Source organism: Microcoleus sp. K4-B3 (assembly GCF_036704615.1).
Lineage (GTDB): Bacteria > Cyanobacteriota > Cyanobacteriia > Cyanobacteriales > Microcoleaceae > Microcoleus.
Map to the genome: position 1 here is coordinate 1 of NZ_JAUBSF010000020.1, position 57,671 is coordinate 57,671.

A 57,671-nucleotide genomic window follows, 5' to 3' on the forward strand; every position below is an offset into this window, starting at 1 on the left:
TCAGAACATGTGGGACAAGTATTAGCTCATCGTTGTGCTTACTTGAACGGGTTAATTGGAAATCAGAGACAAGCTGCCTGAGTATAATTACTCACTACAAAAGTGACATACTCCCAAAGTACCTTTGCCAAAAAAATCGAGGTTATGTAACATTAGGTAACAGTAAGGATACCAGTGAATTTGCTTGTGAATCTATCAAACACTGGTGGAATAATTATGGAAAAGCCGCCTATCCTCATGCCAATTCGATTTTAGCTAAGTGTGATGGTGGCGGTAGCAATAATGCTAATCATTATATCTTTAAGCAAGATTTACAAAAGTTAGTAGATGAAATTGGAATTGAGATCGGAAGAGCTCATTACCCTCCGTATACATCTAAATACAATCCCATTGAACATCGACTCTTCCCTCATATAACCAGAGCCTGTCAAGGAGTGATTTTTACAAGTCTAAATTTAGTCAAAAGTCTCATGGAAAAAACTCACACTAACCAGGGTCTATCTGTAGTTGTAAATGTGGTAGATAAAATCTATGAAATTGGTCGAAAGGTGACTGATGATTTTAAAAAAAATCTGAAAATTGTTTTTGATGAATATTTACCCAAATGGAATTATCGAGCGGTACCTCAACTCACGAATTAATCAAATTATTAATTTTTCATTCCTTAGTCGGCGGAGGCGGACTTTGTTTGTGGAGCATCGGGATTCTATAGGGTGGTTTTAAAGTGAATTTTTAACCAGGCGTTGACCTCACACAGTCCGTAACAAATAGCGATCCCACGCTGGGGGGCGATCGCCCCCCAGCTTTGAAACACCCCCAATTCCCTAACCCAACCCATTTTTTAAATTTTCCCGCAGGTTATGATTGACGGTTGGCAGCTTTTGAGAATCTAAATGCTAAACACAAATACAATTATTTCCAGCCTGCTGTTATTCATCCCAGTTTCCATCGCCGGACACTTTCTCGGCTGGGAATCCTCCACAATCTTCATCACCTCGGCTTTAGCCATCATCCCCCTAGCCGCGTGGATGGGGACGGCCACCGAAGAAATCGCCGTCGTCCTAGGTGCCAACTTGGGGGGTTTGCTGAACGCTACCTTCGGAAATGCCACGGAACTGATTATCGGCATCGTCGCCCTCAACGCCGGGCTAATAGATGTTGTCAAGGCCAGCATCACCGGTTCAATTATGAGCAACCTGCTGCTGGTGATGGGATTGGCGATGCTGCTGGGCGGATTGCGCTACAAAGAACAAGATTTTCAGCCGACAGTCGCCCGGTTAAATGCTTCAGCGATGAACTTAGCCGTGATTGCCATTTTGGTGCCAACTGCAGTTAATGCCACCTCTATTGGCATCCCTCCGGCAACTATGCAGAACCTCTCTAGCGCTGTTGCTGTAGTGCTGATTGTCGTCTACGTGCTGACGCTGCTGTTTTCCATGAAAACCCACAGTTATCTGTACGATGCAGGGGTGGCCGAAATAGAAATGCTTGAAGAATTAGCCGAAAGTAACTTAGCACCAGACAGCCCTGACCACAAAGTCAATCTGCCGCTGTGGATTTCGGTCCTGTTGGCCTGTACCCTGATGGTAGCTGTCGAGTCGGAACTGTTGGTGGGTACTCTGGAAGAAGCGACGGCGCGTTTGGGGCTGACATCGCTGTTTACCGGGGTGATTTTAGTGCCGATTATTGGCAATGCGGCCGAACATACAACAGCGGTGACGGTGGCGATGAAAAATAAAATGGATTTGTCGGTTTCTGTGGCCGTGGGTTCGAGTTTGCAAATTGCTTTGTTTGTTGCCCCGGTGTTGGTTTTGGCAGGTTTTGTCTTGGGCAAACCGATGGACTTGAATTTCAACCCGTTTGAACTTGTGGCGGTTGCGGTGTCGGTGCTGATCGCCAATTCTATCAGTTCTGACGGCAACTCTAACTGGCTAGAAGGTACTTTGCTGTTGGCAGCTTATACGGTTTTGGCGCTGGCGTTCTACTTCCATCCAGTAATTGAGGGACTTGTTTAACAGGCTTTCTTATGGGGAACGAAGAGGGAAGAGGAAAGAAGGCATTCGGCAGAAGGCGGGTTTTCCCACTCTCCCACTCCCCTACTCTCCCACTCTCCCACTCTCACTTCTTTTTTCGAGAGTGGTTGTTGCGATCGTACAATTGAAATGTAGCTGCTCTCTCGTGATTAGTTCTGGTCTGTTTGTACATTATGTGCTGTCATCAGGGATTTGTGACCTCGATCGGCTGTGACAAACAACAAAACCTTTGGCCTCAACCCGATCGCGAGATCGCAGTGCCACAGGTTAGAGAAAAAGACGGGATGCTGAAGTCAAGCGAGACTAAAGCCTCGCTTGACTTCAGGGACGCTGCAAGATTTCAATCAAGAATGCTCATGAGTCTTGTACTAGGTGTGCTACGATCGTCATAAGTTTAAAATTGAGTATAACTAGACAACGTAAAAACTTAAGTAGGTTGTTGAGTACGTAGTCACACAAACACGGTGTTGCCGTCTAGGAAAACTCGTATTTGAACAAAAACCGAACTAGATAAAGAGGACTACTCAAATACGGTATGCCCTACCGGAATTAACGCTCTTAGAAAAGACACCTCTACTTTGGCTGGAGTAATCCAGTCGCAAGCAAGTGACGCAAGCTGAACCAAAAATCTCAGTCACCAAGAGTGCACAGAGGTTAATCTAATCGCTTAATACTTTATTAAACTTGCTCATAGCGAATTATGGCCAGCATATTGACAGAGACGCAGTTATGTGTAACATTCTCATAATGCCGAAAATCTGCAGCAAAAATTTTCTGGGAGAGTAAACGAGGGTCGATTTAAAACTGACCAGCCTATAAAAAGGTCGAACGGGATGCCACGATTCGTTAAATTGGTTGAAAATAATGGTTAAACAATGGCTAAAAGCTTCCACAATAAATAGTTGTACTCATTTGAAAAATAGGGTGCTGCTCCACCCGAATTTACGCCTGCGGACAAGTAAGAGCCGACTCCCTTGGCAGAAGCAGGAATCAGACCCTCTAGAAAATACTTCTAGTTGAATGGTGAAGCAAAAATAAAGCTTAGCCAAGTTTTGTATAGCAGTGTCAAAGTAAAACTTGATAGAGCAACCTCAATCAGGGTTATGTGGCTTCTGTGAGTTATTGCCTCAATCCCAAATGCCCGAATCCCTCCGATCCAGCCAACTCTGGCAAATCCGCGTGTATCCACTGCGGGTCAGAACTTTTGTTGCAAGGTCGATATCGGCTAGTCGCACCTCTCGGAGGCGGCGGCTTTGGCAGAACATTTGAAGTGGACGACAACGGCGCTCGAAGAGTGCTCAAAGTCTTACTCAAAGAACATCCCAAAGCTGTAGAACTTTTTAAGCAAGAAGCCGACGTATTGGTCAGGCTAAGACATCCAGGTATTCCCAAAGTCGATCGCGACGGTTATTTTATATTTACGCCAGCTCACAGCACAGAGTCTTTTCACTGTCTGGTGATGGAGAAAATTGCTGGGGCCAATTTGCAAGACTGGCTGAAACATCGGGGCCGCCCGATCAGTCAAGAACAAGCTGTAAACTGGCTCAAACAACTGTCGGAAATTTTAGACCAAGTTCACCGCCTCAACTATTTCCATCGGGATATTAAGCCGCACAATATTATGTGCAAGCCGAACGGGCAGTTAGTGCTGATTGACTTCGGGACTGCTCGGGAAGTGTCGGCGACTTATTTCGCTAAGGTGGGCCAGGGGCAAAATGTGACTGGTATTGTTTCCCCGGGCTACACGCCGCCGGAACAAACTAATGGCAAGGCTGTTCCGCAGTCGGATTTTTTTGCTCTGGGTCGCACTTTTGTTTATTTGCTGACTGGGAAGCCGCCGACTGCGTTTCCAGAAAACCCGCGCACGGGCAGATTAATGTGGCGCAAAGGAGCTCCTCAGGTTTCCGACCCCGTGGCTAATGTGATCGATTACCTGATGGCGCCTTTTCCGGGAAATCGACCTCAAAGTCCGCAGATGGTATTGCAGTGCTTGGAGGAAATTAAACTCGACGGTGCGGAAAGTCAGTTGCCGACTCAGTTGCCGGCGACGGGGCAAACTAAACTTCGCGCAACTTCCGGGGCGTCTGGGGCGACGAAGCAGAATTCCATGAACCGCCTCAGACCTCTGAATTCGGTCTTGAAGAAGCCCGCCGAAAAGGTTTTTGATTGGAAAAATAAGTTGCTGGCCGGCACGGCTGTTTTGATGCTGGGTATTGGTGCGTCTCAAATTTACGGTTCGCTGCGTTACGGGGTGTTTCCTGCCAACCCGGTGTGGCTGCTTTCTAGTTTGCCTAGCAGTCAGTTTTTGCAAAGAAGTTTGGATAATGTCGGCAGTGTAAATGCGATCGCCCTGTCGCCTGACGGTCAAACTTTGGTCAGCGCAAGCTTTGGGACGATTAGAATTTGGAATGTGAGGACGGGACGCCTGGTGCGGACTCTCAATTCGGTGCATTCTAAAAAATCGGTCAAGACGGTGGCGGTGAGCCCGGACAGCTCGATTTTGGCCAGCGGCGGCGGCGACAATAATGTGATTCTCTGGGATTTGAAGACGGGGCGGCGGATGCGGACGATTCCCGCTCACAAAGCCGTCGTTAACGCGATCGCTTTTAGCAGGGACGGTAAAACTCTCGCTAGCGGCAGCAATGACAAAACTATTCGCTTGTGGAATGTCAGCACCGGCAGCAGGTTGCGGACTTTGAGCGGCCACGCCGGAGGAGTAAACGCGATCGCTTTGAGCGGGGACGGTAAAACTCTCGCTAGCGGCAGCGATGACAAGACTCTGCGTTTGTGGAATCTCGGCACCGGAGAAGTTAGAAGAATTATCACAGGTCACGGGGGCCCGGTTAATGCTGTGGCTTTTAGCCCGAACGGGCAAAGTGTGGCTAGTGCTAGCACCGACAATACGATCCGTTTGTCGAACGTGCAAGACGGGAAGCGCACCCGCACTTTTAAAGGGCATTCGAGCTGGGTGAGGACGATCGCCTTTAGCCCGGACAGCCGCACTTTGATCGGCGGGGGCGGAGATATTATAGTTTGGGATTTGAAGACGGGAAAAGAAAGAAACACTCTTTCTGGTCACAGCCAGTTTGTGAGTTCTGTTGCTATTGCCAGAGATAGCAAGACTTTTGTGAGTGGCAGTCCCGATCGCACTATTAAGATTTGGCGAATGCCATAGTCATACTATTTTTGATTTTTGATTTGAGATTTTTGATTAAAGAAGTGGTAATGGCTTATTTTGTATGGGTTTGAAGCACGGGCTTACACTGGCTTTCTTTTTTTTGACTGGTATCAATAGTCCTTAGTCAGCAGTCATCACTCATCAGTCCTATCAAATACGCTGACTCGGAATTATACCCTGCAATCTAGCGTCCTGCTCGCGAGTTCTCATCAAGAGCCGGACGCCCGCAAGCTCGGTATCATTCGGATGTTACCCTATTTGATATGAGTTATTCAAAACCCATACCAATTACCCATTACCAATTCGCAATTTTCAATTTTCACATAATCAAGACGTTATGCAAATAAATTTGGTATTATCCCAAAATCCCCCGCCCGTTTTTGGCAAATTCCTCCATAGTTTGCTGAGACAACTCGTGAACAGCCATCGCTTGCAACACGTCAAAAGGCAATGTCAAATGATGGGCGCCAGCTAATAAAGTCTTGACCGCTTCTTCCGGCGATTTAATGCTAGCTGCCAAAATCTCAGTATTAGTTGTCTGCAACACATTCGCCATATCTCGCACTAAGGCAAAACCGTCTCCGAGGAGTCGGGTAGCGCGATTCACGTAGGCGATCGCATATTTAGCACCCGCTTCTGCTGAGACAACCGCTTGTGATGCGCTGTATATCGCCGTCACCGCGCAAGGAATTTCCGGTGACAAATGCGCGACTGCTTGGAAACCCGCCGCCGTTGCTGGAACTTTCAAAACTGTTTGCTGTCCAATTAATTGAAAAGCAGCTTTTCCTTCTGCTACCATGCCATCAAAATCAGATGCCATTAGCTGATAGTACACTTCCCCAGAAATCAGTTGTGCCAGTTGTTTGAGCGTCACCTCAGGAGATAACTCGCTTTTTGCCAAAAGTGTCGGATTAGTAGTAATGCCCGCTATCCATCCGAACTTGCTCGCCCGTGCCGCTTCCGCTACAATTGCAGTATCAACATAAATTGCCATCGGCTCTACACCTTCAGTTTCTTAATATTTTCCAGACGCTTGCTTTCAGATTGAGATAAATCCGAGCACAATTAATCGTTAAGCTTTAACAATATCAAAGTCTCGGAAATATTACTGTTAAGTAAAGATAACAATTCAGTTATGTCCATCACCGACATTAGTGCGTGAGTTTGGAGTTTTGAATTCAACAGGACTTACGTAAAGAAAGCGGGTTTCTGAGGGAAAGTTCGTAAGTGCTATTCAACATAGCTCACAACAGAACTCAAAACTTTGAAGTCCATTGGTAACTAGGATTGTCGGGTAAGGAAAAGTTGACTCGCTAAATCCCGGATACAAATAGTTTACATTTGTAATAGGGGTTATGTATGCAATAACTCAAGGAGGTGACTCAGAAAATGACCGAAGACAAAAATCAGCAGCCACAAGTCAGCCTTGAGACATCTTCTGAACAACCTCAGTGGAAAAAACCAGCAGAAACCGCTGAAGAATTGTCGATAAATGTTAAGTCTGAAACTCTGTCTCAAGCGGTTCAAAAGAACGATCGAGACCGTTTGAAGGCTCTAGCCCGGTTAATGATGGTGAGCTTAACTTGGTCGCTGGCTGGGCTTTCCAAACGCGAGTAAGTTATGGATCGCTACCGCAATGGGCGAGTTATGATTTGTGAGTTGTGTCGGGACTTTTGTTTAACTCAAAACTTACAACTCCCGGACTTACATGATGTCCGGTTAGTTGTAAGAAAACCCATTTTTAGTGAAGACTTTACTCCTTAAAGCAAGGACTAAAGTCTTCAACAGAGCACTCATAATTTTTCTTTAATTCCTTCAAACGACCCCAAAAAAGTCGGTTCTGGACGGGTAACGCGCACTTCCCAAAGCGCTTTGAGGACTGCCAGAAATTCGCGGAAACTGTACCGAATCATGCTATTTTGGGGGAATTTGCCCCAATCCGGCGTTCCTAAGCCGATCGCCTCTACGCCCAACTGGCGGCAGGTATAAACAGCGCGGGCTAAGTGAAAGTTTTGGGTAACTAAAACAGCCTTCGTTATGCCAAAAATCTCTTTCGCCCGGTAGCAACTTTCATAGGTGCTAAATCCGGCATAATCGAGAATGATATTATTAATCGGTACGCCCTGTGCTTCGGCGTACTCCTGCATTGCTTTGACTTCGTTGTAATCGGCGCTGCTATTGTCTCCTGTCATCAAAAGTTTGCCCGTTCGCCCTGCTTTGTACAAATCGACGGCTGCTTGCACTCGATCGGCTAACATTGGGCTTGGAGTGCCGTCTTCCCAAACTCCGGCACCAAAAACAATGGCAATTGGTTCGGCGGGAACCTTAGCTACATCGGTGCGCAGGTAGTTGCTTTTCACTAGCCTGACGTAGTAGTTGAGGGCTAGGGGTGTGAACACTGAGGTTAATATTAACAGCCCGATGGCAAGGCGCCATTGAAATATAAAGGATTTAGGCAACATAAATTCAAGTTAACTTCCTATATAATTACACAAACAGACCGCTTCGCGGATCTCAAAATTGTCAAGTTACCTAAGTTACATTATATTGAAAAATATGATTCAACAACAGCCAAAGTTTGAATTGCTGGAATCGCTTTTATGGGAACCCAAAAACGGCTATTTTTTGCTAGACAGACATCTTCAAAGATTAGAGCGATCGGCTGATTATTTTCATTTCCCCCTATCGCTAACAGAAGCAAGTAAAGCTTTACAAGCATTAAGTATGACTTGCGGTTCAGTCAAACAAAAAATACGGTTAACAATATCTTGTAAGGGAAACATAACATTACAAGCTCAGACACTAGATAGCGGTATCTTAAAAATCGGTGCATCTGTGGGAATTGCCCGCAAACCGATCGATTCTCAAAGCCCATTTCTTTACCACAAGACAACTTACCGATTGCCTTATACAATGGCTTTGGAGTCGCAGCCCGAATATCAGGATGTCTTTCTGTGGAATCAAGATGGAGTTATCACCGAATCTACGATCGCCAATATTGCGATCGATACACCCGCAGGTCTAATCACACCTCCCGTCAAGTGCGGTTTATTACCGGGGACGTTTCGTTCTCAACTTTTAGAGGAGGGAAAAATCAGAGAAGAGTTAATTACCTTAGATGATTTGCGCAGTACCAAAACTTTATTTCTCATTAACTCCGTTAGGGGTTGGATACGCCTCAAAAAAGAAGCAAGCAGAGATGTTTGGAAAGTTGTAAGTAATGGCTGATATAACGCTTTCACTCGATTTTAGTAGGGTGCGAACTGTGCACATTACTGCTACAGATAGTATCAAAATTTACTCGTTGCGTAAGTCCTGAGAGTGTTAACCATAGTGCAATCTATTATGAAACAAATACAACCTTGGCATTGGCGAAAGCTTCCCCTAAATCAGCGCAGCGGATCTGAGATTTTTCAAATTTTATTTCTCGGTAAAACTGCCGACAGTGCAAGCTCAATATCGGATTGTTTCCCCCGCGATATGGCTGTTCTGCTAGAAAGTCCAGCTACATCTTCTACTAACTTGACACGATATTCTATTTGTGCAGGTTCTCCCCGGATAATTGATGGTCAATCTCAGCTATGGACACCGGCAGTAGGTGAAATTTTACCTTTTTTGCGCGCTCTTTTGGACTCTCAAAAGCAAAATTTAGCAGTGAATGTACCGCCGGAAATTCCTTTTACTGGGGGTTGGTTGGGATGGCTAGGTTATGATTTAGCGTGGGAAATCGAACACCTGCCCCAACTCAATACCGATCCGCTTCCTTTCCCGGTTAGCTGTTGGTACGAACCAGAATCTTTTGCGGTTTTAGACCGTCAAACGCAAATTCTCTGGTTGGCTGCGAGTCAACCTTCTCAACTCGATGTTATGCAGCATCAATTAGAGCAAACCCAGCCAGAAATAATCCAGAATAATTTACCGGAGAATTATCAACAAAATTCCGCTACTCCTATTTTCCAATTATCTCAGAGTGAGTATAAAGAAATAGTGCGAAAAGCTCAGAAGTATATTCATGCGGGCGATATTTTTCAGGCTAATTTATCTTTGCGGTTTGAAGCCCGTACAGATTGCAGTAGTTGGTCAATTTACCGGGCTTTGCAACGGATCAATCCTTCGCCTTTTGCAAGTTATTGGCAAACTCCGTGGGGGGCGATAGTTAGTTGTTCGCCGGAAAGACTGGTTCAATTATTAGGAAAAGAAGTGGATACTAGACCGATCGCGGGAACGAGACCGCGAGGTTTAACCTGCATTCAAGATGAGCACTTAGCACAGGAATTAATAGAGAATATCAAAGAAAGAGCCGAACATATTATGTTAGTTGACTTAGAGCGCAACGATATCGGGAGGGTGTGTGAATGGGGCTCGGTAAAAGTTAACGAATTTCTGACCGTTGAACGCTACAGTCACGTGATGCACCTCGTCAGTAATGTTATCGGTACATTAAGACGAGATTGCGACGCGATCGACTTAATTCGAGGGGTATTTCCGGGGGGTACGATTACAGGTTGTCCGAAAGTGCGCTGTCTGGAAATCATCGAAGAATTGGAACCCGTAAAGCGCAATTTATTTTACGGTTCCTGCGGTTATTTGGACTGGCGCGGCAACCTGGACTTAAATATTTTGATTCGCACCCTTTTATATGCACCAAAAAGTGACGGTACGACCGGGGGAGTTGTTTGGGGACAAGTGGGTGCGGGGATTGTTGCTGATAGCGATCCTGAAATGGAATGGCAGGAGTCGCTGCATAAAGCTCAAGCTCTAGTTAATGCTTTGAAATTAGCGGAAATATTTGATTATAGCCTTTCTCAGTAACATGAGGTGTTCTTGGGCATTGGGCATTGGGCATTGGGCATTGGGCATTGGGCATTGGCCAAACAGGGCATTGGAAGAGTACCTTACTTTCCTGAGAACCGCTATAGTTTTTTTAGCGATCGCACTGTGAGTCAGCTTCTGGGTGAACTCATGGATATTAGACGAGACTGCCAAAGCTGGTTAGCTGTTGGAGAAGCTCACTATCACGATCGCAAAGGAAAAGCACAAGCAATTAACAAAGCCCCTCAATGGCTGATTCCTGCAAGAATTTATTAGACTTCTTCAAGAATTCTTGTGGGACAGGCATCCTGCCTGCCCAAGACTTGCTTTTCACTCGTATGTCTATTGATTGTCCGAACCTACTGCCTCAGAAATAGAACTAAATCCGCGTTCTTCTAACTTTTGCAACAAACCTTGGAGAATCCGACGCACCATCCAAGGCCCTTCGTAAACCCAACCGGTGTAGACTTGAATTAAACTCGCACCGGCGGCTATTTTTTCCCAAGCATCTTCGGCGGTGAAAATGCCGCCAACTCCAATTATGGGTAATTCGCCTTTTGTATATTGCCAGATAAATCGGATTACTTCTGTCGATCGCTCCCGCACAGGAAGCCCGCTAATTCCCCCGGCTTCTGCGGCGATTGGTTTGCCTGTTTCTCGCAATATTTGTGTTTTCAATCCGTCGCGGCGGATGGTGGTATTTGTGGCGATAATTCCTGCTAGTTGGTAGGTTTTTGCTAAGTCCAGGATTGATGCGATCGCCTCGGGTTCCAAATCCGGCGCAATCTTAACTAAAATTGGCTTGCTTCCCTGATTTTCTTGTTGCAAAATTTCCAAAATCGTGCTAAGTCCAGCAGCATCTTGGAGCGATCGCAACCCGGGCGTATTCGGAGATGAAACGTTGACTACAAAATAGTCGCCCCAATCTTTCAGCAGCTTAAAACTCTCCAAATAGTCCGCTGCTGCCTGCTCTAACGGTGTTACCTTAGATTTACCGAGATTGATGCCCAAGGGGAACGGAGACTTAGGCATGGGGCGCGAGGCATCGAATGGGGACTGTTTCTGTGCAGCCTCAAACCGGGCTGCCATTGCCGCGGCTCCTTGATTGTTAAATCCCATGCGGTTGAGGGCTGCACAGTCGTCCGTCAAGCGAAACAAGCGAGGCTGGGGGTTTCCCGGCTGCGGTTGACAAGTGACAGTGCCGAGTTCGGCAAAGCCAAAGCCAAAATTTGCCCAAATGTCAGCAGCTACGCCATTTTTATCAAATCCCGCAGCCAAGCCGACAGGATTGTTAAAGCTCAGTCCCCACAAAGATTGTTCGAGGCGAGAATCTTGGACTCCCAAAGATTTCTGCAATCGGGAGAGCATTTGGCTGGTTGCGGGGTTTGACTGGGTTCTGGCTGCGAGTTCGAGAACTTGGAGAGTGCGGTTGTGCAGCCACTCGGCATCGGTTTTCAATACGGAAAACAACAGCGGCCGTACACCTGATTGATAAATATCCAATGACTTGTACTGGGGCAATTTACAAATGAGAAATCAGAAAGGAAATAAAAATATTCACGAGCAGACAGCGAAGGCGAGGTTGTTACTTCAACTTCGATCGACTTTATTCAATGTTTGAGATTCAAGGATAAGTGAGACGATTATATTATAAGTTGATTCTTTTCCATTTGAATTTTTTAATTTTTAAGTTGGTAATTTTAAATTAGACAAAGGTGCGGGGAAGCTTGGAAATGGGGCAGCAGCAAAGACCGAAGGATTTAGACGAACAAATCGCGACCCTGGAACGCGTTCTCCAGACTCTCCGAGAAGAGGAGAATGTTGAAGTGCTACTTTCGACCACACTCGGTTACTTGCAAACGGAATTTGACTGGGGGTTGATTTGGATCGGGTTGTACGATCGACAGGCCCACAGATTGTTGGGGAAAGGTGGCATGACTCCTAACGGCGACCAGTCTTTTCTCAAACAGCGGTTTGCCCTCAGCCCAGGGGATTTGCTGGAACAAGTGGTGATTCAGCTCCGGCCGGTGGGAGTCCCGGATTTGCGATCGGAAAACAGAGCCGGAGAATGGCGCAAAGCAGCTCAAACTTTCAATATTCAAGGCACGACTCTGTTTCCGCTCCGCTACAAAGACCGCTGCTACGGCGTGATTTTGCTCGGGACTGACGTGTGGGGAGCGTCGCCAAAGTCGGGGGAAAAAACGCAGTTGGCGATCGTATTTGGAGCGCTCGCAACTGCTCTTTACCAAATAGAAAAAGACTGGCAGCGACAACAAGTCAAACACCCAGACGAGTCTCTTTTAGCGCTGATTTCGCAGTTGGGGGAACTGCGATCGCTCGACCAATACTTGCAAGCGGTTGTCGAACAAGCCCATGAATTTATCCAGCCGACGCGCACCAATGTTTATTGGTTCGAGCGAGAGCGGCGCTATTTTTGGCGCCGAGTCAGCAACCGCGAAGTTGCTCCGGGTTTGGGCGGGCCGGGCCGAGCGGCTTCGGGCATCACCGTCCAAGACTTGGGCGAATTTTATCAGGCTTTGGGCAGGGAAGAAATGGTTTGGATCGGTGAATCTCAAAGTTCTCTGAAAACTGAGCTGACGGGGCGGTTGATGCAGCAAATCCGCGCTCGCTCTCTGTTGGCTGCGCCGATTGTTTCAGAAGGGGAATTGTTGGGATTTTTGGCAGTCGAAGCCGGCGAGCCCCGGATTTGGCAAGAAAATGAAAAACATTACCTGCAGGGAGTGGCGCGGTTAGTGGCTCTGACGGCTCCTGTGTCGGAGATGGAGGAGAAAATTCAGCAAACTGAGATCGATCGAGATTTAACTGCCGGAATAGCTCGCGCCATCTACAGCGATGCTGACTGGGAGGCGACTTTGAAAAATACCGCCGAGCAGTTGTGCGGGCGGCTCAAATGCGAATACTTTTTGCTGCTGCTGTACGGCGAAGAACAAAATCGCTTTGAGATTGTCTGCCAAAATCTGCCCCGCAACCGCAGGGCAGTGCCGTCGCCGCTCAACGCCCTCGACGCGGCAGACGTGGGGCTGTTGCAAGAAAGCGCACCTCTGGCTATTGAAAATTGGGAAGAAGACGGGCGGTTGGGGGCTTGGCGGGAAGTGCTAGCGGAGGCGGGGGTGCGATCGCTTTTGGCATCAAGCACTCGCAGGAAAAATAAAGACGGAGAAAACCCGAATTTAAAATCGAAAATCGCCAATCGAAAATCGATCGAGGGTTTGCTGGTTGTCGGGCACAGTGCAACTCGCACTTGGAGGCGAGCTGAGCAAGAATTAGTTCGGTTAGTGAGCCAACAGCTAGGATTGATCCTGCACTCCTGGCAGCAGAGTTCGGAAATCGACAAATATCAGCAATTTGAGCGATTGCTCAAATCGGGTTTGGCGGTTTTGCAGCATTCTCCTGAGGAGCAATCTGAGCAACCGATATCTGCTGCTTCACCGACGATGTTCCCAGAGTTGCCGCTACAAAAGCTCGATCGTAACTTTGCTCAACACGTTTCCCAGACACTTTCCTGTCCTTTAGTAGCCGTAATTACTTGGAATCCAGGTCAGGAGGAAGGTTCAATTGCAACGGCGCTAGCTGCCAATCCCGTATTTGCCCTCAATCCCGAGGCGGTGATTCCTGTCAAAACAGATGCCTTGATCCAACAAACCCTGGCTGCTAGCGGGGTGCTGCAACAGAGCACGAGCCAACTGCAACTGGCGACGAAGCGGTGGCTGCGCAGTCCGGGAATTGGCGAGATGATGACGGTGGCGCTGCGGACGGCCCCAGAACACGCTCCGGCGGGCATTGTGGTGGCTGCAGACGCTCCGGGCCGCCAGTGGTCGGAGTTGTCGGTGAGTTTACTCAGCTCGATGGCGTCTCAGTTGGCTTGGTGGCGCAGATATTTGGCGGTGCAATCGGCCGAGGAGTCGCACCGATTCGATCTGGAGCTGCTCAACTGGTACAAACAGCGCCGTTTTGAGGACTTTTACCGCACTGTGGGAGCGGGGGTGAAGGAGTTGGGGGATTTGAGTCAGTCGATTTTGCAGTCGGGGAAGGAGCAAAAGGATGCTTTGAAAACTTTGCGCTACCAACAGGTTTTGCGGCACATTGGCAATGCTTTGGGGTCAACTCATTTGCTGCTGAAACAGGAACAGTGGCGGCTGCAATTCGCACAAGATGCGGTGCCTGTGAGCGCTTGGCTGAGGCGATCGCTCGATCGAACGGCCCCCCTGATCAAACAGTCGCAAGTCTTGCTGGAAGTGCACAGAGAAACTGCTGTGTCGATGCCTGCAGGCCAGACTTTGAGCGTTCGCGGGGACAGTATGAAGCTGGATTTGATCCTGTGCGAATTGCTGACGGCGGCTTGCAGGCGCTCTGGAGTTGGTGACAAGATTGAGATTCGCTCTCAGTTGTTGGGGGAAGGTTTGCTAGAATTCTCTGTGATCGATAGCGGCGCGTGCGATCGACAGTTAATTGCTGCCTTCAACGGCGGTTCCGGGCCCGATATATTAGGCGTTTCTGCAAATAGGTCGATCGTGCAAAATCTCTTAATTTGTCAGCGAGCAGTACGCTTAATGGGGGGAAACTTGTCTTTAGAAATGTTAGAAAACAATTTAATTGTGGCTCGTTTAGTGCTGCCCCTAGCCAATTCTTAATATTGTAAAATTTTGTAAAAGTTCCAAGCTGCGATCGAAAATTGTAGGGGCGTGTTTCATAAACAATAATTGCCTAAAACCCATAATTTCATAAACCCGCGCCCACCCAACAGTAAATCGCCATCTACCTCTTTCAAAATACAAGGGGCTGGTTTAGCTAATATCTATATTGTTACTGGTATCTTGCGCCATATTTAGGAAGGAACGGGCCGGAGAACCCGTTCTACAATATATCAACTTTATTGTGGATGAGCCGGAGAACCCGCCCCTGAAAGACTTTCAGAACTAGGGAAAAACCTTTGAGTAATCCAAGCAGTTACAATATGAGAAAGCAATCCCATCGGCCCAGCAAACAAACACAAAGCCAAAGAATGAACCGTCCAAACTCCTGTCCGCTGTCCTTCCAAATAAATCCAGCGCCCGACAAACAAATCCATCACTAAAAAATGTATCCATCCCGTAGCCGCCGCTGTTTCCTCCCCCAGAAACTTAGCAATATCTGCTAGCTTGGGATTCGACAAAGCTGCCGCATTTTCCGCAGTCAGACTGCTACCAAACAAATATATGTACAAAGCGGCTAGCACTGCAAACGGAATGAAAGAATTCATCACTTTTCGGGTAATTCCCCAGTTTGGTAATAAAATCATAATTGCCCAGAAAGGCAAAACGAACAGATTAGCTGCGTTAAAAATTAGTTCGGGTGTCATAGTTGGCTCTTGGCTCCTGGTAATGCAATGCAATTAAGGATGTTAAGATTACTTTACACAATTTTTGCTAAAATTTATCAAAACCCGAAAAAAATCTCCTTCACAAATGAAATAGAATTGCTATACTTATCTAAAAAATCAAATCTCCCATCTAATATCGATTGACGCAGCACAGCACATGACAACTTATAATAACTTTCTAGATTGGTGTAAGCACAAAGAAACTCTGTCTCCTAGCGCCAAACATACGGTAGAAATACTGTTGCAAATATCAGACACTTCCGAGTGCGATCGAGCCAACGAGCTGCTTTCTAATACAACAGAACTTAACCTCAAAAATCTTGAAATTACCGATATCATTCCCCTCTCATCTTTCACTCAACTTACTAATCTCATTCTCGGCAGCAATCAAATATCTGATCTCAGTCCCCTGCAATCTTTAACCAATCTGAAAACTCTGGTTGTGGATGTCAATCAAATATCAGATATCAGTCCGCTTTCATCTCTAATAAATCTGACAAGACTCGTTCTCGATACCAATCAAATTTCAGACATCAGTCCCCTAGCAGGTCTAACTAATATTACCGCACTTGTCTTGTTTGATAACAAAATTTCAGACATCACTCCGGTGCAAGTTTTAACGAACTTAAATGCGCTCATCCTCTACAACAATCAAATTTCCGATCTCGCTCCTCTGAGAAACTTGACTGCACTCGATACACTCTACCTTTACAATAATAAAATATCGGATATCACCCCGCTAGCTTCCTTAAAAAATCTCACTACGCTGTTTCTATTCGGAAATGAAATATCTGACCTTACTCCGCTGGCATCGCTGACTAACTTAAATAAATTGGTTTTATTCCAGAATAATATATCAGATATTAGTCCTTTGACATCGCTCACTAATTTAATTGAACTCAACCTCGGTAATAATCAAATATCAGACATCAGTCCGCTGAAATATTTAACTAATTTGACTGAACTTTATCTGTTCAACAATCCGATTTCCGATAGCAGCGCGCTACAAGCTTTAAATAACTTATTTTTACTAGACTTGTACAACAATCAAATCTCTGATATCAGTTCCCTGCAATCTTTGCAAAAGTTAACTACGCTAGACTTGCGCGGGAATCCGATTGTTAATAAAATTTGCCCTGTCAATCCTGAATCTATATGTCGGTTTTAATTTTTAAGGTCGAGGCAAGATGGCAGTTTATAGAGTATAATGTCAAAGGTGAATATCAGGAGAATGTGATGAGCGGACACGATGCTTTGATGTTAGGATTGCTGCTGTTGCCAGGTTTGGCTTTGTCGATCGCAATTCTGGGCGCTTTTGCCGCTGGTGGATAATCAGTTTTTAGCACTCATCAGCGCTCCAGAAAGCAGTTTACTGGTTCCGAGAGGGCGGGTTTATCTATTTGTTGAGTTGCCGGAAATATCTTGGGCAAAACCCGCCCGCTTCCTCTACCAATTTACAAAAATTGTGCTGTAACATCCGAATTTACCAAAGTATTCGCGCACAAAATACCCGATGCTGCGACGGCGGGCACGCCAATTCCCGGCATGGTGCTGTCTCCCACCCGATACAAGCCTTTGATTGGTGTGTGCGGCCCGGGAAATGTGCCTTTTCCGGCGGCGATTGCAGGCCCGTAAGTTCCTTGATATCGGCGCAAAAATCGGGCGTGGGTTAGCGGTGTGCCGATCGACTCTAAGACTATCCGCGATCGCAAATCCGGTATAATTTTTTCTAAAGCTTGAAACAGAGATTGCGATCGCTCTTGCTTTTTCTGCTGATACAATTCGCCGTACTCCCAACCTTCGTAAGGTTCCAATGTATAAGCGTGAACGGCGTGATGTCCGGGCGGCGCGAGAGTTGCATCCCACACTGTAGGAATCGAAATCATGCAAGTATTTCCGGGTACTGTAATGTCGATCTTGCTGTCGTGAACGACGACGTGGTGGCCGGTCAAACCTTCGAGTCCTGCGGCTTTAATTCCTAAATGCAGGTGCATGAAACTGTCTACTGCTGGCATCGACAAGGAGGTTTTTCGGTAGCTTTCCGGCAAATCTTCAGGTTGCAGTAATTTTGTATAAGTATCCCAGACGGTGGCATTTGAAATAACAATTGGGGCGCGGATTATTTCGCCATTTTGCAAGCGAACGCCGGTGGTTTTGCCGGATTCAACTAATATTTGCTCGACGGGAGTTCCCAGGCGCAACTTTCCTCCCCAGCGCTGCAAACCTCTCACTAAAGCATCGACGATCGCACCGCTGCCACCTACAGGATATTCGATCGCACAGCGCGATCGTTCGCCAATCATAAAAGCTATTTCCGGCGCGACAGTTCCGTGCGCTTTCAAACCCGACAGCAAAAAGCACTCCAAATCAATCAAACGCCGCACCCAAGGGTCGCGCACGTCCCGATCCATCAAGGAACCTGCTGAACCCGCGATCGCACCTACTAGCGGTAACAGCTTCAGCAAAGCAGGCGAGTACCGAGACAGCAAAACAGGTATCAACTGCCAATCGGATCTCAGCGCTAAAGCCGGAATTCCACGCAAAGCCTCATACAAAACTAATAAATTTTGTTGAAATTGCTGCAATTCTACAGCACCTTGCGGTGCGAACTTAGCTACAGCATCTAAGTAACTTCTCGCATCAGCATAAACCGGTAAACTTCCCTCGGGAAAATGGTAATGCCCCAGCGGATCGTAGGAAATTGCTGCGATCGATTCCTCTAAAACATCAAAAACTTGCCGCAAAGGATTAAACGACTGCGGGTCAGTCAAACCGCAATAAAAAGAAGGCCCCGAATCAAAGTGAAATCCCCGGCGCGAAAAGCTGTGAGCTGCCCCGCCCGCTATGGTGTGGCTCTCGCATACGATAACCCGCTTGCCGTAGCGAGCTAGCATCGAGCCGGCGACTAAGCCGCCAATACCGCTGCCAATTACGATCGCATCAAAGTCTTGCATTTATCAAATGTGGTATGATCTTATTATTTATCGCTGACTGTTGACAGGGTATTTTTATGGGAGGAAAACTATGAAAGCTTTATCTATTTTAGATGAAGTTGTTCGCGAATTAGAACAAGACGTCAATCTCTCGCGCATTAAAAAAATAATATTTTTTGCTTGTAAAGAGTCTTGGGAAAACGATCCGGCCCAACTCGCCAGCGCCGAGATCAGAATTTTAATCGAAGAACTGTGCGCCAAATACAGCAGGTTAGAAGATATTGAAGCAGTTTTAAATAGTATAGTTTCTAAGGTAAATAAAAAAACCGAGTATGCTTTAGTATCCGACCTCATAATCTGTCAGCTTAGCAGGCTGTATGAATTTGAAGACTTCACCAAATTAGAAACAAACATATCGAGTTTTGGCGGTCAGGAAGCTCCCGCATTTGAAGAACACTTTAGTTTGGAAGTATCAAGCAGCGAAGAAAGGGCAAGAAACCCCGGGAATTTATTTGATGTCAGACAAAAGATTTTGCAGCAAACAAATCCGCTGAGGGCTAAAATACTAATTTTTTCTAGTCTTTATCACCAGTTTACTTTTAGCGATCGCGACTGGCTGCTGCTGAAAACTCAAGAACTTGACAATCTGCTGCGACAACTGTTTAATGTCTGCGGTAGCCTAGCCGAACTCGAATCTCAGTTGTACACAACTGCTAGCAATCTCGACAATAGAGATGAAAACGACCAAGCTGCGAGCGTAATCATCAAAGCGATGAATTCTTGTTACGCAACAATGCAACAGGAAGAACCTCATGAAGCCGAATCTTCAGCTAGCGAAGGTTACGATCAGACACGTTTAAACAACAGTGTTTATGAAGAGAGCGAGCTGGTGGACAGGCGCACCGATTATTTTGATCCAGGCGAGATTACTCACATCCTTCAATCTGCTCCAGCTCACTATCATTATGACCCCCAAAAGAGTTACTTAGTGCCGGGCACGGCAGAAAATGTACAGTTTAAAGAGCCCGAAACCAGCAATAATTATCCTACCCATTTCAGACAGGAAATGGTAGAAACATTCCCAGTTGCAGAAATGCCGACTATTATCGAAATTTTAGAACCGGCGGCTCCTGTTATTATAAATATTAGCGATTCCATCAAACGCAAGTTGGAATTGGAAGAAGAAATGACAGAATTAGTCAGTCAAAGTGCTAACTCCGCAACAGCGCAAATAGAAAATATATTCACCCAGTTAGAAGCTGCTTTGAACGGAAAATTTTCTACGGGAAGTGCAGAAGACCGTTTGTACTGGAAATATAAAAATCTCAGAGAGTATGTAGGAAAAGTTCAGAAGTTTGCCGATAAGATGCTGGAAATTTTGCTCGAATTGGAGTCAAAAGAAAGCGGAAAATATCCTTCTGAAATTCCAGAAAAAAGGGCGGACAATATTTCCGAAATACCGCCGGAAAACTCTAGCCATAAAGCAAATCAGTATCAGCTTCTGGAAATGGCAAAACAAGGTAAACCAAAGGCGATCGCCCAATTGATTAATCAATTGCTACAGCCTAAGGGAATTACTGCTACAGCGGGATTTAAAGACGGTTGGCTCCACGTCATTCTGGATTCTGCTGAAGTACCAAACCAACAGGCTACAGCTTCATACATTGACAAAAAACTGTGTACTTTAAAGTCAAAATATCTTACTCATGTAAAAATTCACGGGCGACAGTTAGGCAGCAAAACAGTCTCTTGGACTCAAGAGTTTGTCAATTAAACTCATTAAATGCTCAGACTCAAGTATGGGGCTGGGGTTACACAAACTAAGTCCGCCTGCGCAAACTGAAATTAAAGAAGTTTCATCAAATTTATCAGACTCAAGTCTGAGGCTACAAAAACTAAGTCCGCCTGCGCGAACTGAAATTTAAGCAGTCTAGAAATAGCAGATTGTACCTAATTAACAACAAAAACAAATATGAATGCCAGCGAAATTTTAAGACGATATACATCAGGAGAACTAGATTTTCAAGGTATGAATCTCAGAGGGGTATACCTGAGCGGTGCCGATTTAATAGGCGTCAATTTAAGTAGTGCTGACCTCTGGGGTGCAAACTTAGCGATGTCGTACCTGAGCAGAATTAACCTTCAGCGCGCCAATTTAACTAATGCAAAGTTGTCCGGTGCTAACTTAAATCAGGCTAACTTGAGCGGAGCAAATTTGTCGGATGCCGACTTCCACGGAGCAAGTTTGCAAGGCGCAGACTTTCGCAAAGCAAACATCTCTTTGGCAGTTTTTATCGATGCAAATTTGAGCGATGTAGATATGCGAGGTGTCAATTTGCAAGGTGCAGATTTGCGCGGTGCGTGCTTGCGGGGTGCAAATTTGCGCAAGGAACTGCGGATTTTTGAGGGTGCAAATTTGCGCGGTGCAAATTTGCAAGGTGCAGATTTGCGGGGCGTCAATTTGCAAGGTGCAGATTTGACTAAAGCTAATCTCAGTCACGCGAATTTGACTGAAGCATTTCTGGGAGAAGCAAATCTGACTCAGGCGAATTTGAGCGAAGCTATTTTAGAGGGCATATTTTTGACTGAAGCAACTTTGGTAGAAACAAATTTTTCTTGGGCTGTAATGACAAATGCTAAGTTGGAAAGAGCTGTGTTACTTGATGCTGAATTGGCTGGCGCTAACTTGCGGGGTGCATTTCTTACTGATGTTAAATTGAGCAATGCTAATTTAATTATGGCTGACTTGAGTCGAGCTAATTTGGTGCGGGCTGATTTGAGTCGAGCTAATTTTAATCAGGCTAATTTGAGTGAAGCTGATATGACAGATGCTTACCTGGCTAAAACAGATTTGCGGGATGCAATTTTGCACCGCACAACTTTGATTAGGGCAGATTTGAGCAGTGCTAATTTAGCAGGTGTTCAGTGGCGCGGTACAATTATGCCGAATGGAGAAATTCACCTGTAATTACTTGTAGTAGCAATTTAACCCTTTCGGCAAAATAGTTAATTTAATTAATATTTAAGGCAATTTCGTAGAATAAAAAAATAGGAGAATGCTGTGTTAAATCCAGGGAAAATTTTACAAGAACGTTATCAATTGCAACAGCGTTTAGGACGCACAGCGGTCGGTCATCAAACTTGGCTAGCAGTAGATTTAGAGTCTCAAGAACAGGTGACGCTGAAAATGTTAGCTTTTAGCCCGGAAATGCAGTGGGAAGAACTCAAGCTTTTTGAAAGAGAAGCACAAGTTTTGCAGGCGCTAAATCATCCCCGCATTCCTTGCTATCGAGATTATTTTTCCCTGGAGCGGGAAGCCGGAGCAGGATTGCCTTGGTTTGGATTAGTGCAAGATTATATTCCGGGACTTTCACTTCAGGAATTATTAGAAAATGGTCAGCGTTTTTCAGAAAAAAAAGTACGGATAATTGCGAGTGAAGTGCTGGAAATTTTAATTTATTTGCATGAATTAAGTCCCCCGGTTTTGCACCGCGATATTAAGCCAAGTAATTTAATTTGGGGGGAAGATCAGCAGGTTTATTTAGTAGATTTTGGCGCTGTGCAAGCTCAAGCAGCGGTGACAGGTGTAACGTTTACAGTGGTAGGAACGAGTGGCTATGCACCCTTAGAACAGTTTTGGGGGCGGGCGGTGGCGGCTTCGGATTTGTATGCTTTAGGAGCTACTTTAATTCATTTGTTAACGGGGGCGACTCCTGCAGATTTGCCACAGAAAGATTGTCGGATTCAGTTTAGCGATCGCGTGAGTGTGAATCCTAGTTTGGTAAGCTGGATTGAAAAAATGACGGAAATCGGGTTAGAAAAGCGTTTCAGCAAGGCTAGAGACGCTTTAGCAGCTTTGAAATCGGGAAACATACAAGGGGCCAATCTTCAAATTGCGACTGTTCGGAAAATTGCTAAACCGCCTCACAGTCGCATTCAAGTTAGCAAATCAGCGACGGAGTTAAACATTAAAATTCCGTCTACTTTAGTCAGACATCCTTTTTTAGGCGCTTTTATAGGAATATTAATTATACTGCTATTTGGGCCGATAATCTTAGGATTTTGGGAAGAATATTTAAGTATTGCATTAGGATTGTTTGCGATTATAGCAAGTATCTTAGTTGATATTTTTGGCAAGGGTCATAAAATTACATTTAACCGGAACTACTTTAAGCTGGAACATCAGATATTTGGTTGGAGTTATTCACAACAAACTGGGGAAATTTCGGAAATTTTGGGTGCTTTTATATATACCACGACTCAGGGAAATCAAATCAGGATTCGTTCAGGTACCGAGATGAGAACTGACCTTTATATTTTAGCAGAACATTTGAAAGAGGTTGAGGCGGCTTGGTTAGCGCAAGAAATTCAAGATTGGTTAAATTTAAGATAAGTAAATTTAGTAAAAAACTGCGATCGCTCAATGATGAGAATACATGAGGCACTCAAACTAGATTATGGCAAATTATAGGATTTTTTTTTTGCTCAATACTTTAGCTGTCCTGCTGGTAGGGGTGGTAAGTTTGGCCTTAAATGGGTTTGGTTCTTCGGTAAAAGGGTTATTTTTTCCGCCTTGTCTTGCGACATATCCGGGGGCGGGTTTCTTTTTTCTGATGTTCCAAATGTTGTTTTATTTGGCTGTAATGGTGTGTGTTTTTAGCTTTGGTTTGCTAAGAAATACTCAACCGAATCGTCCTGAAAATTAGTTTATTTTAGGTTCAGCGATAGTTACGGGATTTTTCCTATTTAATGAAGTTTTTCGCACCCATGTTCACCTCGGACGCGCTGGCTTTCCTAAAGTTACAATAGTTATTATCTACGCTGTTGCTGCGGCAGTTTATGGATTAATTTTTAGGAGGCAAATAAAATCAACGCCATACTTTTTGTTAGTAAGTGGCGTTGGTTTATTATTTTTGGCATTTTTTGCGGAAGCATTTCCCTGGAAAAATGAGGCAATTTCCAGTTTGGTTGAGGGATTCCTAAGTTGTTAAGTGGGGTGAATATTGTGCTTTACTTTTGGTTTGTTTGTAAGGGTTTAATACTGCGATCGCTCAAGTTTTCTAACAATAAATCCCCTCTCGAATTAACTAAGTTTAATTAGAGCGGGACGGGTTTAGGAGATCGTTAGTTGTAGACATAGACAGTTGGTAAAACCCGTCCCTACATGATTGTAGAATCGGTTAAAACAAAAAGTACCGCTGAGCCATTGGCAAAACTGTTGCCGGTTCGCAAGTTAACAATTCCCCATCCGCCCTCACTTCATAAGTTTCTGGATCGACTTCCATTTGTGGCAAATAATCGTTGAGTTTCATATCTCTTTTACTAATTTGCCGCGTCCCGGAAACTGCTACAGCGGGCTTTTGTAAACCGAGCTGTGCGGCAATATCTCGATCGCGCGCAGCTTGGGAAACGAACGTCAGACAAGTCGCCGCAATCGCACCGCCAAAACTGCCAAACATCGGCCTCATATGCACCGGTTGCGGCGTGGGAATGCTGGCGTTAGCATCTCCCATCTGCCCGTAGGCGATCGCCCCTCCTTTAATTACCAGTTCCGGCTTCACCCCAAAAAAAGCCGATCGCCACAAACATAAATCCGCCAACTTTCCCTCTTCCACCGAACCGACATACTGACTAATTCCGTGAGTAATCGCCGGATTAATTGTATATTTTGCAATGTACCGCTTCACCCGAAAATTGTCGTTAATCCCCTCTGTTTCCCCCCCTTGGTAAGGGGGGGTTAGGGGGGGTAAATTTCCCCTTTGAACCTTCATTTTATGAGCCGTTTGCCAAGTCCGAATAATCACCTCTCCAACTCTTCCCATCGCCTGCGAGTCAGAAGAAATCATACTAAACGCACCTAAATCGTGCAAAATATCCTCAGCAGCAATAGTTTCCCTTCTAATTCTCGACTCAGCAAAAGCGACATCTTCAGGAATGCCCCGATCTAAATGGTGGCAAACCATCAACATATCTAAATGTTCTTCTAAAGTATTGACAGTGTAAGGGCGAGTCGGGTTAGTTGACGAAGGCAAAACATTAGCTTGACCGCAGACTTTAATAATATCCGGTGCGTGTCCGCCGCCAGCACCTTCGGTGTGGTAAGTGTGAATAGCTCGATTTTTAAATGCGGCAATTGTGGCTTCTACAAATCCCGCTTCATTGAGAGTGTCGGTGTGAATTGCAACTTGCACGTCGTACTCGTCAGCGACACTCAAACAAGTGTCAATTGTTGCTGGCGTAGTTCCCCAATCTTCGTGGAGTTTCAAACCCATTGCACCAGCAAAAACTTGTTCGACTAATCCTTGAGGTTGACTGCTATTTCCTTTACCTAAAAATCCTAGATTTACCGGGAAAGCGTCGGCTGCTTGCAGCATCCTGTACATATGCCAAGGCCCGGGAGTACAAGTAGTCGCGTTTGTACCCGTTGCAGGGCCAGTGCCGCCGCCGATCATTGTAGTGATGCCGGAGGCGATCGCCACTTCTATTTGTTGCGGGCAAATAAAGTGAATGTGACTGTCAATTCCCCCCGCCGTAAGAATCATCCCTTCACCAGCAATTACTTCTGTACCGGGTCCGATAATAATATCTACCCTATCTTGAATGTAAGGATTTCCGGCTTTACCAATTTTGTAAATTTTGCCGTCTTTAATGCCGACATCTGCTTTAACAATTCCCCACCAGTCTAATATTAAAGCATTAGTAATCACCGTGTCAACAGCGCCGTCAGCATTAGAAATAGGCGACTGTCCCATGCCGTCGCGAATGACTTTGCCACCGCCAAATTTAACTTCATCCCCGTAGGTTGTGAAGTCTTTTTCAACTTCAATGAATAATTCTGTATCGGCTAATCGGACGCGATCGCCTGTAGTCGGGCCGAAAGTTTCCGCGTAAGCGCGGCGATCCATTCTGTAACTCATGCTCGCTCCTAATATTTTTTTAGTTAGCAGTTGAGATTAACTTTAATTATACTACGTGCCGACTTCCTCAATCTGAAACCAGTAAAAAAAATGCAATTTTAGGCAACTTTTAAACCCTGATAGGCATCAATTCTTTCAGATCTAAAATCGAAAATGGTATGAGAGGGCAAGTTTACTCCAGCATTTTCTTGATTTCCCTTTTCAAAACCTCCACATCCACCGTCATATCCATGCCAATTAAACTCCAATCTTCCGATTCATTGCTGTCCTCAACCATACGGGAGTATTCTAATCCTAATAGCTGGCAAATGTAATAGAAATATGGCGGAGTGTAGCCTCCATAAAAGCATTCCAATACTTTCGTTCCCGGCTGACACCACAGCAAATTTGTAAAACCAGCCCCGTGAGGGCCTACAACCACCGCTGCTTCTGCAAACAGACGAATTTGTTCATCAACAGTGCGCGATATATCTTCCAAAATTTCAAAATCAAATTCTTTCAAAACCTCGCGCACTTGTACTTCATTTTTTACCTGGCGCCGGCCACTTCTAGACAGATAAAGTTTTCTATAAGGCTTTACCTTTTCCTGAAGACCGAATTTTCTACGCAAAAGCTCTATATCGTAAGGACTGGGAAAATACCAGTCTTGATTGTTTCCCACCACCGCACTTTCTGCATGATATCCCGTATCTCTAGCCCGAGTGTCGATTAGGGAACTTTCAGGAATACCGAGTTTCGTCATAAAGCCCAACTCAAAATCAGTATGCCGTAAAGGATAACAAATTTTAGCTTCTTGCCAAATTTCCTTACCTAAAGCCTCCTCAATTCGACAAAGTTTAGCCAGCACAAAAATGACATAATCGTAATAACTGCACCACAAATGCGACCAAGGAGCAACTACCAGCGGATAGGTAATTTGGTTGGGTTTGTAAGGCCATTCCAGAATGCCCGCACCGCTAATCCGAAAATCCAAGTCTAAAAGCAACTTGTTATTCAGCAGCGTGTTGCCCGACGTACAAATAGTTAGAGAATTTATTTTTTCACTCCGGGAAATCTTCCACACATAATCTGGGTCAAAAGACACGGTTTTTTCCGTGGCAAAAAACCGAGAAGGCACTTTATTTACCGAGGCTAATGCGGGTATATTGATAGGTGGGTGCTGCTTTTTGTAAATGATGCTGTCATCTAACAATTTGATGCTGGTGCGTCGGTCTAACGGGGTTCTCCAGACACGCCTCGATGTTGCCAGCAAGCTCTGCTTCAATTTCTGTTTTATCTGGTCAACCAATTTTGGGTTCATCACGCGCTTTGGCTGTATGTGTTGGCAGTTTTAACAACCATTGTCGATCGCCAACTGCCGATTTTAACTCGCTCAAAAGTCTGAGATTGAACTAACAAAAGAAAGCCATAAGGCACTTATGCAGAAGGCAGAGAAAAAGTTTTGAGATTGCTTTGCCACTCTCCATGCGTAGGGCTGGAAGTGATACCATTTTCGATTGGGGATTGGAGATTGGGGATGGCCGATCACTATCATAGTGTGGATCTTGACTACAGTTGTTGCATTATTTTTTGAAACTGGTATAAATTTTAAGTTAAAAAGTTATACCAGTTTCAAAATTCAACAATCGCGAACTACCTTCGGGCTTCATACTTCAGCATCCAGATGACCGTCCACTTTTCCATTAAAGCCGTAGACTTGACGGCTACCAACAAACGGTACTAATTGAACTTCCCTTTCATCTCCCGGCTCAAACCTGACTGCTGTACCTGCTGGGATATCCAACCGCATTCCTTTTGCTTGTTCTCGATTAAATTCTAAGGCTTCGTTTGCCTCATAAAAGTGATAGTGGGAACCGACTTGAATGGGTCTATCGCCCGTATTTGCTACCAGCATCCGCACCGTTGGGCGATCGGCATTTAATTCTATTTGGCCTGCTGAAACAATCATTTCTCCCGGAATCATGTCTATCTCCTGCGAGTCTCTGCGGTTAAATATTTAACGAATCGGATCGTGCACTGTCACCAACTTAGTTCCGTCGGGAAAAGTCGCCTCAACCTGCACTTCATGCACCATTTCTGGTATCCCTTCCATCACATCTTCCCGCGTTAGGAGAGTTGTCCCGTAACTCATTAAATCTGCGACGGTGAGACCATCTCTTGCTCCTTCTAAAATCGCGGCGGAAATGTAGGCTAGTGCTTCTGGATAGTTTAATTTTAAACCTCTTTGTTTCCGGCGCTCTGCTACCAGGGCGGCGGTGAAAATCAGCAGCTTGTCTTTTTCTTGGGGGGTGAGTTGCATTTTTATTCTTGTAAGTGCGATCGCATTATTTGGTTATGATATCGTTTGCGGTTGTTTCTGAATGATTAAACCGCAAAGGGCGCAGAGGGCGCAGAGGAAGAGAAGAGAGAGATGAATAATCTAGTTAGGAGGGCAACTATACATTGAAACTCAAAGATCATCCTATTTTATCCAAACTCTGGGCAAACAGCAAGGGCGTTGTGAAAAAGACAAGCGCAGCAACTGCCAAATGCTGACAAACCAGTCTCTAGCTGCGGTTGTGGATGTACCGCGATATCGGCACAGTAAACCGTTAGGAATACGAGTCACGCCGACGGTGGAATTACCAGGATAAATTGTTGCTTCAGATGGCAAATCTCGCACTTTTTCCACGAACTCTGTGGTGACGGGTTCGCCTATCCAAGCCAAGGTGGCGACTACGGGTTTTCCTGCGAGACCGTGAGGACTTTCGAGCATTTTTTCTCCACCTTTGAGCAATTGTCTGTCAATCCATAAAGGGCTGTTTTGTTGCCAGACTTCGGTGTGCGATTGCCATTCTCCAGACAAGAACTTTTCGCCCCTAGCACTGCGTCCAAATCGGGTAATTTCCCACAGTAAAATCCTCGCTGTTGGTGCTAATTCTACCCGCAAATTTTGCCGATATATTGCGCCGTCAAAAACTATTGTTTCCTGTGGCAGCCATTCTAAATTTGCACCGATATCTAGCTGAATGTCAATGTTTTGTTGTGATTCTAGTCCGCTGCTGCGATAGATTTTACCAGCGGCGGCCGTGGTAATCAAGGCTTTGGCGTTGGGTTGAAGGTGAAAATGGCTGGAAAGTCGATCGCCCCCAACAACTCCGCCAGCCGTGTGCAAGATGACGCTGTGACAAATCTCTTTCCCTTCAGGATAAAACGGACGCTGCACCTTGAGGGGCGCTTGCATTTGATTGTGAATGATTTGAGTTGCGCCGCTGCGGTTGGCATAGGCTAAATCCAGGCGACCGTGCCATCCAGTTTGAATGTTATTTGTAGGTGTGTCAGTCGATTTTTGAATCACAAATTTTTAGGATTTAATAATAAAGATTATCAAAAATATAGTATTACTACCCGCTACCCAACATTCCGCCAGGGAATTAATTCCCAGGCGGCCTATGACAAAAGATAACAATAATACAAGATAGCAGATTATACTAATTAATATGCGTTTTAAATTATCCTCCCATGCCAGCCACCCCTGAAAGCCTCCAGAAATTCGTTACCTACTGCCAGCAACACATTACAGGCGATGAAAAAGGACAAGCACAGGTATTTTTAGACCGCTTCTTTCGGGCTTTCGGCCACGATGGGGCATTAGAAGCAGGCGCAACCTATGAGGAACGCATAGAGAAAAGTAGCAAAAAAGGTCAAATGGGATTTGCGGATTTGGTGTGGAAAAAGCACGTTTTGATTGAAATGAAAAAGCGCGGTGAAGATTTGACTAAAAGAGAACACCGCACCCAAACAGAACGCTATTATATTCGCCTCAAAAAAGACGATCGCCCGCGCTACGTGATGATGTGCAATTTTGACGAGTTTCACATTTACGATTTCGACCTTCAGCCGGATCAGCCTGTAGACATTATATCCCTAAAGCAATTGCCCGCGCGATCGCCCGCTTTTGCCTTCATGGAATCTACCAGCCGCCGCCCCATATTCAAAAACAACCAAGTCGAGATTACCGAAAAAGCTGCTAGCAGAATGGGGATGCTGCTGGAAATGCTAATCGAACGTGGCAAAGAGCGCAAATTTGCTAAATTTAATCAGTTTCAGGCACAGCGATTTGTGTTGCAATGCGTCTTAGCAATGTTTGCCGAAGATAGGGGACTTTTGCCGCCTGCACTCTTTACTCGCTGCGTCAAAGATTGTCTGGAAGGAGCAAGTTCTTATGATGTCTTGGGCGGCTTATTTCAAGCAATGAATCAGCAGGGAGTCACGCCCGCAGGACGTTATGAAGGAGTCGAGTATTTCAACGGCGGATTATTTTCGGAAATACACCCCATTGAACTGCAACAGGGAGAGTTGAAAATATTAGAAGTTTGTGCCGAACAAAACTGGAGTCAGGTACGCCCTTCTATTTTTGGCAATATCTTTGAATCGGCTTTGAAAACAGATAAAAAACAGCGCCGCGCTTACGGGATTCACTTTACTACTGAGGGAGACATTCGCCGCATTGTTCTGCCCACAATTAGCTATTACTGGGAAGAGCGAATTAACGCTGCAAATACCGTAGCTAAACTGCAAAATCTGCACCAAGAATTAGGTCGCTATCGCGTCCTAGATCCGGCTTGTGGTTCGGGTAATTTTCTGTATGTAGCTTATCAGGAACTCAAGCAAGTTGAAAAGTTACTTTTAGATAAGCTAAACGAGTTCGACGGTACAAGAGGTTATATGAATTTAGTCACGCCGCAGCAATTTTACGGCATGGATATTAACTCGTTTGCGGTGGAGTTGGCGCGGGTGACGCTGATGATTGGCCGCAAGGTGGCGATCGACAATTTGGGATTGAAAGAACCTTCTCTGCCTTTAGATACTTTGGATAAAAATATTGTCTGTGCTGATGCTTTATTTACTGATTGGGTAAAGGCTGACGCGATTATCGGGAATCCTCCGTTTTTAGGCGGAAAGCACATGAGGGTTGCCCTGGGAGATGAATATATTGACCGCGTGTTTAAACGCTTTCCCGATGTGAAAGATTCGGTGGATTTTTGTTCCTATTGGTTTCGCATTGCTCACAATAATTTAGAACTAAATGGCAGGGCTGGTTTAGTTGCTACTAATTCAATTAGTCAAGGTAAAAGTCGTGCTGCTGCTTTAGATTATGTCGCGCAAAATGGCGGTCACATTTATGCAGCCGTTTCTACTCAGCCTTGGTCGGGGGAAGCTAAGGTTCATGTTAGTTTGATTAACTGGAGCAAGGAAAAGCCGAAAGTTTACTATTTAGATAATCTCGTGGTTTCAAGTATTAACTCTTCGCTGCAAGCTACGATTGATGTTTCTCAAGCTGCCCAGTTGTCAGCGAACTCAAACAAATGCTTTCAAGGTGTAATTCCAGTCGGAATGGGATTTATTGTTAGTCAACAGCAGGTTAATGATTGGATTAAAGAAAATGCTCAAAATCAAGAGGTTATTAAACTTTTTTCAATGGGTGCAAATCTAGCAAAGAATCCTAACGGTATGCCGGAACGTTGGATTATTGACTTCAATGATATGAGCATTGAAGAAGCGAGTGAATATGTGCTGCCTTTTGAGTATGTGAAAGCTCATGTCAAGCGAGAACGGGATAAAAACCGCAGAGAAGTAACTAAAATTAATTGGTGGAAATATGGCGAAAAACGACCAGCAATGAGAAAGGCGATCGCCCCTTTATCTCACTACTTCACTGTACCGAGAGTCTCAAAGTGGGCTGTCTTCATTCCCGCTCCCGTTAGTTGGCTGCCAGGGGACAAATCAGTAGTTGTTGCCTCAGAAGACTTTTATATTCTCGGCATTCTCTCATCTAACATTCACCGAATTTGGATGCACGCTCAAAAATCAACTCTTAAAGGAGATATCGCATACACCCACAATACCTGCTTTGAAACTTTCCCCTTTCCCCAGACACCGACTTGTCAATCAGTAGAGGAAATTCGGGCAACGGCGGTCGAATTGCATCAATACCGCACTCAACAAATGTCCGCAAAGCAGTGGGGAATTACTCAACTTTACAATAAATTTTTTGAAGAACCAACAAGTCAACTTTCTAAACTTCATACTAAGCTCGATCGCGAAGTAATGCAAGCTTACGGATTTACTGACAGCGACGATATTTTAGCAAAAGTGCTGGAATTAAACCTAGAACTGGCAGAAAAAGAAAAACGGGGAGAACCCGTAGTTGGGCCTTGTGTCCCAACTGACTAAAAATACTAATCGTTGTTACCATAAATGTTGTAAATCTGCGTATAATCACATAAATTGTTGATATAGATCACAAACACTCTAGTATAAAAACAGAGATACTAGGGGAAGAGTTAAGTTTTGAGTTAAAGATTTCCAAATTCCAAATTAAACACTCAAAACTGCTTTCCGCCTTCAGCATAAGTGCATTCTGCTTTTCTTCGCTCCATTACTCCTAATTTGTTTGGGAGGAACTTCCCATGTTATTATTTACCCACAGTCAGTCCCAAAATAGCAAGGTAGAGCAAGAACACTATGCTCAAAAACATTTGTTACAAACTTCAACTATTAATCTAACTGGGCTAAAGGCAGAATGCAACCATTTGCGGATCGGCCAAAAAATTAGCTATGGCTATGCTTTAGCTATCGGCATAGCGATTTTGGGAACTGGTGCGGGACTGAGATTGGGAGACTACTTTCGCAAGCAAGCTTTAGTTCAGGTGAATGTTGCCCAACAGCAGCAGCAACTGCTGCAAAATTTGCAAAATACTGTATTTGAAGCCCGATCGCACGCGGCGAGATTGCCAGTCGTTTTGGGAAATACGGTGGGGCTGCAATACGAACAGGATCGGTTTTTCGGGCAAATCCATCAGGCGAAAATCCTGATTTCAGAAATAGAATCTTTCGCACGAGAAAATCCCGATAGACTAGCAACAGAAGAGGCAGCATTGCAGGCTATATTGAAGAAATCTGCCCTCGTCATTGATTACTACGGTCAGCTAATTAAATTGCAGTTAAAAGATGCGGAAGTTGGGAATTTGTCGCCCAACAGCATCGAGTCCGCACAGCTACAAATGTTGAGGACTAGCAGCGGCCAAGAGGCGATCGTACTAGATCACCTTGCTCAACGTTTAACCGAGCTAATTTCTACAGTACAAATTCACAAGCAGCAAGGAATCAAAGCATTAGAAGAAGCTGAAGTTTTGCGCAACCGAATTATTCTCGGGAGTATGCTAATTTCAGCGCTCATCGCCGTCGCGCTGGCTGACAAAACCAGCCGCGCGATCGCCCAACCCCTCGAAACCCTTACTAATGTCGCTCAGCAAGTCGCTCGCGAATCGAATTTTAACCTGCAAGTGCCAGTCACAACCGACGACGAAATCGGAGTTTTAGCGGTCTCTTTCAATCAATTGATTCAGCGAGTTAGCGCGTATACAAAAGAACTCAAAGAAACTCAATCCCAATTAATTCAAACCGAAAAAATGTCCTCTCTGGGTCAAATGGTTGCAGGGATAGCCCACGAAATCAACAATCCCGTCAACTTCATCGGTGGCAACATTGACTATGCCAACCAATACATCGAAGATTTGACAGGTTTGGTAACTCTCTATCAACAATCCTATCCAAACCCACCAGATGCCATTCTAGAACGCATCGAAGACATTGAACTCGAATTTCTCAGAGAAGATTTACCAAAAACCCTCTCTTCAATCAAAATGGGAGCCGATCGCATTCGGGAAATTGTCGTATCCATGCGCAATTTTTCGCGATCGGACGACGGAAAAATGAAATCAGCCGACATTCACGAAGGAATTGATAGCACCCTCGTAATTCTCAATCATCGTCTCAAACAAGGTATTCAAGTTATTAAACAATACGGCAAGTTGCCTGCGATTGAGTGCTATCCAGCCCAACTCAATCAAGTATTTATGAACGTGATCGGCAATGCAATAGATGCGTTGGAGGAGGTGAAAAAGGGAGACAAAGGGTATTCGCCAACCATTTGGATTAGCACGGAAGTTACGGCCGACAATACTGTCACCGTCAAGATTCGGGATAACGGGCCCGGAATTGCGTCCGCCAGTGCCCAACAGATATTTGACCCATTTTTTACTACCAAGTCGATCGGCAAAGGTACTGGATTAGGATTGGCTATTTCCTATCAAATCCTTGCCAAGCATCAAGGCAAAATTGAGGTAAATTCTCAAATAGGACAGGGCACGGAATTTGTGATTACTTTGCCAGTTGCTGCGTAATATCACGCGGGGCGATCGGGATGAACATAAAAAATCGGTTCCCACCGTCGCCCAATTTCCCACACCAGCCGACTTGCTCAACCAGTTGAAGACCCGACGTAAAAAGTCGGGGGCGAACTTGGCAGATATAGAGGCGCTTTTAGACATAGTAGAAAACCATTAGCGCGAAAATTGAGCGGAAAACAGAATTCTTGGTGACAATAAATCTGAAACCGTTGAATCATATCGTTTTCGGTTGCATCAGAATGATACCGAGGACACGGCTTGGCCTAAGTCCCTACCCAAATTAATTGTAGGGACTTAGGCCAAGCCGTGTCCTCTATATCATGTCGCTCGTGCAACCGGAAACGATATCAACATTCAACAGTCAACAATCATTCCGGTGCAACCAGAATTGATATCACAAAGGATTGAAATGGATGGGGGCGGAGGGACTTGAACCCACACGACCGTTTCGGGTCAACGGATTTTAAGTCCGTAGCGTCTACCATTCCGCCACGCCCCCCTTTGGTCAAGCTGCTGTGGTTTTGAGCCATTAACAACAACAGCCTTTTATTCTACAGCCAAAACCCCAATTTACGCAACCCCTAATCAAAAAATTCCCAAAAGTCGCGCTGCATCTCCCCAAGCGGTACAATAGTTAACCAGCTAACGGAGCGTGTCAACCGACTTACCCGTGTTATTGTTCCCCTAAAGCAAATCTATGTATATTACCTTACTGCTTTACGCCGTCTTGGCAGGAACCTACCTCCTGGTAGTACCCGCGGCCACCTACGCTTACCTGAACAGCCGCTGGTACGTGGCCACCTCTTTTGAGCGCGGCTTCATGTACTTCTTGATGTTCTTTTTCTTCCCAGGTATGTTTCTCCTAGCTCCCTTTTTGAATTTTCGGCCCAAACGGCGGCAGATAGAAGCCTAAATGCGACGTATTGACGTAATTGGAATCAGTCTCGGCTTTTTTATAGCAGGTGGGTTTGTCTACTTGCTACTGCAATTTGCCGGACTCGACAGTATGAATGCAGGAATTTGGAGTCAGTTGTTTTTGGTCGCCGGCTTGATTGGCTGGCTGGTGACTTATTTATTTCGAGCACTTACTCAAAGTATGACCTACAGTCAGCAACTGCAAGAGTACAAAGAAGCTGTTTTGCAGAAGCGACTCGATGAGCTCACTCCTGAAGAATTAGCCAAACTTCAAGCCGAAATTGAGCAAGAAAAAGATAATTAGTCAATAGTCCTTAGCCCTCAGCCATTAGTTATTAAGTAGCTGGGTACAAATAAACATTAGATGGGGATGGGGGGTTTTGCACTTGATAACTCGTTTTTATCATAGCTCCTGGCTCAACCCCACCCTACAAGATACGATTGTTTTTTGCAATGACCTACTCAGTCATTAGTAATAAACTCTCTCACTAATGACTGGGGACTGATTTGATGGCTGATATCGCGTCCGGTAAAATAACCGTTATCACGTTTGTAGTGAGGAGTGAAGTCCTCGGACTTTTATGAGGGCTTCAGCCCTCACTCCTCACTACAAACGAATTTGATTGCGGTCGATCGAGCGGACATCATATGATGACTGATGACCAATGACTGATAACTAATAACTAATGACTATTTCTAATTGTTTTGAAACGTTGCGCAAGAACCATCAATGTGCATTGATTCCTTTTATTACTGCTGGCGACCCAGACTTGGAGACAACGGCTAAAGCACTGCAAATTTTGGATGATAACGGTGCAGATGCGATCGAGCTTGGCGTTCCCTATTCTGACCCGCTAGCTGACGGGCCAGTGATTCAAGCCGCCGCTACTAGGGCCCTGCAGCGGGGAACGCGGTTAGATGCGGTGCTGGAAATGGTAGCGAAAGTTAGTCCGAATTTGCGATCGCCCATCATTCTCTTCACATACTACAACCCGATTTTGTACCGAGGTATAGAAACCTTTTTGCAGCAAATCAAAAGTGCCGGAGTTCAGGGGTTGGTTGTCCCAGACTTGCCCTTAGAAGAAGCCGACAGTCTCATCCAACCTGCCAACAAATTAGGGATTGAACTAACATTATTAGTTGCTCCGACAAGTCCCAAAAGTCGCATAGAAGCGATCGCTCGGGAGTCTCAAGGATTTATTTACTTGGTCAGCGTCACGGGGGTTACGGGAGTGCGCGAAGGCTTAGAAACACGAGCAAAAGAATTGCTGCAAGAACTCCGCAGCATCACCGACAAACCCATCGGCGTCGGGTTTGGTATATCGAAGCCCGAACACGCTCGCCAAGTCAAAGAATGGGGTGCAGACGCTGCGATTGTTGGCAGTGCTTTTGTGAAACGCTTGGCTGAAGGGACTCCAGAACAGGGTTTAGAGGCGATAGGCGAATTCTGCAAGAGTTTAAAAACAGCGATTCAAAATGTTTAGCAACTGTGCACATACTTTCAGCCATTAGACAGATGTGTGCGATCGGGATGTGCGGCGACAATTGCGATTAAAGACCTTGTTGTACTTGAGATCATACATCCACTGCCTTCTGGTTCCTGACCGGAAGGTTTTTTTTGAGCTTAAAACGCCAAACATCTCAACCTAGTGCGCGCACAGACAACCAAACGCGCAGCCAAGTAGGGAAATGGCATTGCCTTTCATCCTGTCAACTTAAGGCAAAATGTAGTGCCAGAATGCTGTTTGACGATTAGGCATAGATCGCCCGGGCGCCCCATTCTTAAGGGTACAACAGTCCACTCTCTCACAGTCGCCTTTCTTAAGGGGGATGCGAGGCGGAGCTGGCCAGGCGTTAAAGCGAGATTTATCAAAGTTTTCAGGCGATTGTTGATACAAATGGACACAGGGCCTTCTCCGGCGCGGGGAACTGCGACTTTTAATAATTGGTATAAGATTGACAATGGTCGATTGCTTCCTTGTTCCTTCTTGTTCCTTGTTCCTTCTGCTATAACTTGAGGAATGTAACTTGGGATAGATGAAAAGCTCCGGTTTCTATTCCTATACTTAAAAAAGTGTTTAAGTGGCTAATTTTGTAATGCTAGCCATATACAAAGCCACCAGGCATTTGAGCATATCACAATAGAAAGGAGCATTTTTATGAAGAGACTAACTGCATTTCTGAAAAAAATTCGAGCTGTACAAATTTTAACAGTGTTTCTGGCTGGCATTTTAGTATTAGTGAGCACGGCTTGCACTCGCTCTGATGTGATCGCAGGAAAAACTGATGTGATGACAGGAAAAGGAAAAACTGCCGACCAAATTAGAGAAGAAGTGCCTTCAGGGGCTGTAACTTCCGAATACAAAGGCGGCATGAACGAATACCCCGATGTCGATCCCAGAAACAAAAAGATGACAACAACAGAAGCAAAAGCTCAGCTTCTCAAAGAGCAAGCGCAGCACCGCATCGATACCAAATCTAGCAATAATGTAGGCGAAAACGTGCGACGGGTAGGGGATGACGCATCTGACAAACTCAACCAAGTTGGTGAAAAGGTGAAGGACGATGCTCGCACGGCTCAGCAGAAAGCTGATGACTTTGGCGACAAAACCAAACAAGGCTTTGCTAATCTTAAAGAAAACACTCGCGAAGGCTTGAAGGGAGCAAAAGATATTGTTAAAGAAGCTACCCAGGGAGCAAAAGAAAGAGCAGCAGAGGGTACGGAGTCTCTGAGATATAATACCAGCGGCGGCCAAGAAAATATCAATGATGCAGCACGAGATGCAAGATAGAACGCTGAAGATGCCTCGAACAATATTTCCTAGAAAGTGCATCGAGATATTGACAGAACTCAACGAGTGGCAGACGCGATCGACTAATCTCAAATAACGCTGTTTCCTTCTCTGGAAGCTAGATTCCGACAGGGGTTTTAATCCCTGTCGGAATCTAGCTATAGTCCTCTGAAGACGACTGCATATTACTGCATATTACTATTTGATTTCGGTTTTAACCCCTGCGATGGCTATTAGCCCAGAAGTAGAGTGCAGGGCGGGTTTCAGCAGAATAAAACGGCCCTGTCTTTTTCTAGGCGGGACTGAAGTGCTACTCATTTCACGACGATTCTATTATTATTTGTATAGATTTTATTTTGAAGTTTTAAGCTAAAAATTTTTCCCTATAGTAGCGGAAATTTGGGTCGATCGAGCTATATAAAATTAAATTAATTACACATTGTATTTTTCTAGACACGATACTGCCGTGTTTATACGGTCTTTCGCGTTTATTTAACCGCATTTGAGATTAGTCGCAGAAACTTATACGTAACTAAAAGGCTCCAACCCCGCTCGCCAAGGTATAAAATATTGTTCATTAACAGATAATTATAATTTTTGATCGTCAGATCTAAAATTATGGTGCTTATGCCCTAAGATAGATACATTAAGTTTTGTCAAGCTAATGTCGGAGTTGAGGTCAGCCGATATGGACGCAACAGTAGATGTAGTAGATTTGACTGCACTAATGCCTGGATCTGATGCGATCGCGCAATCGTACACCGATTCTGGAAGGGCTGTCGATCGGGGCGCGCGCCATCTTGACCGGCAACCCGGTTGTAGCAAACTCTTGCAGTTTCGCAACCGGCGCGCGACGGTCAAAAATCTCGATATTCCCGGCACAATTGCTGCGCGCATTATAAAACCCTACGCCCGCAGTTACGTCTTTGTCGCGGAAATTTTTCGCGGCGCGGTACTCCGATAATACGATAGAGTAAAGCAGCCCTCGTTAATTGCATCGCTCGAATAGTCCTCCAGCGAACAGACATTCTCGACGAACTAGAACGAAGCCCACTTATTTACAAATATATGAAACCTCTTAATATTTGAATTAATCTTGACTGTTACCGACCAGACTTAGGGGGAGAAAATTGAGCAAAAAGAGGCGACGGATTCGGGATATATTCGAGCCGTAATCCGAAGCCAATCGACATGGGAAATGGAGGCAAACCTTATCTGAGGAATTGTGTTTCGATGCTAGTAACGATGATGCACGACTTTTACGATTCGCTGGCACATTTGGCAACTTATGCAGGTGCTGCACCGACGGAGCGCCAACAAATCCTTAAGCGGGTTGCGGCTAGTCAGAAAAAACTCAAAGAATTCGCGCACCATACCCCGCTCAATTACCAACACAAGTTCGATCTGGTTGAGGCAGAATGGCTCCGCGTTTTGGGGCAGACAGCAGAAGCAATGGAACTGTACGATCGAGCTATTACCGGAGCTAAAGCTAACGAATATTTGAATGAAGAAGCTCTTGCCTGCGAACTCGCTGCTAAGTTTTACCTGTCATTGGGAAGAGAAAAAATTGCGCGAGTCTACATGATAGATGCCTATGATTGCTATGTCCGCTGGGGAGATCGAGCCAAAATAGATGACTTAGAAAAATGCTATCCTCAATTGTTGGAACCGATTTTGGAGCCACCAAAACTCGCTGCAAATCCATTAACAACTTGCGCAATCCCTGTCAAGCAAAATCAATCGCTCCATCCATCTATTCATCCCTCTGTGTCGGCGAGCGTCTCAGATTTCGGAAATTTTTCAACTCTGCTAAAGGCTTGTCAAGCGCTCTCTAGTGAAAGAGAGCTCGATCGGCTGATTGCCAAACTGATGCAACTGGCGATGACAAATACAGGAGCTGACAAAGCAGCGCTGATTTTGCCAAACGGCAATCAATGGGAAATCGCTGCTACAAGCGCGATCGACAATTCTGGAGTCGAGCGGGCGATCGAGTTATCATCTGCAAAACTCGATGAAAACAGCGATATTTTGCCCCTCAAAATTGTTGACTGCGTTAAAAAATTGTTGAAACCTGTAATTGTTCGGGACATCGCTCAAAAATGTGATTGGGATTCCGACTCCTACATCCTCCAATACGAACCGCAGAGCGTGTTATGTTGGCCGATTCTCGATCGAGGCAACTTAGTCGGCATTTTGTATCTGGAAAATCGTTTAACCGCAAGAGTTTTTACCCGCGATCGCCTGCAAATTATCAATCTCCTGTGTTCCCAGGCAGCCATCTGTTTGCAAAATGCTCTGCTGTATAAAAAATATCAGGATTACAACCAACAATTAGAGCGATCGCTAGCAAAAACCAGCCGGACCGAAGCTCAGCTTGCAGATCAGAAACAAATGCTCCAAGCGATTATTGATGTCGCTCCGATTTGGATTTGGATGGTTAATCCCAGTGGTAAAGTACAGTTTTTGAACAAAACCTTTTCTCAAGATGTGGGCGTGCCTGTGAGCGCTTTCCTAGCTGTCGATCATTACAAAGATATAATGGGAGAGGATGCAGCGGGCTGTATGCTTTCAGATGCCGCCTGCCTTGCCCAAGATTTGCCGCATTACTCCAGCGAAATTCTCAGATTAGTTGACGGCCAACTACACTATTTAGAAATCACGAAAGTGCAGCTCAAAAATTGCCAGGGTGAGACGATCGGGATTATTGGTTTGGGTGTTGATGCCACCGATCGCAAGCGAGCCGCGGAACTTTTGCAAGAGCAAAACCAACAGCTTGAACAAACTTTAAAAGATTTACAGCAAGCGCAACTTCAACTCGTGCAAAACGAAAAAATGTCTGCTTTGGGCAATTTAGTCGCCGGAGTCGCCCACGAAATTAACAATCCGATTGGGTTTATTTCTGGCAATTTAAATGAAGCTAAAAGGAGTTTAGAAGATGTGATAGAACACTTAAAATTGTATCGCTCCGCTGCACCGAAGTCGGAAATGGCAGACCACGCCGAAGAGATAGACCTCGATTATCTCTTGGAAGATTTACCAAAGATGATTGATTCAATGCAAGTCGGGTGCGATCGCATTTGCAGCATCAGCACCAGTTTGCGTACCTTCTCCCGAGGCGACAAAGACTACAAAGTTCCTTTTAATATTCACGACGGCATTGATAGCGCTATTTTAATTTTGAAACACCGCCTCAAAGCAAACGAAAACCGCCCGCAGATCGAAGTGAGGACTAAATACGGTAATCTCCCTAAAATCGAATGTTTTCCCGGTCAATTAAATCAAGTTTTCATGAACCTGCTTGCCAATGCGATCGACGCCTTAGAAGAGTCAAATGTAGGACGCAGTTTTAGTGAAATTGCCGCCAATCCCAACCGCATCACCATTTGCACTGATGTACTGGGCGAAGGGCACATTAAAATTAAAATTGCTGATAACGGCATCGGGATGAAAGAGGAAGTGAAACAGCAGATATTCGACCATTTGTTCACGACGAAAGGTGTCGGCAAAGGAACTGGATTGGGGTTGGCAATTGTCCACCAGATTGCGGTCGAAAAACATGGCGGAAGCATTGAGGTGAATGCGGAGCTAGGAATTGGCACTGAGTTTGCGATCGTTTTGCCTGTGAAAGGATAAACTTTAATTAAAATTAAATCAGGACTTAGGCACAGACACTATCTGTAGGGTGCGAAGTGCGCACCTTACCTCCACAAATAATGTAAAAATTGCTCTCTTGCGCAAGTCCTATAAATGTTTCTTTGTGGGCGAGTGCGGGTATTAGTCCTGCACGCATACTGACTGATGAAAATGGGTTTCTTCCTATATTTCTCGTTACTAGACGCAAAAATTCGTAGAAACCGGGAATAAGCGCCCATACGGGAACCCTGAAAGTGTCCGAAGTGTTGTTATAGTTAAACTTAAAGGTTTTTTGGGCGATCGCGCGATACTAAGTAGGTTATTACTCACATCTTGCACCATTCTCAATAGACCTATCCTTAATATAAATAAGGGAGTATGATAGAAACATTCAATAAATTTAACTGCCCCATAAGTATGACTAGCCCCTTAAAACGGATTCAAGAACATCCCTCGGAAGCTAAACGATTAATTGGGATTGAGTATGACCAGTTTTTTAGTTTAGTAGCTCTGGCCCAAATCCGGCATCAACAGAAGCAAGAAGAGATTGAATTAAATAAAGTACGGATTAATCTCGCTGGTGGTGGCAGAAAACCAGGAATGTTGGCTGACACCGGGGTTTGTTTATGCTTAGTATATTTAAGACAACAGCCGATATTTGAAATCTTAGGATTACTCTTTGATGTTTCTAAAACCAAAGCTAATGACGCTTTTCATTACTGGAGTGAAATCCTCAGAGAAATTTTACCAGCATCTCAGATAGAAGAAGTAGAAAATGACCTAATTGCTTATGCAGAACTCCGCCAAAAATTGACCGAATATCAATTAATAGTAGACAGCGAAGAGCAGCCTACAGCAAGACCTGTAGACTATCAAGAGCAAAAAAAGTATTACTCGGGTAAAAAGAAGATGCACACTCTAAAAAACCAATTAATTGTTTTACCGGACGGGACGGATATTATTGATGTAACTGTAGGAGAACTTGGCAAAACAAGTGATCTCAATTTGTTCCGAATGAACAAAGATAAATTTGACCTTACCCAAAAATTTTTAGGAGATAAAGCTTATGTAGGAGAAGGGGCAATTACTACTCCTACTAAAAAACCTAGAAACGGTGAACTTACGGAAAATCAATTGTTAAGTAATAAAGAGTTGTCAAGCCAAAGAATAGTAGTTGAACATCTGATTGGTAAGCTGAAGATATTCCGAGTTGCCGAGCGAAAAATTCCGGCTGGCTCGTTCTCGATATAAATCGGTAATTTTAACAGTATGTGGATTAGTTAGACTCAGGCTTAAAAGGTTAGATTTACTAAAAATTGGGCAACGCCTAGCCGGGTGTCAAACTTGATTAAATTCGGGCTACGTTTCTCAAAACTTTTAGCTTTATTAAACAAAAACTTCTCAAACCCTTATGTTATCGTTCCTTATTTTAATCGATCACCGTCTAGTAATATTGGCTAAAACATAAGCTGTATAAGGAACCTGTAATTTGCGGAGAGGTCTAATAATCCTTTTAGGGCGCGCAGGATGCCCACCCCACCAGAAAATTGAATTTTTGTGGAATAGGCCGGAAAGCCTGTTCTTGAGAATCGTGCAACATAGGAGTTATTACAAATAAAAATTACATAGGGACAGGGCGGGTTTATAAATATTGTGGATATGTGAATTACAGATTGTTCGTAAAACCCGCCCCTACAAATATTGCGGTTAATTTACCCAAAACAATCTAATTTAATCACTCGGCAAACTCAATTTTAATACCTGTCCAACAGATACCTCGTGCTTGTGTGTCGCTACTACCACCGCACCTTCTAATCGCGGATCGTAACATCCAACCCAAGCCGCAGGATGGCATTCGTGCACTAAATACCCGTACAGCCAAATCGCTCCTCTACCTTCAATGACAATTCCTTGGCTTAATTGAACATCTTGAGGAAGTTTCAAACCTTGTAAATCATCGGGTGTGATAATACCGTCTTGAGTTGTAATCCGCAAGCGCAAATGTTGGTAAGCTAAACCATCTTGAGTTTGATTGGGGATTATTTTTAATTCAATAGGGTTCATTGGATGCACAAAAGTTGAATGCTGCGATAAAATCATATACCTTTTAGGGTAAATTGGGAATCCGATCGCCCACCTTGAGTCCCAATTGGGCCGCCCTTCCGCCTCTGAGTTCAATAACTCCGTCAACGGGAACATCCGGGCCGTAGTTGGGGCAGGTTTCGCTCAAACACGGCGGTACGTTAGGAATTATCGCCTGCACGACGCCTTCCCGCAGAAAAACCATATCGAGTTCAATCAACACGTTTTTCATCCAAAAACGCACGTTTCGCGCGGGTTCGATCGGGAAAAACATTCCCCTGTCATCGGGTAATTCTGTCCGAAACATTAAACCTGTTGCTTGTTCTTGGGGAGTTTGCGCCACTTCCAGTCCGATCGCGCTATCGGCTATAATCGTGTTAACCGAAATTGGCAAAACCTGACCCCTATCTATTCCGCCAAACAGCGATATAAAGTTTGATTCAGTCAGATTAGAATTTCCCGAAACAACTCCTAAATAATTACCAGAGTTTTTATCTTTCATAACAGTTTGGTTATCGGAAACAGAAAGCTCCAAATCGCTAAACTTCATGCCTTCAGTCAAGACAATTTGATCATTGCCGTTGCCAAAATCTGTGATTGTATCAGCTTCTGTAATAGTAGATGCGGCGGCGGTTCTTTCAATCACAAATAAATCATCGCCCGCGCCTCCTGTCAAGATATCCCCGCCTTCGCCGCCTATTAGCAAATCGTTACCCCGATCGCCAAACATCCAATCCGACTCTTGTCCTCCATAGATTGTATCGCTTCCCTGCCCGCCAGACAGCGTATCAGCGCCTTCATTTCCTGCTAGCAAATCATTTTCCCGATCGCCAAAAATTAGGTCGTTTCCCCCCAAACCTTGAACAGTATCATTACCCGCAAATCCTCTAATCGTATCGTTGCTGAGAGTTCCCAGGAGAAAATTGAAGCCGAAAGTACCGTCGATGTTAACCATTTTGCGTTTAATAAGAGGAAACTTTGGCGATCGGCATCCGCCAACCAGTACCAAAAGCTCGATCGCTAATTTTCAAACCCGGGGCTGCTTGCCGCCGTTTAAACTCCGCTTGCCTGACTAATTTTACTACACGTTTCACCACCGCTTCATCGTGTCCCGCCGCGACAATTTGTTGGGCAGATTCGTGATGTTCGATAAACCGCTGCAATATCTCATCCAAAACATCGTAAGCAGGCAAAGAATCTTGGTCAATTTGTCCCGGTTTCAGTTCAGCACTCGGCGCTTTACTAATAATATTAACCGGAATAATTTCCTTTCCCGACTCTGTCTGATTTTTTACCTTCTCCCTCCCAGAATTCAGCCACCCACAAAGCGAATAAACGCGAGTTTTCGGCACATCAGAAATCACCGCCAATCCCCCATTCATATCGCCGTAGAGAGTGCAGTAGCCCACCGCCATTTCCGACTTATTGCCAGTCGAAAGCAGCAAATGTCCGAACTTATTAGAAATTGCCATCAACAGATTGCCTCGAATCCGCGATTGAATATTTTCCTCAGCAATCCCGAAAGTTGTATTGACAAACAAATCGGCGAGAGTGCGATCGTAAGTTTTCATCAAATCGCCGATCGGCAATAGTTCGATCGCGATGCCCAGATTTCGGGCTAATTCCAAAGCATCATTAACCGAATGATCCGAACTGTAAGGAGAAGGCATCAGCACCCCTAGAACATTTTCGGGCCCGATCGCGCAACTGGCGATGGCCGCCACCAAAGCCGAATCTATCCCGCCACTCAAACCAAGTACAACCTTAGAAAAACCGCACTTGCGAACATAATCTCGCACTCCCAAAACCAAAGCAGCCCAAATTTCTGCATCTCCAACCGCCGGATAAAAACTCAGCGGCGCCGCCTCAAGTCCTGCTGCACTTTGCTGATGGCTGCCCACTAAATCTGGTTTAGCTGCGTCATATTCCAGAACCGCAAAATCAGTTTCAAAAGAAGCTAATACCTCAATCAAATCACCCTTTCGATTCACCGCAAAACTGCTGCCGTCAAAAATGATATCGTCATTTCCCCCTACCTGATTAGCGTAAATAATCGGTATCCCGCAGCGGATGACGCTGTGCTGCAACATCGCCGACCGCACTCCCCGCTTCCCCGCACAATAAGGCGATGCCGACAAATTCACCACTAAATCTACGCCCAATTTTGCCAAATCGGAAACAGGATCGCCCGCGTAACTGCGTTTACCCCAAAACTCCTCATTGTTCCACAAATCTTCACAAATAGTCACGCCGATTTTGACTTCGCCAATAGAAAAGTAATTGCTGTTTTCTCCCGGTTCAAAATATCTATCTTCATCAAATACATCATAAGTAGGCAACAAGCGTTTATGAAAAACTTTTTCTACAGCACCATTTTGCAACAAAACAGCGCTGTTAAATAATGATTTTCCCCCGAGTTGAACAGCATTAGCATTAGGTACGGCAGTGCCGACTATGACTGCCAAATCCGCCGGCAAAGCTTGCGCCAGTTGCTGCAACTGTGCGCCTGCGGCTGCAATGAAACTCGGATCGATCAACAAATCGCGCGGCGGATAACCGATCAGGGAAAGTTCCGGTGTTAGCAATAAGTTTGCGCCCTCAACCTCCGCTTTTTTCGCAGCCTCCAGAATTAGGTTGGAGTTGCCAAAGATGTCACCAATCGTAGGGTTGAGTTGTGCGATCGCAATTTTCATATTACCTGCATCACTACCATAAATATTGCTAACAGTCCGCCCGCGCGGACTCGATTTCCTATAGTCCTAGATTTGAATATAGGGAAACTTTACTCAGATTTGTAATGTTTCAATTCTTCGTCAATATAATAATTTACCAAATCCCGGTAAATATTTTCAACCACATCAGGATTCAAACCTGATTCTAAAGCCCACTCGCGCCGCTGCTGTAACATAGCATGAAAGCGATCGGGCGCTCTAACGCCAGCTTCACTCGTTTTGAACCTTGCTGCCGCGACGACGTATTTAAATCTCTTGCTCAAAGCGTCGATCACTTCTCGATCGATGATATCAATTTCCTCCCGAACTTCGTGAATATTAGCGCATTCATCAGGGTCTTTCATAGCCCGCACTCCTTAATAGCTTCTCTTCTAATGTTACTCAATTGATCCCCGAATGTCATCCAAGGAACAGCTAGATAAACACCAGCGGCTTATTTTTGAAAGGAGCAAAAGCGGCCGCATCAAAGCGGTACAAACTAGCAGGGCGGCCAGCCCCCCGCGAAACCTTGACACCGGTATCGCACAAAAAACCCAATTTTAACAATCGAGATCTAAAATTAGAATAATCAGAAAAACTTTCTCCCAAAATAGTTGTATACAATTGATACAAATCGCTCAAAGTAAAAAGCTCCGGCAAAACTTCAAAAGCTACCGGACTGTATTCAAGTTTATTCCGCAGTCGTCGGTATCCGTATTCGAGAATTTGATTGTGATCGAAAGCCAGCTTAGGAACTTGTTGCACGGGATACCAAGCAATGCCGCCGACGCGGTGGCCGACACCCGCCACTACACTCCCAGCAATTAACTCAGCTTCCTCAAAGCGAACCAAAGCAAAATAACTGACCGAAAGATAGCGATCGCCCCTGGTAAGTTCCCGAGGATCGCGCCCCGGTTCTCCGAAAGTATACAATTGCTCCAGATACAAATTTTTTACCCGAATTTTTTCAGACAAAATTCGGTAAGCCGCATTTTCAAGAGACTCTCCGTGCCGCACCAAAGTACCGGGAAGACTCCAAGAATCGATAAACGGTTCGTCTTGCCGCATTACCAACAGCACCAACAAGCGGTTCTGCACGGCATCGACGGAGAAAATCACATTATCTACTCCTACTTTAAAGTCAGCTAATGAGCAACCTTCGCCCTTTTTTGTGCCTCGTGCCATGCGTACAAATGCTCCCTATTGATGTAATCTTCGATGGTCGGAGTCAGAGCTTCCTTGTCTCCTGTTTCCCGATAGAAGGTAGAAGAAACATTGGGAGCATTTAAAGATGCGATCGCCACCTCTGCACCCATCCGCCTCAACTGCCACAAATCTAATTGTTCTGACGGATAACCCGGTCGCGGTACTATCAGCAACTCCACTTGTTTTAACAATTCTTCAAATTTGTACCAGCGAGACAGTTGCCCCACCAAGTCCGAACCTATTACCAGCGTCAAAGCTGCATCCGGCCACAGCAATCTTGCTTGTTCCACAGTTTCTAGCGTCCTCGGACTGCTGAGTTCTGGATGCAAGCAAAGATTGTGTCTCGGCGAATTAATTTCTTGAATGATTAACAGCAGCATTGCCGATCGGTGTTTTAGAGAAGTTTGGTGCGACTTAAAAGGATTGTCCGACGCCCAAACTGCTACCCAATCAAAATTTTGGGAAAGCCAATTCAGGATAGTTTTGTGTCCCGCTGTAGGCGGATCGGCACTGGTTCCAAAAAGAGCAATCTTCTGCATAGGGAATCGGTAATGGGTAATTGGGAATTGTTGACGGTTGACTGTTGACTGTTGACGGTTGACTGTTGACTGATGACTGTTGACTGTTGACTAATGACTGATGACTAATCACTAATGACTAATGACTAATGACTACTGACTACTGACTCTTTTTCGTTTTTTGGGTGAGACTCTGCAAATCTGGAGAAATTTCCACCGGCGGCGAAATCGGGTTATCGAGTTGCCGAGTTTCGGCTCGAAGACTCGCGACAGAAGCAGCAGTTCGTTTGGCAATATCCTCCAAACTTTCATGGTTCTGCACTCGTTTCCCATCCTTGACAACCAACTCCATTAATGGTAATTGAGAATCGCAATTGTGAATAATTTCCCCGGACAATCCCAAACAATCTCCGAGAATTTGCCCATTTTCAATATGTCTAAAAATTTGCTTTCTTCCTGGATATGTTACCTTGCCGCTTGCCTCCTTCATCACCGGAATTCCGTCAATTTCCACCAACTTATAAACACCGTTCACAGGCGAACCGCTCACCAACTTCGTTCCCAAACCGTAACCGTCAATGCAAGCGCCGCTACTTTTTAATTTAGCAATTTCTCGATCGTCCAAATCGCCGCTAGCAAAAATTGGAACGCCCGGAAGGAGCGATCGCACTTCCCGAGACAGCACCGCCAAATCGCCCGAATCGAGCCGCACGCCTTCCAACTGCATTTCACCGCTATTTACTCGATCGGCCAACATCCGCGCCGCTGCCACAGTATTATAAGTATCGATCAGCAGCGGTGCCCCGGGAAAACAGCGGTGAAAAGCTGCAAACGCCTCATTTTCGCTACCTTCTAGAGCCGCCACAGCCATTACCAAAGCATGAGCCATAGTACCTACAGGTTTGCGGCCCAACTTCAAAGCAGCCAAAACATTAGAAGTTCCGTCGAACCCAGCAGCCAGAGCCGCCCTAGCAGCCCACACAGCAGCTTGAGGCCCAAAAGCCCTGCGCGTCCCGAATTCCAGCAACTTAGCATCCGGGCCCGCGACATCCCGCAGCCGCGCAGCCCGCGTCGCAATCAAAGTTTGATAATTTATCGCATTCAACAAATAAGTTTCCACCAACTGAGCCTGCCACAGAGGAGCCTCAATTCGCAGCAGCGGCTCGTTGGCAAACACCGCCGTCCCCTCCGGCACCGCCCAAACATCGCCAGTAAAGCGGGCTGTGGCGAGTAGAGTCCAAAATCGCTCCGGGGCACCTGCAAAAATCCCAGTGGACTGCAAAGCCTGAATTTGCGCCGGAGAAAACCGAAATTTCTCCAGATAGTCGATAACTTGAGCCAAACCCATCGCGATCGCGTAGCCAAAACCCTCTGGCAGCCTGCGCGCGAACAACTCAAAACTCGCTGCCCGCCCGTCGAGCCCTTCCCCAACGTAACAAGCCGCCATCGTTAGCTGGTAGAGATCGGTCAAAAGGCTGTAATCTGCTGAGGAAACAGTCAGTTCTCGGTCTTCTTGGATTTCTTCAAAACCTGTGAGCTGCAAGCTTTCTGTGGTAGTTTTCATAAGAAAAACCCCGAACAAATTTCTTTGTTTTAATTATAGTGACTAACACCATATCTTTTTGTAAATTTTTGATAAAGATTGCAGATATTTGTCTGAATAATTCCTTGAGTACGGCGGTGAGTAGCAGATTTGAGGTGGCTTGAGGCGTGATATTATGGTAGAATCCATAAAAACACCTCATTTAACAAACTCAGGAATTAACCACAAACACTCAAGCGTTCCAGGTTTTTTACGAAAATATCTGGTTGCAGCCCTCGAACAGAGTTAGAAAACCCGGTTTCTGAGCGTCGGGAGTGCGATCGCCACTCCATGAGTTGAGCAAGGAAAAATCTACCAGCAAAAGGTCGATCGCCCACAAATGCGTAATTCCTAAAACCTTCAGTTTGCTTCTATGTTGCAGACTAATAAGTAATTCAAATAAATATTGCTAAAGTAGTTCAAAGGCAAAAAATCAGAGTAGTCTAAAAGTATTCCAAGCCACAGAAGAGAGGCGGATTTTATGAATCTTTATAAATCTGTTGTAAACGCAATGCGTTACGTTTCGGAAGGAGCCTCGCGGATTTTTAGACGCAGCGATGACGATTATCCCAACAGTGGCGTTCAGCCTTTTGAAGGTACGCCATCTAAAGGCTCTAAACGGGAAAAATGAGCAGCCGATCGGGGATTTTATAGCGATGCAGGGAAAGGCATTCTGTTTAACAGTCAACAGTTAATTGTTAATTGTTAATTGTTAATTGTTAATTGTTGACTGTTAACTGTTGACTGTTAACTGTTGACTGTTAATTGTTAATTGTTGACTGTTAATACTAATTGTAGGTTGGGTTTCACTTCGTTCTACCCAACCTATCAATTACCAATTACCCAAAACTGATTCAGAAAAAAGGCGATCGCAGCACTGCCGATCGGCACGCTCAAATTGTCAATTCCCCACTTAGAAACCGATTCTAAACTAGCAGCAACCAAAGCCACAACGGCAGACACCGCCCAAGTTTGCCAAATATTGCCTTGAACCGCCAGCAAAATCAAACTGCTAACAGCAAAACTCACCAAATACATAGTTGCAGAACCTTCCCAACTCTTCTGCATTCCCCCAACTCGATAAATATGTTTGCCGTATTTCTGGCCGATGACAGCAGCCAATCCGTCCCCCCAAGTCATGACTAAAATGCCCAAAGCAGCGTACTCCTGATGCTGTAGCGGCCAAAACCAAGCGACGAGAATGCTGATAGTAACAGCATAGAAAAAAGTCCCCCAACTCTTCCGGTTGATGCTGTTAAGACTGGGTAAAATCGGAACTTGGTAGGAAATTAAGGCGATCGCCGCCGCTAAAATTCCCGCCGAAATTCCCACCCAACCGGGTATTTCCAGCCACCACGCCAGCAAAATCACATTTCCAGTACCGATGTGCACCACCTTCCGCGATACCTCAGCATCGACAGAAGTAAAGCGATTTAAGCCCTCAGCTACCAGTAAAATCAAGCCCAGCCAGACTCCCACGAGGGAAATTTGCAGCCACACAGTCGGAACTTCAGAAAATATAGACACGATATTTAGGAAACACTTATTTACATCAGGCACTGTTTACTACTTTAGTGGAAAGCGCGATCGATCTTAGAACCCCGCAGCCTTAAAGTGCTGCGGGGAGCTGGCTGTTATGTTTTTTGAGGTTAGTCTACTTAAAACCTGTGCTATGCTATAAGCAAGTCTAGAGAAAAAGCTATGACTATTTTAGTAGAAGAACTTTTGAATACCTTTGAGCTATTAACAGACTCAGAGCGGTTATATTTGGTATTGGAAATTTTGAAACGGACGGTTGATTTAGAGTTTCCACCGCTGTCTGATGACGATTTAGTTCTGAATGCTGAGGGAATTTTTTTATAGTTTGATGAGGAAGAATCCGTATGTGAATAGTCCAGAGCGTGGTGAAATCTGGTTAGTCGATCTAGGTTATATTGCGAAAGTCAGACCATGTTCTGTCGTGAGTATTCTTGCTTTAAATCAAGACCGAGCCTTAGCGACTCTAGTGCCACATACAACAAGTCTACGCGGTTCTAGATTTGAGGTAAAAGTCAAAAATAAGTTCCTCCGAGAAGGAGTATTTGAGGTACAAAATATGATTACAATTCCTCATTCAAAGCTTCTACGCAAATTGGGAAGTCTGACATCAGAGAAAATGCTCGAAGTAGAAGAGGTAATACTTTAGTGGTTGGGATTTCAAGAGGAAAATGCTGAGAAAGAAGAGGAGTAAACCGAACCCTTGAAGTTTTGAAATTATCAGAGAATCTGACTGCTATGCAATATGTATTAATTATTCATGAAGTAGAAAACTATGAAGCTTGGAAACAGGTATTCGATCGTGCTGAAAGCATCCGAAAAGAAGCTGGCGAGCGCTCCTATCAAGTCTTGAAGTATGACAATGAACCCAACAAAATTGTTCATTTCTCCGCCTGGACATCAATCGCAGATGCTAGGGCGTTTTTTGAGTCGCCTAGACTGGTTAAAATTAGAGAAGCAGCCGGAGTTAAAGCTCCAGAATTTATTTATCTAGACCAATTAGAGTCAGGAGTATTATGAAAGTAACAATACTCGGCGGTTTCAACCGGCTCAACACAAACGAATACTCGGCGGTTTCAACCGCCGGGTATTCTGTCGAAATCCTACGCTTTCACAACTCCCGTTTCAACAACTCCCGTACAGCCGCAAAAGCCCTTGGACGCAACTCGACGGGCAGCAGCGACAATCCCAAACCCGCCCACATTTTCGCCTCAGAAACAGACTTTCCAGCTCGCACCATCAGGCGCCCTTTTGCAGTTTCACCCACCTCAATCAGCCGCAAACCCAGCGCTAATTGAGTTTCTGCAATCCTTTTGAGCCTTACTGTTTCCAACTTCTCGGAATCAAATTCGTAGCAGATCAAATAGCGCAATTTATCGCTTAAATACGGAATTGCCCGATCGACTCCTTGCTGTCCTGCATGAACTCGATACTCCATCAACAGCTCCGGCAAGTAATAGCACTTTTTGCCCGCAATCGCAAGTCTCACAAACAAATCGTTATCTTCGCAATTTTGCCAATTCGGGCGCAGAAATCCGACTTCTTCCAGCGCGCGGCGGCGAAACAAAGTTGCCCCTATTTGCAAACTTTGTCTCACAAAAACTGTGGAGAGCAAATCTTCAATAATTCCAGCCGACAACTCGGTGCGGCCCCACCGCTGCGAATTCATTTTCGTCTGATTTTCGTCAATATAATTGTGAATGTCGATCACCCAGTGATCTGTACTGACAAAATCAATGCTTGGCTCTCGATCTAAGATAGCAGATGTCCGCTCTAGAAATTGCGCGCTGAGGCGATCGTCATCGTCAAACTTGATAAAATATTCGCCCCTTGCCGCCGCAAAGCCCGATCGCATATTATTGCTTTTGCCGATATTCTGCGGGTGGCGAATGTAGCGAATCCCGCCATCGACAAATTCCGACATTAACAGCGGAGTGCTGTCAGTTGAGCCGTCATCGCAGACAATTAATTCAAAATCTGTATAAGTTTGAGCTAGCACGCTGGCGATCGCACTAGCCAGCAGATGCACTCGATTGTAAGTAGGAATGCAAACGCTAATTTTGGGCACCTTAGACAATTTTCTATTTTAGATTTGAGGTAACTAAAAATTTACAACTATGCTGATAAAAAAAATCCGGCAGTCGCATAGTTTTTTACCCATTGGTATTAACAAATTTCACTCCCGGGACAGTTGATTTTAACTCAAACGAGCCGTACATTCGAGAATTAACTTTTGATTCACCAAAGCAAAGGGTTGAATTTCCAAAGCGCGGCGAAAAGCTTGAATAGCACTTCTGTATTCTCCCAGGGCAGCGTAGCACAAACCCAGGCCGTGCAGCGCCCCAAAATGAACCGGGTTCAGTTTGAGGACGGTTTCGCAGTCCTGGAGCGACTTTTTATAATTTCCTTGGGTATAGTGAAGTACGGCGCGCCGGTTCCAAGCTTCAGCAAAATCAGGCGCTTCGGAGATCAGTTGTGTCAGCAAATCCAAAGCGTGGGGAACATCGCCTGCATCTATCGAAACTTGCGATCGCCTGAGAATTTGCATCCCATACTCACCCTTCTGGTTAAACCAAGTGCGCCAGAGTTCTGTAGTTGCCCGATCGCGCACGCTTTCGTCGGGCTTTTTCAAGTCTTCGAGCAGCGCCTTGACAGATAATTCGTCCATAGGTGCGAGGATTGTTAAAAAGGTTTTATCAATCAATTTTATCGCGCAAGCGGCAACTTTATTTATCCCACATCCCATGAAGATTTTGATGCTTTCCTCGACTTTTCCCTATCCGCCAAGCCGCGGAGGAACTCAGGTAAGGACGTTTAATTTATTGCAATACTTGAGCCAGCGGCATGATGTAATTCTCGGCACTGTGCGATCGCCCGATGTCACCGATTCACAAATCGACGCATTGCGCCAGCAAGTTCTAGAATTGGCAGTTTTTCCCCATCCGCAGACACCCCCCCAACCCCCCCTTGCTAAGGGGGGGCTAAGACTCCACCAGGAGACTGAGGAAGGATTCTTACCTCCCCCCCTTAACAAGGGGGGGACTGAGGGGGGGTTATTTCCTGCCCTTAACCAGGGGGGGTTCTCTGAAATAATAGGAAAATTCCAGAGATTCAGTCGATTTTTGCAGTCGGGAACACCTCCCAACGTACTCTCAAGCTACTCGCAAGCAATGCAGAATTGGGCAGACGAATTGGTAACAACAGGCAAATGCGATGCTGTCACCTGCGAACACAGCGTTAACGAGATTTACGTGCGTCCAGAATGGCGGCAAAAAGTGCTGACAGTGGCAAACATTCACAGTTCCGTTTGGGGAACTTGCAGGGAAATGTTAGCAACCGGCACCTCCGAAAAACCCCTGCGCGATCGACTGAATTTACCGCTACTCGCCCGCTACGAAAAACGCTACTGTTCCAAATTCTCCCGCATTGTCGCGACAACATCCACCGACAGAGAGCAACTCCTAGAATTGCTTTCGCCTCCGGTTCACGTGCGAGGGAAACAAGATTTTTTTGTACCTCCCATAGATGTAATTCCTAACGGCGTGGATTTAACTCAATTTCCGTATCGGTCGATCGATCCGGGAGGACACACCTTAATTTTTGCAGGCGCAATGAACAATTTGCCCAATATTGACGCGGCGAGGTTTCTGAGTTTGCAAATACTGCCGCCTTTGCAGCAGCGCTATCCCGATGCTACCCTCACCTTAGTAGGGGCTTCGCCAGTCCCGGAAGTGCTCGCCTTGGGGAAACTTCCGGGAATTCAAGTAGTAGGCCGGGTGCAAAGGGTGGCAGAATATTTGCATCAGGTTGCTGTTTGTGTGGTGCCGATGCGGATTGGTTTTGGAATTAAAAATAAAACTTTGGAGGCGATGGCGGCGGGAACCCCTGTGGTTGCTAGCGATCGAGGTTTGGAGGGTTTAGCCGTCGATGGCGACCCACAACTGATAAGGGCCTTGCGGGCGAACAAAGTTCAGGAGTATGTTGAGGCGATTACGAGTTTGTTTGAAAATCAGCAGCTAAGACAGGATCTCTCTGCCAGTGCGCGATCGCTGGTTGAAAGCCACTACACCTGGGATATCATAGGTCGGCAGTACGATCGGCTATTGCAATTTTAAACTCTAAATTCTAAAATCTAAATTCTAAAATGGGACGATGGAACACAAAATTAACCCCTCAAAAAATCGAGCCAAACCCCCAGAAAATAGCAAAGTTGCTCCTCCTCCGACAAGACGCCGCCGCCAAACCAGGCGCCCCAAAAATCTTAAAGAGTCCCAGCTTCTAATAACTGCTCCCCTAACTCCCGCCAAATATCCCTGGAAAAGACTGGTAGCTAATTTGACAGCCCTCAGCGTCTTGTGTGGCTGTGCAGCTTTGATGGGAGGCGGCGCTTGGCTGAGTTATCAGCTAATTGTCGATCCCAACGGCAACAAGTTGATCTCTCAGTTTGTGCCGGAATGGTCGCGTCTGCCTACAGGTAGCAGAGATTCCATCGAAACTCTCGATCAAATCAAAGCCAGCGTCCGCAAATTGGGATTCGTAACCGGAGAACCCCTCCCGCTTCCCGTCGATCGATCCGGCGATAATTCTGTTGCCGATTTGCTTTTGCCGGTGATGGTAGAAAGAACTGTTAAGGCTTCTACTGTTTGCAAAAATCCTTGCCGTCAAATTGTCGAACTTCGGGTGTACAAGCGGGTGCAGTTTCCCGATCGCAGTTCCGATAAAGAGCAGTATTTTCAGCTAGCCAGTTCTATGAATATAGAAGGCCCGGCGGAATCTTTTGTCATGGCTTCTTTAGCTGACTCTACATCTGACAATCAAGCCTCGAATCAGTCGTTACCCCTAACAGAACTGCGCCGCTTTGACGGAAAGCCCCCCGCCTCGGGCATTTGGTTGAATGTCAGCGGTAAACTAATGCGGGGCGACAAGAAAATTCCCTACGGACAAGTCGTTCGCTACAACCCCAGCCAAAATCATTTAATCTCGCTTTTGGATTGGGCGAGTGCGGCCGGACAACCGCCGAATTGGCAACAAATTGTTAAGGGTTCAAATCCGCAGTTGGCGATCGACCAAACAGTTGGTTTAGAGCCACAATTTACCCTTTATCAAATTGGCCCGCGCAAATTTTTGCCGAACCCAGTTCAGTTAACGGCGATTTCTTTAGAAGAGTTTGCCTTCAATGACGAGACTTACAAAAATGGGCTGCGACTTGCCAAAAGCGGGCTGTGGTCTCCAGCATTAAATGTCATGCGTGTGGCGAAGGGGAAAGCCGGCAAAAATTGGCCCGCTGTCGCGCAAGCTCAGCTAGAAACGATCGAATTTCACGCTAAAATTACTCGGGCTCAGGCGATCGCATCTTGGGCCAGTCCCGGTCAACAAGTTCTCGCAGAATTGATAGACGGCCGTTGGAGCGAAGCTTTGCAAGTATTTGAAGCCGATCCGAGCAACAGTCACGAAATTGCCACCACCCTCAAAAATGACAGCGGGCGGATCTGGAACCGCATAGACGCCGCCTTGAGAGTGAATGCCGCTGACGCCGATGTCAAGGCTTGGGGCGCCCTGATTGTAGCGTCTCAAGACGGAACTCGCGAGGCGATGAATTGGCTCGACCAGCAATCAGATACTGACAGCGAAACAAGAAGTCGAATTCGGAATTTGGTCAACAAACTTGAGGAAGCAGTTTCTCAGGCTGAAAATCTAGAAGACCACAAAAGTCAAATTATGGGTTCTGCTACTTTAATTAGCAGTGTCAATCCCTCTGAGTGGCTGGAACCAGAACCGAACAACGAGTTAAAATTGGCGGGAGAACAAGTTTGGTATCAGGTGCAAGTAGCGAGTTTTTACGACGGTAGCCGTTGGGTTAATTCGCCCTTTTCAGATGTAGAAGTGCGCTCTTTTCCTACTACTCAAGTCAAGTGGCTCTGGGGGCGGCTGGGCTTGCAGGCTGACCCCAAGATTAAGATTGAGGTAGCGATGGCTAACGGTCAACAAAGAGTTGCTGTGGGAACGGTGAAAGCAGTGCAGATTCAAGACGGAAGTCTGCGCTTGCTGGCGGCGGTTGACAAGCGATCGTAATCTGGCAGAAAGCATTCGGCAGAGAAAACAGTCCCGAACGCACTCTCGACACCAAGAAACCGGGTTTTTTTACCGTTTCTGCCGATTGCAACAGAAGTATTTTCGTAAAAAAACTCGGTTTCCGGCCACCCATGCGTCCAAAACTAGAAAGAAGGAAAATGCTTTCTTCTCCCCCTCCCGCAACTCATCGAGAGGCGCAATCTCAAAACTCTTCCCCTCCCCACTTATCGCTCTCGGACAACAATGCAGACAAAAATTTTGTTAATTTAATTAACGCCACTTGCGCACAAAAAACTCAGAGATGTCAAATCGCGCCCTTTTTAGAGAGTGCTGCAATCATCTGTTGTTTCACGGCTTTAGCCCAAAGCTCAAACTCCAAACTGTTGATATTGTTAATTTTCACTTCCTCAACAGGCTGATCGGGGGCTTCCTTCTGTGCTGTAGTCTCCATTGTTTTTTTCCTCGTCCAAAAAATGTTAGTAGTCGATCGCAAACGGTTAACGTCATACATCTATTTTATGAACTAATTCCTGCGATTAATTACACTAAAGGCAGAGAATTACACCATAAAATGCAGTAAATACATTGAGATAATGCAATTTACGAATTTAATGTAAAAAAATCCTACAACCCTTGCTATATATAGGCTTTTCCTGACATTAAAATCTTACAATTTACATTGTCTGGCACGATCAAACCAATAGTTATGTTAGTAAACTTATTTTTCAATGAATGTATTGACATATACAGCAGATAATAATTTTCTTGAATTCACATAGTGCCGTAAAGCCGATCGCCCGCATCTCCGAGTCCAGGTACAATATAGCCGTGTTCGTCCAAACACTCGTCAACTGCCGCCGTATAAATCTGCACGTCAGGGTGTTGTTCGTGAAAGTGCTTAAGTCCCTCCGGTGCCGCCAGCAAGCACAAAAACTTAATAGACTTCGGATTAACTTCTTTCAGCCTATCCACTGCCGCCACTGCTGAATTACCAGTAGCCAACATCGGATCGACAATTAAAACATCTCGCTGTTCGATATCCTGGGGAACTTTGAAATAATATTCGATCGCCATCCGAGTTGTCGGATCGCGGTACAAACCAATATGTCCTACCCTCGCTGACGGAATCAGTTCTAA

54 protein-coding genes, 1 tRNA gene and 1 pseudogene (1 of these 56 running past the window's edge) are annotated in these 57,671 nt (G+C 45.3%); 31 read left to right on the forward strand and 25 right to left on the reverse strand.

Going from position 1 to position 57,671, the window contains the following annotated elements:
* The coding region (locus QUA78_RS11695; RefSeq protein ID WP_333398806.1) for an ISAzo13 family transposase at positions 1-641 on the forward strand (641 nt) is incomplete at its 5' end.
* A gap of 65 nt (positions 642-706) precedes the next feature.
* On the opposite strand, the gene QUA78_RS11700 is transcribed toward QUA78_RS11695, so the two are convergent.
* Positions 707-838 (reverse strand): hypothetical protein, encoded by a 132-nt coding sequence (locus QUA78_RS11700; RefSeq protein ID WP_333303082.1) that lies wholly within the window; start codon positions 836-838, stop codon positions 707-709.
* A gap of 55 nt (positions 839-893) precedes the next feature.
* On the opposite strand from QUA78_RS11700, the gene cax reads away from it, so the two are divergent.
* Complete coding sequence (gene cax / locus QUA78_RS11705; RefSeq protein WP_333303083.1) at positions 894-2,015, forward strand: calcium/proton exchanger; 1,122 nt, start codon at positions 894-896, stop codon at positions 2,013-2,015.
* A 1,123-nt stretch (positions 2,016-3,138) separates the two neighbouring features.
* Complete coding sequence (locus tag QUA78_RS11710; RefSeq protein WP_333303084.1) at positions 3,139-5,208, forward strand: serine/threonine-protein kinase; 2,070 nt, start codon at positions 3,139-3,141, stop codon at positions 5,206-5,208.
* A gap of 358 nt (positions 5,209-5,566) precedes the next feature.
* Here the strand turns inward: QUA78_RS11710 and QUA78_RS11715 are convergent, their stop codons facing one another.
* Positions 5,567-6,205: a transaldolase family protein gene (locus QUA78_RS11715; RefSeq protein WP_333303085.1), complete on the reverse strand. Its 639-nt coding sequence runs from the start codon at positions 6,203-6,205 to the stop codon at positions 5,567-5,569.
* Between the two features lie 395 nt (positions 6,206-6,600).
* Between QUA78_RS11715 and QUA78_RS11720 the strand changes: the two genes are divergently transcribed.
* Complete coding sequence (locus QUA78_RS11720) at positions 6,601-6,828, forward strand: hypothetical protein (protein WP_333303086.1); 228 nt, start codon at positions 6,601-6,603, stop codon at positions 6,826-6,828.
* Positions 6,829-7,004: 176 nt separating this feature from the next.
* Here QUA78_RS11720 and QUA78_RS11725 read toward each other — a convergent pair whose 3' ends face one another.
* On the reverse strand, positions 7,005-7,673 hold the full coding sequence (locus QUA78_RS11725; protein ID WP_333303087.1) for an ElyC/SanA/YdcF family protein: 669 nt from the start codon (positions 7,671-7,673) through the stop codon (positions 7,005-7,007).
* Positions 7,674-7,767: 94 nt separating this feature from the next.
* Here QUA78_RS11725 and QUA78_RS11730 point away from each other — a divergent pair, with 94 nt between their 5' ends.
* From QUA78_RS11730 to QUA78_RS11740, 3 genes are all read left to right on the forward strand, one after another.
* On the forward strand, positions 7,768-8,439 hold the full coding sequence (locus tag QUA78_RS11730) for an aminotransferase class IV (protein ID WP_333303088.1): 672 nt from the start codon (positions 7,768-7,770) through the stop codon (positions 8,437-8,439).
* 117 nt (positions 8,440-8,556) lie between these two features.
* Positions 8,557-10,023 (forward strand): anthranilate synthase component I, encoded by a 1,467-nt coding sequence (locus QUA78_RS11735; protein WP_333303089.1) that lies wholly within the window; start codon positions 8,557-8,559, stop codon positions 10,021-10,023.
* Positions 10,024-10,029: 6 nt separating this feature from the next.
* Complete coding sequence (locus QUA78_RS11740) at positions 10,030-10,299, forward strand: hypothetical protein (protein ID WP_333303090.1); 270 nt, start codon at positions 10,030-10,032, stop codon at positions 10,297-10,299.
* Between the two features lie 66 nt (positions 10,300-10,365).
* Here the strand turns inward: QUA78_RS11740 and QUA78_RS11745 are convergent, their stop codons facing one another.
* Positions 10,366-11,526 carry a quinone-dependent dihydroorotate dehydrogenase gene (locus tag QUA78_RS11745; protein WP_333303091.1) on the reverse strand — a complete coding sequence of 387 codons (1,161 nt, stop codon included), beginning with the start codon at positions 11,524-11,526 and terminating at the stop codon, positions 10,366-10,368.
* Between the two features lie 230 nt (positions 11,527-11,756).
* On the opposite strand from QUA78_RS11745, the gene QUA78_RS11750 reads away from it, so the two are divergent.
* On the forward strand, positions 11,757-14,675 hold the full coding sequence (locus QUA78_RS11750) for a GAF domain-containing protein (RefSeq protein WP_333303092.1): 2,919 nt from the start codon (positions 11,757-11,759) through the stop codon (positions 14,673-14,675).
* 239 nt (positions 14,676-14,914) lie between these two features.
* Here QUA78_RS11750 and QUA78_RS11755 read toward each other — a convergent pair whose 3' ends face one another.
* A complete protein-coding gene (locus QUA78_RS11755) occupies positions 14,915-15,382 on the reverse strand; it encodes an ABA4-like family protein (protein WP_333201692.1) in 468 nt (155 codons plus the stop codon).
* 178 nt (positions 15,383-15,560) lie between these two features.
* Between QUA78_RS11755 and QUA78_RS11760 the strand changes: the two genes are divergently transcribed.
* Both QUA78_RS11760 and QUA78_RS11765 read left to right on the forward strand, forming a co-directional pair.
* On the forward strand, positions 15,561-16,571 hold the full coding sequence (locus tag QUA78_RS11760; protein WP_333303093.1) for a leucine-rich repeat domain-containing protein: 1,011 nt from the start codon (positions 15,561-15,563) through the stop codon (positions 16,569-16,571).
* Positions 16,559-16,735: a hypothetical protein gene (locus tag QUA78_RS11765; RefSeq protein ID WP_333303094.1), complete on the forward strand. Its 177-nt coding sequence runs from the start codon at positions 16,559-16,561 to the stop codon at positions 16,733-16,735. Before QUA78_RS11760 ends, QUA78_RS11765 begins: the two co-directional genes overlap by 13 nt.
* Positions 16,736-16,857: 122 nt before the next feature.
* Here QUA78_RS11765 and QUA78_RS11770 read toward each other — a convergent pair whose 3' ends face one another.
* Positions 16,858-18,357, reverse strand: a complete 1,500-nt coding sequence (locus QUA78_RS11770; RefSeq protein WP_333303096.1) for an NAD(P)/FAD-dependent oxidoreductase — start codon at positions 18,355-18,357, stop codon at positions 16,858-16,860.
* A gap of 70 nt (positions 18,358-18,427) precedes the next feature.
* Between QUA78_RS11770 and QUA78_RS11775 the strand changes: the two genes are divergently transcribed.
* The 4 genes from QUA78_RS11775 (at position 18,428) to QUA78_RS11790 (ending at position 23,042) form a co-directional block, all read left to right on the forward strand.
* The gene (locus QUA78_RS11775) at positions 18,428-20,110 is read left to right on the forward strand and encodes a hypothetical protein (RefSeq protein ID WP_333303097.1); all 1,683 of its coding nucleotides are present in this window, start codon (positions 18,428-18,430) and stop codon (positions 20,108-20,110) included.
* 198 nt (positions 20,111-20,308) lie between these two features.
* Positions 20,309-21,304, forward strand: coding sequence for a pentapeptide repeat-containing protein (locus QUA78_RS11780; RefSeq protein ID WP_333303098.1), 996 nt, complete (start codon positions 20,309-20,311; stop codon positions 21,302-21,304).
* A 93-nt stretch (positions 21,305-21,397) separates the two neighbouring features.
* On the forward strand, positions 21,398-22,729 hold the full coding sequence (locus QUA78_RS11785; protein WP_333303099.1) for a serine/threonine-protein kinase: 1,332 nt from the start codon (positions 21,398-21,400) through the stop codon (positions 22,727-22,729).
* Between the two features lie 88 nt (positions 22,730-22,817).
* A complete protein-coding gene (locus QUA78_RS11790; RefSeq protein ID WP_333303100.1) occupies positions 22,818-23,042 on the forward strand; it encodes a hypothetical protein in 225 nt (74 codons plus the stop codon).
* A gap of 474 nt (positions 23,043-23,516) precedes the next feature.
* On the opposite strand, the gene ureC is transcribed toward QUA78_RS11790, so the two are convergent.
* The 5 genes from ureC to QUA78_RS11815 all read right to left on the reverse strand — a co-directional run bounded on the left by ureC (position 23,517) and on the right by QUA78_RS11815 (position 28,590).
* Positions 23,517-25,253: an urease subunit alpha gene (gene ureC, locus QUA78_RS11795; protein WP_333303101.1), complete on the reverse strand. Its 1,737-nt coding sequence runs from the start codon at positions 25,251-25,253 to the stop codon at positions 23,517-23,519.
* A 172-nt stretch (positions 25,254-25,425) separates the two neighbouring features.
* Positions 25,426-26,553: a glycosyltransferase family 61 protein gene (locus tag QUA78_RS11800; protein ID WP_333303102.1), complete on the reverse strand. Its 1,128-nt coding sequence runs from the start codon at positions 26,551-26,553 to the stop codon at positions 25,426-25,428.
* 345 nt (positions 26,554-26,898) lie between these two features.
* Entirely contained in the window at positions 26,899-27,216 is a 318-nt protein-coding gene (locus QUA78_RS11805) for an urease subunit beta (protein WP_333303103.1), read from the reverse strand.
* Between the two features lie 33 nt (positions 27,217-27,249).
* The gene (ureA, locus tag QUA78_RS11810; RefSeq protein ID WP_015179363.1) at positions 27,250-27,552 is read right to left on the reverse strand and encodes an urease subunit gamma; all 303 of its coding nucleotides are present in this window, start codon (positions 27,550-27,552) and stop codon (positions 27,250-27,252) included.
* 162 nt (positions 27,553-27,714) lie between these two features.
* A complete protein-coding gene (locus QUA78_RS11815; RefSeq protein ID WP_333303104.1) occupies positions 27,715-28,590 on the reverse strand; it encodes an urease accessory protein UreD in 876 nt (291 codons plus the stop codon).
* A 164-nt stretch (positions 28,591-28,754) separates the two neighbouring features.
* On the opposite strand from QUA78_RS11815, the gene QUA78_RS11820 reads away from it, so the two are divergent.
* The 3 genes from QUA78_RS11820 (at position 28,755) to QUA78_RS11830 (ending at position 33,644) form a co-directional block, all read left to right on the forward strand.
* Positions 28,755-31,469 (forward strand): DNA methyltransferase, encoded by a 2,715-nt coding sequence (locus QUA78_RS11820; protein ID WP_333398808.1) that lies wholly within the window; start codon positions 28,755-28,757, stop codon positions 31,467-31,469.
* 236 nt (positions 31,470-31,705) lie between these two features.
* The gene (locus QUA78_RS11825) at positions 31,706-33,481 is read left to right on the forward strand and encodes an ATP-binding protein (protein WP_333300936.1); all 1,776 of its coding nucleotides are present in this window, start codon (positions 31,706-31,708) and stop codon (positions 33,479-33,481) included.
* Positions 33,471-33,644 carry a hypothetical protein gene (locus QUA78_RS11830; RefSeq protein ID WP_333300935.1) on the forward strand — a complete coding sequence of 58 codons (174 nt, stop codon included), beginning with the start codon at positions 33,471-33,473 and terminating at the stop codon, positions 33,642-33,644. The genes QUA78_RS11825 and QUA78_RS11830 overlap by 11 nt, the downstream gene beginning before the upstream one ends.
* Before the next feature lie 257 nt (positions 33,645-33,901).
* Here the strand turns inward: QUA78_RS11830 and QUA78_RS11835 are convergent.
* Positions 33,902-33,986: transfer RNA gene (locus QUA78_RS11835), tRNA-Leu, on the reverse strand.
* Positions 33,987-34,184: 198 nt separating this feature from the next.
* Between QUA78_RS11835 and ndhL the strand changes: the two genes are divergently transcribed.
* The 8 genes and pseudogenes from ndhL (at position 34,185) to QUA78_RS11870 (ending at position 42,078) form a co-directional block, all read left to right on the forward strand.
* Positions 34,185-34,400 carry an NAD(P)H-quinone oxidoreductase subunit L gene (ndhL, locus tag QUA78_RS11840; RefSeq protein WP_015179358.1) on the forward strand — a complete coding sequence of 72 codons (216 nt, stop codon included), beginning with the start codon at positions 34,185-34,187 and terminating at the stop codon, positions 34,398-34,400.
* A complete protein-coding gene (locus QUA78_RS11845) occupies positions 34,401-34,706 on the forward strand; it encodes a DUF3007 family protein (RefSeq protein ID WP_333300933.1) in 306 nt (101 codons plus the stop codon).
* A gap of 382 nt (positions 34,707-35,088) precedes the next feature.
* Positions 35,089-35,886, forward strand: a complete 798-nt coding sequence (gene trpA / locus QUA78_RS11850) for a tryptophan synthase subunit alpha (protein ID WP_333300931.1) — start codon at positions 35,089-35,091, stop codon at positions 35,884-35,886.
* 675 nt (positions 35,887-36,561) lie between these two features.
* On the forward strand, positions 36,562-37,194 hold the full coding sequence (locus QUA78_RS11855) for a DUF6658 family protein (RefSeq protein WP_333300929.1): 633 nt from the start codon (positions 36,562-36,564) through the stop codon (positions 37,192-37,194).
* Between the two features lie 688 nt (positions 37,195-37,882).
* The gene (locus QUA78_RS11860) at positions 37,883-38,158 is read left to right on the forward strand and encodes a hypothetical protein (RefSeq protein WP_333300928.1); all 276 of its coding nucleotides are present in this window, start codon (positions 37,883-37,885) and stop codon (positions 38,156-38,158) included.
* Positions 38,159-39,075: 917 nt separating this feature from the next.
* A pseudogene (locus QUA78_RS32845) lies at positions 39,076-39,423 on the forward strand (GAF domain-containing protein); the annotation flags it as partial.
* Between the two features lie 162 nt (positions 39,424-39,585).
* Entirely contained in the window at positions 39,586-40,827 is a 1,242-nt protein-coding gene (locus tag QUA78_RS32850; protein ID WP_445302446.1) for an ATP-binding protein, read from the forward strand.
* A gap of 378 nt (positions 40,828-41,205) precedes the next feature.
* Positions 41,206-42,078: a transposase family protein gene (locus tag QUA78_RS11870; protein ID WP_333398810.1), complete on the forward strand. Its 873-nt coding sequence runs from the start codon at positions 41,206-41,208 to the stop codon at positions 42,076-42,078.
* A 480-nt stretch (positions 42,079-42,558) separates the two neighbouring features.
* On the opposite strand, the gene crn3 is transcribed toward QUA78_RS11870, so the two are convergent.
* From crn3 to QUA78_RS11910, 8 genes are all read right to left on the reverse strand, one after another.
* On the reverse strand, positions 42,559-42,891 hold the full coding sequence (gene crn3, locus QUA78_RS11875) for a CRISPR-associated ring nuclease Crn3/Csx3 (RefSeq protein WP_190741266.1): 333 nt from the start codon (positions 42,889-42,891) through the stop codon (positions 42,559-42,561).
* 43 nt (positions 42,892-42,934) lie between these two features.
* A complete protein-coding gene (locus QUA78_RS11880) occupies positions 42,935-43,864 on the reverse strand; it encodes a DUF192 domain-containing protein (RefSeq protein ID WP_333300922.1) in 930 nt (309 codons plus the stop codon).
* 7 nt (positions 43,865-43,871) lie between these two features.
* A complete protein-coding gene (locus tag QUA78_RS11885; protein ID WP_333300921.1) occupies positions 43,872-45,602 on the reverse strand; it encodes an NAD+ synthase in 1,731 nt (576 codons plus the stop codon).
* Positions 45,603-45,691: 89 nt separating this feature from the next.
* Positions 45,692-45,985, reverse strand: coding sequence for an isochorismate lyase (locus tag QUA78_RS11890; RefSeq protein WP_333300919.1), 294 nt, complete (start codon positions 45,983-45,985; stop codon positions 45,692-45,694).
* Between the two features lie 70 nt (positions 45,986-46,055).
* Positions 46,056-46,805 (reverse strand): NrtR DNA-binding winged helix domain-containing protein, encoded by a 750-nt coding sequence (locus QUA78_RS11895; protein ID WP_333300917.1) that lies wholly within the window; start codon positions 46,803-46,805, stop codon positions 46,056-46,058.
* Positions 46,766-47,365 (reverse strand): nicotinate-nucleotide adenylyltransferase, encoded by a 600-nt coding sequence (locus tag QUA78_RS11900; RefSeq protein WP_333300916.1) that lies wholly within the window; start codon positions 47,363-47,365, stop codon positions 46,766-46,768. The genes QUA78_RS11895 and QUA78_RS11900 overlap by 40 nt, the downstream gene beginning before the upstream one ends.
* Before the next feature lie 139 nt (positions 47,366-47,504).
* Positions 47,505-48,908 (reverse strand): nicotinate phosphoribosyltransferase, encoded by a 1,404-nt coding sequence (locus QUA78_RS11905; RefSeq protein ID WP_333300914.1) that lies wholly within the window; start codon positions 48,906-48,908, stop codon positions 47,505-47,507.
* 229 nt (positions 48,909-49,137) lie between these two features.
* Positions 49,138-49,266: a hypothetical protein gene (locus tag QUA78_RS11910; protein ID WP_333300913.1), complete on the reverse strand. Its 129-nt coding sequence runs from the start codon at positions 49,264-49,266 to the stop codon at positions 49,138-49,140.
* A gap of 141 nt (positions 49,267-49,407) precedes the next feature.
* Here QUA78_RS11910 and QUA78_RS11915 point away from each other — a divergent pair, with 141 nt between their 5' ends.
* A complete protein-coding gene (locus tag QUA78_RS11915) occupies positions 49,408-49,557 on the forward strand; it encodes an isochorismate synthase (RefSeq protein ID WP_333300911.1) in 150 nt (49 codons plus the stop codon).
* A 197-nt stretch (positions 49,558-49,754) separates the two neighbouring features.
* Here the strand turns inward: QUA78_RS11915 and QUA78_RS11920 are convergent, their stop codons facing one another.
* Entirely contained in the window at positions 49,755-50,453 is a 699-nt protein-coding gene (locus QUA78_RS11920; protein ID WP_333300910.1) for a diacylglycerol/polyprenol kinase family protein, read from the reverse strand.
* A gap of 174 nt (positions 50,454-50,627) precedes the next feature.
* Between QUA78_RS11920 and QUA78_RS11925 the strand changes: the two genes are divergently transcribed.
* The 3 genes from QUA78_RS11925 to QUA78_RS11935 all read left to right on the forward strand — a co-directional run bounded on the left by QUA78_RS11925 (position 50,628) and on the right by QUA78_RS11935 (position 51,482).
* A complete protein-coding gene (locus QUA78_RS11925; RefSeq protein ID WP_333300908.1) occupies positions 50,628-50,789 on the forward strand; it encodes a hypothetical protein in 162 nt (53 codons plus the stop codon).
* Between the two features lie 4 nt (positions 50,790-50,793).
* Complete coding sequence (locus tag QUA78_RS11930; protein WP_333398812.1) at positions 50,794-51,111, forward strand: type II toxin-antitoxin system PemK/MazF family toxin; 318 nt, start codon at positions 50,794-50,796, stop codon at positions 51,109-51,111.
* Between the two features lie 89 nt (positions 51,112-51,200).
* On the forward strand, positions 51,201-51,482 hold the full coding sequence (locus tag QUA78_RS11935; protein WP_333398814.1) for an antibiotic biosynthesis monooxygenase: 282 nt from the start codon (positions 51,201-51,203) through the stop codon (positions 51,480-51,482).
* Positions 51,483-51,573: 91 nt separating this feature from the next.
* On the opposite strand, the gene QUA78_RS11940 is transcribed toward QUA78_RS11935, so the two are convergent.
* Both QUA78_RS11940 and QUA78_RS11945 read right to left on the reverse strand, forming a co-directional pair.
* Positions 51,574-52,530: a glycosyltransferase gene (locus QUA78_RS11940; RefSeq protein WP_333300942.1), complete on the reverse strand. Its 957-nt coding sequence runs from the start codon at positions 52,528-52,530 to the stop codon at positions 51,574-51,576.
* Positions 52,531-52,659: 129 nt separating this feature from the next.
* Positions 52,660-53,130 (reverse strand): tetratricopeptide repeat protein, encoded by a 471-nt coding sequence (locus QUA78_RS11945; protein WP_333300903.1) that lies wholly within the window; start codon positions 53,128-53,130, stop codon positions 52,660-52,662.
* A gap of 76 nt (positions 53,131-53,206) precedes the next feature.
* Between QUA78_RS11945 and QUA78_RS11950 the strand changes: the two genes are divergently transcribed.
* A complete protein-coding gene (locus QUA78_RS11950) occupies positions 53,207-54,577 on the forward strand; it encodes a glycosyltransferase family 4 protein (RefSeq protein ID WP_333300901.1) in 1,371 nt (456 codons plus the stop codon).
* Positions 54,578-54,614: 37 nt separating this feature from the next.
* Positions 54,615-56,534 carry a hypothetical protein gene (locus tag QUA78_RS11955; RefSeq protein ID WP_333300900.1) on the forward strand — a complete coding sequence of 640 codons (1,920 nt, stop codon included), beginning with the start codon at positions 54,615-54,617 and terminating at the stop codon, positions 56,532-56,534.
* Positions 56,535-56,838: 304 nt separating this feature from the next.
* Here QUA78_RS11955 and QUA78_RS11960 read toward each other — a convergent pair whose 3' ends face one another.
* On the reverse strand, positions 56,839-56,985 hold the full coding sequence (locus QUA78_RS11960; RefSeq protein ID WP_333300898.1) for a hypothetical protein: 147 nt from the start codon (positions 56,983-56,985) through the stop codon (positions 56,839-56,841).
* Positions 56,986-57,305: 320 nt separating this feature from the next.
* A protein-coding gene (gene upp / locus QUA78_RS11965; RefSeq protein WP_333300896.1) for a uracil phosphoribosyltransferase crosses the window boundary here: on the reverse strand, positions 57,306-57,671 show its 3' portion. Its footprint extends 270 nt past the window's final position; the window shows 366 of its 636 coding nt (coding positions 271-636); its start codon lies beyond the right edge, outside the window; it ends in the stop codon at positions 57,306-57,308.

What these genes read in the sequence shown, in the direction of transcription:
- QUA78_RS11890 (WP_333300919.1), bottom strand. Translation starts at nt 45,985, where the DNA reads ATGAAAGACCCTGATGAATGCGCTAATATTCACGAAGTTCGGGAGGAA.
- QUA78_RS11895 (WP_333300917.1), bottom strand. Translation starts at nt 46,805, where the DNA reads ATGGCACGAGGCACAAAAAAGGGCGAAGGTTGCTCATTAGCTGACTTT.
- QUA78_RS11855 (WP_333300929.1), top strand. Translation starts at nt 36,562, where the DNA reads ATGAAGAGACTAACTGCATTTCTGAAAAAAATTCGAGCTGTACAAATT.
- ureC (WP_333303101.1), bottom strand. Translation starts at nt 25,253, where the DNA reads ATGAGTTACAGAATGGATCGCCGCGCTTACGCGGAAACTTTCGGCCCG.
- QUA78_RS11960 (WP_333300898.1), bottom strand. Translation starts at nt 56,985, where the DNA reads ATGGAGACTACAGCACAGAAGGAAGCCCCCGATCAGCCTGTTGAGGAA.
- QUA78_RS11900 (WP_333300916.1), bottom strand. Translation starts at nt 47,365, where the DNA reads ATGCAGAAGATTGCTCTTTTTGGAACCAGTGCCGATCCGCCTACAGCG.
- QUA78_RS11955 (WP_333300900.1), top strand. Translation starts at nt 54,615, where the DNA reads ATGGAACACAAAATTAACCCCTCAAAAAATCGAGCCAAACCCCCAGAA.
- trpA (WP_333300931.1), top strand. Translation starts at nt 35,089, where the DNA reads ATGACTATTTCTAATTGTTTTGAAACGTTGCGCAAGAACCATCAATGT.
- QUA78_RS11915 (WP_333300911.1), top strand. Translation starts at nt 49,408, where the DNA reads ATGAATCTTTATAAATCTGTTGTAAACGCAATGCGTTACGTTTCGGAA.
- QUA78_RS11760 (WP_333303093.1), top strand. Translation starts at nt 15,561, where the DNA reads ATGACAACTTATAATAACTTTCTAGATTGGTGTAAGCACAAAGAAACT.
- QUA78_RS11845 (WP_333300933.1), top strand. Translation starts at nt 34,401, where the DNA reads ATGCGACGTATTGACGTAATTGGAATCAGTCTCGGCTTTTTTATAGCA.
- QUA78_RS11820 (WP_333398808.1), top strand. Translation starts at nt 28,755, where the DNA reads ATGCCAGCCACCCCTGAAAGCCTCCAGAAATTCGTTACCTACTGCCAG.
- QUA78_RS11725 (WP_333303087.1), bottom strand. Translation starts at nt 7,673, where the DNA reads ATGTTGCCTAAATCCTTTATATTTCAATGGCGCCTTGCCATCGGGCTG.
- QUA78_RS11905 (WP_333300914.1), bottom strand. Translation starts at nt 48,908, where the DNA reads ATGAAAACTACCACAGAAAGCTTGCAGCTCACAGGTTTTGAAGAAATC.
- QUA78_RS11700 (WP_333303082.1), bottom strand. Translation starts at nt 838, where the DNA reads ATGGGTTGGGTTAGGGAATTGGGGGTGTTTCAAAGCTGGGGGGCGATC.
- ndhL (WP_015179358.1), top strand. Translation starts at nt 34,185, where the DNA reads ATGTATATTACCTTACTGCTTTACGCCGTCTTGGCAGGAACCTACCTC.
- QUA78_RS11805 (WP_333303103.1), bottom strand. Translation starts at nt 27,216, where the DNA reads ATGATTCCGGGAGAAATGATTGTTTCAGCAGGCCAAATAGAATTAAAT.
- QUA78_RS11950 (WP_333300901.1), top strand. Translation starts at nt 53,207, where the DNA reads ATGAAGATTTTGATGCTTTCCTCGACTTTTCCCTATCCGCCAAGCCGC.
- QUA78_RS32850 (WP_445302446.1), top strand. Translation starts at nt 39,586, where the DNA reads ATGCTCCAAGCGATTATTGATGTCGCTCCGATTTGGATTTGGATGGTT.
- QUA78_RS11930 (WP_333398812.1), top strand. Translation starts at nt 50,794, where the DNA reads ATGAGGAAGAATCCGTATGTGAATAGTCCAGAGCGTGGTGAAATCTGG.
- QUA78_RS11780 (WP_333303098.1), top strand. Translation starts at nt 20,309, where the DNA reads ATGAATGCCAGCGAAATTTTAAGACGATATACATCAGGAGAACTAGAT.
- QUA78_RS11715 (WP_333303085.1), bottom strand. Translation starts at nt 6,205, where the DNA reads ATGGCAATTTATGTTGATACTGCAATTGTAGCGGAAGCGGCACGGGCG.
- QUA78_RS11825 (WP_333300936.1), top strand. Translation starts at nt 31,706, where the DNA reads ATGTTATTATTTACCCACAGTCAGTCCCAAAATAGCAAGGTAGAGCAA.
- QUA78_RS11870 (WP_333398810.1), top strand. Translation starts at nt 41,206, where the DNA reads ATGATAGAAACATTCAATAAATTTAACTGCCCCATAAGTATGACTAGC.
- QUA78_RS11750 (WP_333303092.1), top strand. Translation starts at nt 11,757, where the DNA reads ATGGGGCAGCAGCAAAGACCGAAGGATTTAGACGAACAAATCGCGACC.
- crn3 (WP_190741266.1), bottom strand. Translation starts at nt 42,891, where the DNA reads ATGAACCCTATTGAATTAAAAATAATCCCCAATCAAACTCAAGATGGT.
- QUA78_RS11935 (WP_333398814.1), top strand. Translation starts at nt 51,201, where the DNA reads ATGCAATATGTATTAATTATTCATGAAGTAGAAAACTATGAAGCTTGG.
- ureA (WP_015179363.1), bottom strand. Translation starts at nt 27,552, where the DNA reads ATGCAACTCACCCCCCAAGAAAAAGACAAGCTGCTGATTTTCACCGCC.
- QUA78_RS11735 (WP_333303089.1), top strand. Translation starts at nt 8,557, where the DNA reads ATGAAACAAATACAACCTTGGCATTGGCGAAAGCTTCCCCTAAATCAG.
- QUA78_RS11775 (WP_333303097.1), top strand. Translation starts at nt 18,428, where the DNA reads ATGAAAGCTTTATCTATTTTAGATGAAGTTGTTCGCGAATTAGAACAA.
- QUA78_RS11770 (WP_333303096.1), bottom strand. Translation starts at nt 18,357, where the DNA reads ATGCAAGACTTTGATGCGATCGTAATTGGCAGCGGTATTGGCGGCTTA.
- QUA78_RS11860 (WP_333300928.1), top strand. Translation starts at nt 37,883, where the DNA reads ATGGACGCAACAGTAGATGTAGTAGATTTGACTGCACTAATGCCTGGA.
- QUA78_RS11880 (WP_333300922.1), bottom strand. Translation starts at nt 43,864, where the DNA reads ATGGTTAACATCGACGGTACTTTCGGCTTCAATTTTCTCCTGGGAACT.
- QUA78_RS11945 (WP_333300903.1), bottom strand. Translation starts at nt 53,130, where the DNA reads ATGGACGAATTATCTGTCAAGGCGCTGCTCGAAGACTTGAAAAAGCCC.
- QUA78_RS11765 (WP_333303094.1), top strand. Translation starts at nt 16,559, where the DNA reads ATGTCGGTTTTAATTTTTAAGGTCGAGGCAAGATGGCAGTTTATAGAG.
- QUA78_RS11720 (WP_333303086.1), top strand. Translation starts at nt 6,601, where the DNA reads ATGACCGAAGACAAAAATCAGCAGCCACAAGTCAGCCTTGAGACATCT.
- QUA78_RS11730 (WP_333303088.1), top strand. Translation starts at nt 7,768, where the DNA reads ATGATTCAACAACAGCCAAAGTTTGAATTGCTGGAATCGCTTTTATGG.
- QUA78_RS11925 (WP_333300908.1), top strand. Translation starts at nt 50,628, where the DNA reads ATGACTATTTTAGTAGAAGAACTTTTGAATACCTTTGAGCTATTAACA.
- QUA78_RS11755 (WP_333201692.1), bottom strand. Translation starts at nt 15,382, where the DNA reads ATGACACCCGAACTAATTTTTAACGCAGCTAATCTGTTCGTTTTGCCT.
- QUA78_RS11800 (WP_333303102.1), bottom strand. Translation starts at nt 26,553, where the DNA reads ATGAACCCAAAATTGGTTGACCAGATAAAACAGAAATTGAAGCAGAGC.
- QUA78_RS11885 (WP_333300921.1), bottom strand. Translation starts at nt 45,602, where the DNA reads ATGAAAATTGCGATCGCACAACTCAACCCTACGATTGGTGACATCTTT.
- cax (WP_333303083.1), top strand. Translation starts at nt 894, where the DNA reads ATGCTAAACACAAATACAATTATTTCCAGCCTGCTGTTATTCATCCCA.